The following is a 57,671-nucleotide window of genomic DNA, read 5'->3' as shown; positions in this document are numbered from 1 at the left end:
CCGCCGCGGTCTTCAGCAACGGGTCGTTCACCTGCTCCGGCAGCGTCATCTCCGCCCAGTGGGTGCTCACCGCCAGGCACTGCGTCAGCGGCACCATGTCCGTCCGGGTCGGCAGCGTCTACTACGCCTCGGGCGGCACCACCCGCACCGTGAGCGCCTCCTACACCCGCAACGACCTCGCCCTGCTGCGGCTGTCCAGCACGGTCAGCACCACCGCGGTCAGCCTGGCCAGCAGCAACCCGCCGGTCGGCTCCACCAACACCATCTACGGCTGGGGCATGACCTGCTACAGCGGCTGCGGGGCCTCCAGCCAGCTCAAGACCGCCTCGGTGCAGGTGACCAGCACCAACGCCACCGACGCGTACGGCGGCCAGGCGATCCGCAGCACCCGGATCAACGGCAACGCGTGGCGCGGCGACTCGGGCGGCCCGCAGTTCTACAACGGCCGGCAGGTCGGGGTCGCCTCCACCGCCGACGGATCGAGCATCCAGAACTACGGCAGCGTCGCGTACAACCGGGCCTGGATCACCTCGACGGCCGGTGTCTGACGGTTACCACCGCAGGCGGTGCGGATGGCCGGTCGCGTGCCGGCCGTCCGCGCCGCCTGGTTTTGCAGCATCCGACCAGGTGCCTACGGCACGCTTCGACGCCGTACCGCTACTGACAGCATCGGAACCGTGCTGGTCGTGACGACGGATCAACTGCCCGGCTACGAGATCCGCCAGATCCTCGGCGAAGTGGTGTCGTCGATGGCGCGGACCCGGAACCCGTACCGCGAGGGGGTCAAGAACCTGCGCGGCGGCGCGTACGACCCGATGGCCCCGGACAACCTCACCCGCTGGCGCACCGACTCGGTGGCCCGGCTCGGCGAGGAGGCCCTGCGCATCGGCGCGAACGCCGTGGTGGGGATGCGCTTCGACAGCCGGGACTGCGGCGAGATGTGGATGGAGATATGCGCCTACGGCACGGCGGTGATCGTGGTGCCCAAGGTCCCCGACGTCATGCCGCACGACCAGCCCCTGGTCGCCGCCGAGACCGCCCACGACCCCGGGTTCGCCGAGGCCCCCGGCGGCATCGCCGAACCGGCGAGCGCCCCCAACCTCTCCTCCGCCGCCGAAACCCCCACCCGGGACTCCTGACCCGCCCACCGGCCTTCCGCCCGCCTCCTTGGCCTCGGTGATCAAGAGGTTTGCGCCAACTCGATCTTCATTGGTGACGCAAACCTCTTGATCACGGGGGGGGGGTGTCCCTATGGGTTTCGTCAAGCGGTGGCGGGGCTGGTGGGGCGGGGTTGGTAGGGGATCTTGTCGCGGAGCATGGCGTGGAGGACGTCGCAGCGGCGTCGGGCGAGGCAGATGAGGGCGGCGTTGTGGCGTTTGCCTTCGGCTCTTTTGCGGTCGTAGTAGGCCCGGCTGACCGGGTCGGCGAGGGACGCGAAGGCGGCGAGGAAGAACGCGCGTTTGAGGTGTTTGTTGCCGCCTCGGGGTGGGTGTTCGCCGCGGATGCTGCTGCCGGAGCGTCGGGTGACGGGGGCGAGTCCGGCGTAGGCGGCGAGGTGTCCGGGGGTGGTGAAGCTGCTGCCGTCGCCGACTTCGAGCAGGATCCGGGCGGCGGTCCTGACGCCGATGCCGGGCATCGAGGTCAGGACCGGGGCAAGAGGGTGCGCATCAAGCATCCTCTCGACCTCTTTCGCGACCTGGTCACGTTGTCGCAGAACGTCGCGGAGGCTGTCGGCGAGACGGGGCAGGATCGTCTCCGCCGCCTGGGTGCCGGGGACGGTGACGGTCTGCTCGTCGAGGGCAGTCATGATCTGCTCGACCAGGCGTTCGCCCATCCGGGGGGCGTGGACGGCGGCGATCGCGGTCAGTTTGCGGCGGCCTGCTTTGCGGAGCCCGGCCGGGCCGCCGCAGCGTGACAGCAGCTCTAGCACGGCCTTGTGGTGCGCTTTCGGGCCGAGGACCCGTTCCAGGGCGGGGTGGATCTGGGTGAGCAGCCCACGGATCCGGTTAGAGATGCGGGTGGCCTCGCCGGCGAGGTCGTCGTCGAAGCCGACCAGGACTTCCAGTTCGGCTAGGGCCTCGTCGCCGACGTCGACCCGGCGCAGTGTGTGCGGCAGCGTGCGGGCGGCATCGGCGATGACGTAGGCGTCGCGGGCGTCGGTCTTCGCCGAGCCGGGATGCAGGTCAGCGATTCGGCGCATCGCCAGGCCGGGCAGGTAAGCAACCTGATGCCCGGCCGCCCGCGCGACCGCCACCGGCAGGGCGCCGATCGAGGCGGGCTGGTCGACCACCACCAGCACCCGGCCATGACGAGCCAACTTGTCGAACAGCTCCCGCAGCCGGGCCTCGGTGTTCGGCAACGCCGCGTCGTGCAGCCGCTTGCCGTCCGGGGCCAGCCCGACCGCGTGATGCTCACCTTTGCCGACGTCCAAGCCGAGGTAGACGCCGTATCCGTCGTGCACCACACCCGCCTCCACGCATCGCATCGTGGCCTCGGCCGCAGTCAGGGCGTCGGACTGCCGGCAGCCACGTTACGAAGAGACCTACCCCGAACACCGGGTGGCCGTGTCCCTATCAGCGGTCCGCCGACGCCACCCGACCCGGCGACAACACCCCCCGGATCATCCGAACGACAGGGGCAGAAAGTCATACCGGGCCGGGCGACCGAGGGTCCCCGGCTGGGGACGATCAAAAAGGTAACGGGGGGGGGGGAGAGAGCGGGCGGGGAGGGCGGGCGGGGAGAGCGGGCCGGGGAAAGGGCGGGGCCGGGGGGTCAGAGGATGGGGGGTGGGGAGTAGGTGGCGGCTTCGGGGTGGGCGGTGACGACCGCGGTGATGCGGCGGGTGATCGCCTCCACCTGGGCCTGGGCGGCGCCGGTGAAGGTGGCCGGGTCGGCGACCAGGGTGTCGATCTCGCTGCGGGTGAGGCCGAGGCGGGAGTCGGCGGCCAGCCGGTCGAACAGGTCGTTGTCGGGGGCACCCTTCTCCCGCATGGCGAGGGCCACGGCGACCGCGTGCTCCTTGATCACCTCGTGGGCGACCTCCCGGCCGACGCCCCGGCGCACCGCCGCGACCAGGATCCTGGTGGTGGCCAGGAAGGGCAGGAAGCGCTCCAACTCCCGGCTGATCACCGCCGGGTACGCCCCGAACTCGTCGAGCACGGTGAGGAAGGTCTGGAACAACCCGTCGGCGGCGAAGAAGGCGTCCGGCAGGGCCACCCGGCGGACCACCGAGCAGGAGACGTCCCCCTCGTTCCACTGGTCGCCGGCCAGCTCGCCGACCATCGACAGGTAACCCCGGATGATCACCGCGAAGCCGTTCACCCGCTCCGACGACCGGGTGTTCATCTTGTGCGGCATCGCGCTGGAGCCGACCTGACCCGGCTTGAAGCCCTCGGTCGCCAGCTCCTGACCGACCATCAGCCGGATCGTGGTGGCCAGCGACGACGGCGCGGCAGCCACCTGCGCGAGCGCGGAGAGCACGTCGAAGTCCAGCGAACGCGGGTAGACCTGCCCCACGCTGTCCAGCACCCGGGCGAACCCGAGGTGACCGGCCACCCGACGCTCCAGCTCGGCGACCTTCTCCGCGTCGCCGTCGACGAGGTCGAGCTGGTCGGCGGCGGTGCCCACCGGACCCTTGATCCCGCGCAGCGGGTAGCGGCCGATCAGGTCTTCCAGCCGCTCGTACGCGATGAGCAGTTCCTCGGCCGCCGAGGCGAAGCGCTTGCCCAGCGTGGTGGCCTGCGCGGCGACGTTGTGCGAACGGCCGGTCAGCACCAGGCCGGAGTGCTCGTGGGCGAGCCAGGCCAGCCGGGCCAGCGCGGCGACCACCCGGTCCCGGATCAGCTCCAGCGAGGCGCGCACCTGGAGCTGCTCGACGTTCTCGGTGAGGTCCCGGGAGGTCATCCCCTTGTGCACGTGCTCGTGCCCGGCGAGCGCGCTGAACTCCTCGATCCGGGCCTTCACGTCGTGCCGGGTGACCCGCTCCCGCTCGGCGATCGAGGCCAGGTCGACCTGGTCGACCACCCGCTCGTACGCCTCCACCACGCCGTCGGGCACCGCCACGCCGAGGTCCCGCTGGGCGCGGAGCACGGCGAGCCAGAGCCGCCGCTCCATCCGCACCTTCTCCTCCGGGGACCAGAGGGCGACCAGTTCGGGTGAGGCGTACCGGTGGGCGAGCACGTTCGGGATCGTCGTCACGTACCTCATTCTCGCCTACCCGACGGCCGTCGACCTGGGCGGGCCGACCAGGGGCGGCGCGGCAGAGCCTGCGGCAGCGGTCGTCGCGGGCCGGCGGGGAGCCAGCCGGCCTCGGAGTTCGGCGTCAGACCTTCGGGATGTCGTGCACCGGGGCGGTGACCACGATGGTCTTCGTCTGCTTGCCGTGTGCGTTGCGCGCCGTCAACGTGTACGTGTGCCGCTGGACGTCACCCTCGCCACCCGAGCACGGGAAGGTGAGTTCCTCACTGCCGGACGAGGGGTAGTCGTCGCGGTAGACGCCGGGGCCGTCGACCGACAGGGCCACCGAGGTCGCGTTGCCGACCTGCCACTCCATCCGCACCCCGCTGCCGGGGATCGGGTTGACGGTGGTGCCGGCCGGGCAGCTCGGCTTGCGGGTGACCCGGAAGGAGCCGATGGTGGGGCCGTTCGCCTTCGTACCGGACTTGTCCCCGCCGTCGTCCCCGCCACCGCCGGCCGTGGGGCTGCCGGTGGGTTCGGGTTCCCTGACCCCACCGGCCGAGGTCCCGCCGTCGACAGCCGTGCCGGTGTCTCCACGGCCGGTCGCCTCACCCAGCCCCACCGGGCCACCGTCCGCCCTCTTCGCCCCGGCGGTCCGGGGTCCCTCGACGCGCGGCGTGGTGGCGGCGCAACCGCTGGCCGCGAGCACGCCGGCAAGGGCAACGGCAGCGGTACGCAGCAGGGCACGACCAGGCATGACACTCCTCTACGGGGCACCGCCACCAGGACGTCCGGGCGGGCTGACACCACCGTAGGGAGCCCCGGCAACGCCGCCCTGAGCTGCGGCTCAGCGCTCCAGGATGGCGGTCACGCCCTGCCCGCCCGCCGCGCAGATCGAGATCAGCCCCCGACCGCCGCCCTTCTCGGCGAGCAGTTTCGCCAGCGTCGCCACGATCCGGCCACCGGTGGCGGCGAACGGGTGCCCGGCGGCCAGTGACGAGCCGGTGACGTTGAGCCGGTCCCGGTCGATCGCGCCCAGCGGGGCGTCCCGCCCCAACCGGTCCTTGCCGAACTCCGGCGACTCCCAGGCGGCCAGGGTGGCCAGCACCTGCGACGCGAACGCCTCGTGGATCTCGTAGAAGTCGAAGTCCTGGAGGGTCAGCCCGGCCCGGTCCAGCATCCGGGGCACCGCGTAGGCGGGGGCCATCAGCAGCCCCTCGTCGCCGTGCACGAAGTCCACCGCCGCCGTCTCCGACCAGGAGAACCAGGCCAGCACGGGAAGCTGGTGCTCGCGCGCCCACTGTTCGGAGGCGAGCAGCACGGTGGACGCGCCGTCGGTCAGCGGGGAGGAGTTACCGGCGGTCATGGTGGCCTGCCCGGCGTCCGGGCCCCGGGTGCCGAAGACCGGCCGGAGCGCGCCGAGCTTGTCCAGGCTGGTGTCGGGCCGGAGGTTCTGGTCCCGGGTCAGCCCCAGGTACGGCGTCATCAGGTCGTCGAAGAACCCCCGCTCGTACGCGGCGGCGAGGCGCTGGTGCGAGCGCAGCGCCAACTCGTCCTGGGACTGCCTGTCGATCTGCCAGCGCAGCGCCGTCCGGGCGGCGTGCTCGCCCATCGACAGCCCGGTGCGGGGCTCGGCGTTACGCGGCAACTCGGGCCGGAACGGCTGGTGCGGACGGAGCTTCGCGGCGATCTTCAGCCGCTCGCCGAGGGTCCGGGCGCTGTTGAGCTTCAGCAGGGTGCGGCGCATGTCCTCGTTGATCGCCAGCGGCGCGTCGGAGGTGGTGTCGACCCCACCGGCGATGCCCACGTCGAGCTGCCCGAGGGCGATCTTGTTGGCGACCAGGATCGCCGCCTCCAGGCCGGTGCCGCACGCCTGCTGGATGTCGTACGCGGGGGTGTGCGGGTCCAGCTTCGAGCCGAGCACCACCTCCCGGGTCAGGTTGAAGTCCTTGGAGTGCTTGAGCACCGCCCCGGCCACCACCTCACCGACCCGCTGCCCGGCCAGTCCGAACCGGGCGACCAGCCCGTCCAGCGCCGCGCCGAGCAGGTCGGCGTTGGAGGCGCTGGCGTACCGGGAGTTGGACCGGGCGAAGGGGATGCGGTTGCCGCCGATGACCGCGACCCGCCGGATGCTCTGCACGATCCCGCCTCCGTTTCAGGACTTGCCCACAACCTACTGGCCAGTAGGCTACGCCTATGACCGACAGGTACGCGAGCTTCGTCCAATCGGGGGCCGGCCGCGCGCTGGTCAAGCGCCTCGGGCTGCCCGACCCACCGCGACTGCGCCGGTACGCCGTCGGCGACCCGCTGCTGCCCGGCCCGGTCCTGCTCGGCGCAGCCACCGGCGGTCGGCTCGGTGACCAGGTCGCCGCCCTGCTCACCGCCGCCGGGGCCGACGTGCGCACCGCAACCGGCACCACCCCACCCGCCGCCGGGCACGACGACTCCGCCGCAGCCGACGGACCCGCCGATCCGGCCGGTCGGGACGAGCGGGCCGGCAACGGCGGCGCACCGGCCGGGGGCGGGACGTCCGCCCGGTTCGGTGCCCTGGTCTACGACGCCACCGGCATCACCGGCTCCACCGGCCTGCGTCAGCTCTACGACTTCTTCCACCCGCAGGCCCGCTCGGTGCTGCCCAGCGGCCGGGTGATCGTGCTGGGCACCCCGCCGGCCGAGTGCGGCCCACCCCGGGAGGCCACCGCCCAGCGGGCCCTGGAGGGGTTGACCCGCAGCATCGGCAAGGAGTTCGGTCGCGGTGTCACCGCCCAACTGGTGTACGTCACCCCGGACGGGGACGCCGGCACCACGACCAGCCTGGAGGCGACCCTGCGGTTCCTGCTCTCCGGCCGGTCGGCGTACGTCTCGGGGCAGGTGGTCCGGGTCGGCACCGGGCCGGCCGCCGTCCCGGCGGACTGGGACCGGCAGCTGGCCGGGCAGGTGGTGCTGGTCACCGGCGCGGCCCGGGGCATCGGCGCGGCGGTGGCCCGGGTGCTCGCCCGCGACGGCGCGCAGGTCGTCGCGCTGGACGTCCCGGCGGCCGGCGACGCCCTCGCGGCGGTCGCCAACGAGATCGGCGGCACCGCCGTACAGCTCGACCTGACCGGCGCGGACGCCCCCACCCGGCTCGCCGACCACCTGGCCGACCGGCACGGCCGGGTCGACGTGGTGGTGCACAACGCCGGCATCACCCGGGACAAGACGCTGGGCCGGATGGACGCCGACCGGTGGGACGCGGTGCTCGACGTCAACCTCTCCAGCCAGGAGCGGATCAACGACGTGCTGCTGGAGCGGGGCCTGATCCCCGAGGGGGGCCGGCTGGTCGCCGTCTCGTCGATCGCCGGGATCGCCGGCAACCGGGGGCAGACCAACTACGCGACCAGCAAGGCCGGGGTGATCGGCCTGGTCGACGCGCTCGCCCCGGCGCTGGCCGGGCGGGGGATCAGCGTCAACGCGGTCGCACCCGGGTTCATCGAGACCCGGCTGACCGCCCGCGTCCCGCTGGTGATCCGGGAGGCGGGTCGCCGGATGAACAGCCTGGCCCAGGGCGGCCTGCCGGTGGACGTCGCCGAGACGATCGGCTGGTTGGCGTGGCCGGCCTCGGCGGCGGTCAGCGGTAACGTGGTCCGGGTCTGCGGCCAGAGTCTGCTGGGGGCGTGATGGCACGGCGCAGGAACCGACCCGAGGAGTCGGGCGACGGCGAGCTGTCGGTCGGCGACCTGATCGAGGGGCCGACCGAGGTCATCTCACCGGCCGCGCTGGCCGCCGCCCGCGCCGCCGGCCCCGGACCGGAGCGCAGCGTCGACGAGACCCACGACCTGTCGGCGTACGCCACCCGGGACCTGACCCCCACAGCCGGCACGGACCGCACCGAGGACCTGACGGACCGGTCGGACGGCCACGACGGCGGGCCGGCGGCGCGGCCCCGGGTGGTGCTGCCGGGGCTCCCCCGACCGGGTGCGCTCCGCCGGCGGGCGCTGCGCGACGCGCTGCCCGGGATCGGCCGGTCCCGCCGGCCGGACGCCGCGCCCCCGGTCGAGCTGGCCGTCGCCGGGGTCACCGTGGACCGTGCCCACCTCAGCGGGTACGACCGGGTGTGCGGTTTCCGGTTGACCGACGCGCTGCCGGCGACCTACCCGCACGTGCTGGGGTTCCCGCTGGCGCTGCGGTTGATGACCCTGCCGGAGTTCCCGTTCCCGCTGGCCGGGGTGGTGCACGTGGGCAACCGGATCACCGTCCACCGGGCGGTTCCGGCCGACGTGCCGTGGGACTTCGTCGCGTACGCCGAGAATCTGCGGCCGCACGCCCGGGGTCGGCAGGTCGACGTCGTCCTGGTCGGCTCGGTCGACGGTGAGGAGGTGTGGCGCGGGGTGTCGACGTACCTGGGCCGGGAGCGCGCAGCCGGCGGGGGTGCCGGGCGCGACCCGGGTGAGCGGCCCGCGCCGCCGGCCGCCACCGCGCACTGGCGGGTCACCCCCCGGGTGGGTACGGACTACGCCCGGGTCTCCGGGGACCACAACCCGATCCACACCTCCCGGCTGGGGGCGCGGCTGTTCGGCTTCCCCCGGCCGATCGCGCACGGCATGTGGAGCAAGGCCCGCTGCCTGGCCGCGCTGGAGAGCCGGCTGCCGGAGGCGTACACGGTGGAGGTGGCGTTCAAGCTGCCGGTGCCGTTGCCCTCGACTGTCGCGTTCAGCGCCGTGCCGGGGTGGGACTTCGCCCTGCACGACGCCCGGACCGGCCGCCCGCACCTGGTGGGCACCGTCCGCTGAGGCCCGGCGGGCGCGGTGGGAACGCTGCCCGGACGCCGCCCGGCACGGCATCGTGCCGGGCGGCCACGTGACGGGACGCACAACGCGGTTCGGCCGCCGCGCCGGTCCCACCGGTTGCGGAGCACTTTTTCGTGAGCTAGGTTGTTCTCAGATCGAGTAATTCTCAACCCGAGAGGGACGCCGTGAACGAGCAGGACTTCCTCGCCGGGTACGACCCCAGCGCCTACCCCGCGACCGCGATCACCGTGGACGTGGTGGCGCTGACCATCCGCGAGGGCGCGCTGCACCTGCTGCTGATCCGGCGTGGCCAACCCCCGTACCAGGGGCACTGGGCACTGCCCGGCGGGTTCGTCCAGCCCGACGAGGACCTCGCCACCGGGGCCCGCCGCGAACTCGCCGAGGAGACCGGCCTCGGCGGCGACCGGCTGCGCCGCGTCCACCTGGAACAACTCGCCAGCTACGGCGCGCCGGACCGGGACCCCCGGATGCGGATCGTCTCCGTCGCCCACCTCGCCTTCGCCCCCGACCTGCCCGACCCGGTCGCCGACAGCGACGCCGACGAGGCCGGGTGGCTGCCCGTCACCGCCCTGCCCAGCCGGCAGCTCGCCTTCGACCACGCCCGGATCGTCGACGACGGGTTGGAACGGGCCCGCTCCAAGCTGGAGTACACCCCGCTGGCCACCCGCTTCCTCGGCCCCGAGTTCACCATCGCCGAGCTGCGCGGCGTCTACGAGACGGTCTGGGGGCACCCGCTGCACGCCGGCAACTTCCACCGCAAGGTGCTCTCCGTCCCCGGCTTCGTCGAGAGCACCGGCGGCAACACCGAACGCGGCGGTGCCCGGGGCGGTCCCCGGGCCCGGCTCTACCGGTCAGGCGACGCCCGACTGCTGCACCCGGCGCTGCTGCGCCCCGCCCGGGAGGAGACCGTCAGGTGAGGACCGACGAGGCGATCCGGCTGGTCGCGGCGGCCCGCACCGACGCCGACCTGTTCGGCGTCGACAGCCCGGCCCGGCGCTACCGCGAACTGGTCGCGGCCCTGCACCCCGACCGGCTGGGCGCGCTCGACGCCCGGGTACGCGCCGCGGCCACCGACGCCTTCGTCCAGGTCACCACCCGCTGGCAGGCGACCGGCACACCCGACCCGGCGACGGTCGTGCTCGGCGGGTACCGGCTCGGGGCGCTCGCCCACGCCGGTGACCTCGCCGACCTCTACGACGTCGGCGCGGACCGGCTGCTCAAGCTTCCCCGCGACCCGGCCGACAACGACCTGATGGCCCGCGAGGCGTACGCGCTGCGGCAGATCGAGGACCGGGGCGACCCGCGCCACCTGCCGTACGTGCCCCGGCTCGTGGACAGCTTCCGGCACCGCGACGCCGCCAGCGGGGCGGAACGCCGGAGCAGTGTGCTCGCCGCCGTACCCGGGCTGCACGACCTCGACGCGGTACGCCGGGCGTACCCCGACGGGTTGGACGCCCGGGACGCGGCCTGGATGTGGCGGCGGCTGCTGGTCGCCCTCGGCCTGGCCCACCGGGCCGGCGTGGTGCACGGCGCGGTGCTCCCCCGGCACGTGCTGATCGAGCCGGACGCGCACGGCGTGGTGCTCGTCGACTGGTGCTTCTCCGCCGTCGACGGCGGCACCGTCCCGGCGCTGGTCCCCGGCCACGAGGACTGGTACCCGCCGGAGGTCACCGCGCGGCGACCCGCCGGCCCCGGCACCGACGTGGCGATGGCCGCGACGTGCATGAGCTGGCTGATGGGCGACCGCGCCCCCCGTGAACTGCGCGCCTTCGCCGACGGCTGCCGCCGCCCGGCACTGGCCGCCCGACCCGACGACGCCTGGCGACTGCTCGGCGAACTCGACGAGGTGCTCGACCGGCTCTACGGGCCGCGCACCTTCCGACCGTTCACCCTCAACCCCTAGGGAGGCTGCCATGGGCAGCGGAATCTGGTCCACCGACGTGTACGACGCCGCCGACCGCTACCGGAAGAAGAAGGGCAAGAGCGCCTTCTCCTACAGCGACAGCGGAGCCCGGACCGTGCACCCGGCGCTCGACCCGCGCGGTGCGGTCCGGGAGAGCCGGGACTCGGCCGAGCACCCGCAGTCGACACCCATCGCGGTGCTGTTCGACGTGACCGGCTCGATGGGGCACGTGCCCCGCACCCTCCAGGCCAAGCTGCCGCAACTGCTCGGGCTGCTGCTGCGCCAGGGCTACGCCCGCGACCCGCAGGTGCTGTTCGGCGCGATCGGCGACGCCACCTGCGACCGGGTGCCGTTGCAGGTGGGGCAGTTCGAGTCGGACAACCGGATGGACGACGACCTCGGCCGGATCGTGCTGGAGGGGGGTGGCGGCGGTCAGATGACCGAGTCGTACGAGCTGGCGATGTACTTCATGGCCCGGCACACGGTCACCGACAGCTGGGAGAAGCGGGGCCGGCGCGGCTACCTGTTCATCATCGGCGACGAGCTGGCGTACCCCCGGGTGAACCGGCGGGAGGTGAGTCGGCTGATCGGCGACGACCTCGGCGAGGACGTGCCGCTGCGGCAGATCGTCGACGAGGTGACCCGCCGCTGGGACACCTACTACCTGCTCCCCGCCGGCAGCCACTACGCCGGCAACGCCACGGTGCTCGACTTCTGGCGGGACCTGCTCGGGCAGCGTGCCGTCGTCCTCGACGACCTGGACGCGGTCTGCGAGACCATCGCGCTCACCGTCGGCCTCGGCGAGCAGGCCATCGACCTGGACGAGGGCCTGCGCGACCTGGACCGGGCCGGCTCCACCGCCGGCCGGACCGTGTCCAAGGCGCTGGCCCCGCTGGGCGGCGGCCGGCGGGCCGAGGTCTCCACGCTGCCGGCCACGTCGCGCCGGGCCGGTGGGGTGACCCGGCTGTGACCGCCCTCCCCGACCCCGGACAGCCCGGCCGGCACGTGATCGTGGTCGACCTCGGTTACGGCGACGCCGGCAAGGGCACCGTCGTGGACTGGCTCTGCGCGACCCGCCACGTGCACACCGTGGTGCGGTTCAACGGGGGTGCGCAGGCCGCCCACAACGTGGTGCTGCCCGACGGCAGGCACCACACGTTCGCCCAGTTCGGGGCGGGGACGTTCCGCCCGGGGGTGCGTACCCACCTGGCCCGGCAGCAGGTGGTGGACCCGCTGGCGCTGGCCGCCGAGGCCGACCACCTGGCCTCGGTCGGGGTGCCCGACGCCCTCGACCGGCTCACCGTGGACGGGGAGGCGCTGCTGGCCACGCCGTACCACCGGGCCGCCAACCGGCTCCGGGAGATCGCCCGGGGGGCCGCCCGGCACGGCTCCTGCGGGTTGGGGGTGGGCGAGTCCGTCCGGTACGGGCTCGCCCACCCCGACGAGGCGCCCCGGGTGGCCGACTGCCGGGACCGGGAGCTGCTGCGTCGCCGGCTCACCGTGCTGCGGGAGCGGTTGACCGCCGAACTCGGCCCACTCGACGCCCCACCGGTGGCCGACTGCCTGCCGGCGTTCACCGCCTTCGCCGACCGGGTGGCGATCGTCGACCGGTCGTACCTGGCCGGGGTGTTGCGGGCGGGGACGGTGGTGTTCGAGGGGGCGCAGGGGGTGCTGCTGGACGAGTGGCACGGCTTCCACCCGTACACCACGTGGAGCACCACCACCTTCGCCAACGCCGAGGAGCTGCTCGCCGAGGTGGGGGCGGCCGGGTCGGCGTACCGGCTGGGGGTGGTGCGGACGGTGACCACCCGGCACGGGCCCGGCCCGCTGGTCACCGAGGACCGGACGCTGCCGTTGACCGACCCGCGCAACCCGACCAACCCGTGGCAGGGCCGGTTCCGGTTCGGTCACTTCGACGCCGTCGCCCACCGGTACGCCCTGGACGTGGCCGGCGGGGTGGACGGCCTCGCCCTCACCCACCTCGACCTGACCCGCCCCGACCCGACCCGGCCGGCGCTGAAGCTGTGCCGCCGCTACGAGAGCGTCGACCGGTTGCGTCCCGGCCCGCCCGGCGACCTGGAGCGGCAGGCGGCCCTCACCGCCCGCCTGCTGACCACCCGTCCGGTGTACGACGCCCCGCCGACCGACTGGCCGGTGGCGGTGTCCGAGGCGCTGGCCGCCCCGGTGGTGCTCACCTCGCACGGCCCCACCGCCGCCGACAAGCGGGAGCACGGCAGGTCGGCCACCGGTCCGCTGCCGGTTCCCCGGCGGGTGGCCTGATCCGGCGACTGGGCCCCCGGCCGGGGGCCCAGCGTCGAGCATGAGGGCATGCAGTCGGTGCTCGACCTGCTCCACCACACCGTCACCTCGCCCTGGGTGTACCTGGTGATCTTCGTGGTGACCGCGGTCGACGCGTTCTTCCCGGCGGTGCCCGGCGAAACCGTCCTGATCACCGCGGGGGTGTTCGCGGCCAGCGGCCACCCGAACCTGGTGGCCGTGATCGCGGTGGCGGCCCTCGGCGCGCTCGCCGGCGACCACGTGTCGTACGGCATCGGCCGGGGCGGCGGCGCGGAGCGGCTGGCCCGGCTACCCGACGGCAGCCGCCGCCGCAGCGGCTCGGACCTGGCCCGTCGGGCGGTGGACCGACGGGGCGGCTCGATCCTCACCACCTCCCGCTTCGTGCCCGGCGGCCGGACCGCCGTCACCCTGACCATGGGTGCCGTCCGGTATCCGCTCCTGCGCTTCCTGGTGTTCGACGCCGTCGCCGCCACCGTCTGGAGCCTGTACTGCGGGCTGCTCGGTTACTTCGGTGGGCTGGCATTCGAACGCGATCCGCTCCGGGGGCTGCTCGTCGGCGTCGGGCTCTCGCTGGCCGTCACCGGGGTGTTGGAGCTGGTCCGCTGGATGCGCCTGCGGGCCCGTCGTCGCGCCGCCGCCCACCGCTGACCTCTCTGCGCCGGGTCCGGTGGGCCGGGGCCGGGAGCCGGCGGGCGGGGCGGTCAGTCCGCCGGGGGTCGCCAGGTGACGCCGTCGAGGAGCTGGGCCGCGCCGAGCCAGGCGACGTTCATCATCCGGGTGGCGGTCTTCTCCGGTTCGGCCTCGGGGTGGTCGGCGAGCCAGTCGGCCAGCGACTCGCTCGCGCCGACCAGGGCGTACGCGACGACCTCCAGTTCGGTCGCGGCGACCTCCCGGCCCCGGGCGCGCAGCGCGTGGTCGAGCATCCCGGCGACCACGTCGACCAGCCGGGCGCGCATCGCGGCCAGCTCGGCGGCGAACGGTTGGGAGCCCCGGGCCTGCCGGTAGAGCACGGCCCAGCCGTCGCGGTGCGCCCCGACGAAGCCGAAGAAGGCCCGCAGGCCGCGCCAGAGCCGCTGGTCGGGCGGGAGGTCGGGGGCGGCGGCCCCGGCGATCGCCAGCATCATCCGGGCGGTCTCCCGGTGCAGGCAGGCGATGAAGAGTTCCTCCTTGGTGCCGAGGTAGGCGTAGACCATCGGCTTGGAGATGCCCGCGTCCTCGGCGATCTCGTCCATGCTGGCGGCGTGGAAGCCGCGCCGGGAGAAGACCTTGACCGCCGCGTCGAGCATCTGCTGCTCGCGGACGGCCCGGGGGAGGCGCTTGAAGCTCGGCGTGCTGGACACCCTTGCGAGCATACCTACTCGTGCGTAAGGTTACGCGAGAGTAACCAGAACCGGTCCGTCCCGAGAGGTGCACCTACCATGACTGACTTCGACCCGGCCAACTTCGCCAACTTCGGCCCGAAGGAGTTCGCCCAGTTGGTCAAGTCCACCCCGGACGACAAGATCGCCGAGGTGATGTCCGGCGACCTGCGCGGCAAGGTACTCAGCGAGGTCTTCAGCCGGATGCCGCAGATCTTCCGCGCCGACCGCGCCGGCACCACCAACGCGGTCATCCACTGGAACATCACCGGCCGCCCCGACGGTGGCGCCGACACCTACGAGATCGTCATCGAGAACGGCACCTGCACCGTCTCCGAGACCCCCACCCGCGACCCGAAGCTCAGCCTCACCATGGGCCCGGTCGAGTTCCTGAGGATCGTCTCCGGCGGGGCCAACCCGGTGATGATGTTCATGACCGGCAAGCTCAAGGCCAAGGGTGACCTGGGCCTGGCCGCCAACATCGCCAACCTGTTCGACATCCCCAAGGCCTGACGATGGCCGAGTTCTCGCTCGACCTGAACGAGGAACAGCGGGACCTGCGGGACTGGGTGCACGGCTTCGCCGCCGAGGTCGTGCGCCCGGCCGCCGCCGAGTGGGACGCCCGGGAGGAGACCCCCTGGCCGATCATCCAGGAGGCGGCGAAGATCGGCCTGTACGGCTTCGAGTTCCTCGCCACCTGCTGGGCCGACCCCACCGGGCTGTCCCTGCCGATCGCCAGCGAGGAGCTCTTCTGGGGCGACGCCGGCATCGGGCTGAGCATCTTCGGCAGCTCGCTCGCCGTCGCCGCCATCTACGGCACCGGCACCCCCGACCAGATGGTCGAATGGGTGCCGCAGTGCTTCGGCACCGTCGACGCCCCCGCCGTCGCCGCGTTCTGCACCACCGAACCGGAGGCCGGCTCCGACGTCTCGGCCATGCGTACCCGCGCCGTCTACGACGAGGCCGCCGACGAGTGGGTGCTACGCGGGCAGAAGGCGTACGCTACCAACGGCGGGATCGCCGGGGTGCACGTGGTCACCGCCTCCGTCGCGCCCGAGCTGGGTTCGCGCGGGCAGGCCGCGTTCGTCGTACCGCCGGGGACGGCCGGGCTGCACGCGACCCGGAAGCTCAAGAAACTGGGACTGCGCGCCTCGCACACCGCCGACGTCTTCCTCGACGACGTCCGGGTGCCCGGACGCTGTCTGCTCGGCGGCAAGGACGCGCTGGACGAGCGGTTGGCCCGCGCCCGGTCCGGGCAACGGGCCAGCGGCCAGGCCGCGATGCGCACCTTCGAACTGTCCCGGCCGACGGTCGGCGCGCAGGCGCTCGGCGTCGCCCGCGCCGCCTACGAGTACGCCCTCGACTACGCCAGGGACCGGGTCCAGTTCGGCCGGCCGATCATCGCCAACCAGGCCGTCGCGTTCGCCCTGGCCGACATGAAGATGGAGATCGACGCCGCCCGGCTGCTGGTCTGGCGGGCGGCCTGGATGGGCCGCAACAACCGGCCGTTCACCGCCGGCGAGGGCTCGATGTCCAAGCTCAAGGCGGGCGAGGTGGCCGTCGCGGTGACCGACCGGGCCGTGCAGCTCCTCGGCGGGGCCGGCTTCCTGCGCGACCACCCGGTCGAACGCTGGTACCGGGACTCCAAGATCTACACCATCTTCGAGGGCACCTCCGAGATCCAACGGCTGGTCATCTCCCGCGCCATCTCCGGCGTCCAGATCCGCTGACCGTCGCCACCGGTCGACCGCCCGGTCACCGCCCGTCCACCACGGGCGACGCCGACTGGGCGGTCGGCCGGCGACGACGCATGATCGGAAAGGAATCCCTGGTGGGGGCCCCGGCCGGCCCCACGTCGTACCCCGAAGGAGGTCGCCGGATGGACCTGCCGTTCATCGTGGCCACACTGACCAGGCGGGGACTGCTCACCCCCGGGCACCCCGTCCGGGTCGCCTCGCAACTCGCCGCGCTGCGCCAGTGGGGCTGGGGCATGGCCGGCGAACTGCGGCAGGCAGCCGCCCGCGACCCGGGCCGGGTCGCCGTCGTCGACGAGCACGGCCACGAACTCACCTACCGGGAACTGCTCGACCGGGCCGAACGGCTCGCCCGGTCGATGCGCAGCGTGCTCGGCGTACAGGCCGGGGACCGGGTCGGGCTGCTGTGCCGCAACCACCACGGGCTCATCGAGGGCATCGTCGCCGCCACCCTGCTCGGCGCCGACGCGGTGCTGGTCAACACCGGACTGTCCGCCGCGCAGCTCGCCACCGTCGCCGAGGAGCAACGGCTGCGGGTGCTGGTGCACGACACCGAGTTCGCCGAGCGGCTCCTCGGCGTCCCCGCCGAGGTGCACCGGGTCGACGAACCCGGCCTCGACGCCCTGATCGCCGCCGCGCTCCCCGCCGACCGGCTCTCCCCGCCCGCCCACGACGGCCGGACCATCGTGCTGACCTCCGGCACCACCGGCACCCCCAAGGGCGCCCGCCGGCCCGTCCCGAACGGCTTCGGCCCGCTGGTGTCCATCATCGACCGCATCCCGCTGCACACCCACGACACCGTGCTGATCGCCGCCCCGATCTTCCACACCTGGGGGTACGCGGCACTCCAGGTCGCCTTCGCGCTGCGCGCCACCATCGTGCTGCACCGCCGGTTCGACCCCGCCGCCACGCTGGACGCGCTCGTGGCGCACCGCTGCCAGGCGCTGTTCGCCGTACCGGTGATGGTGCAGCGTCTGCTCGACGTGCCGCCGCCGGACCCGCGACCGCCGCTGACGGTGGTCGCGGTCAGCGGCTCGGCGCTGCCCGGCGGCCTCACCACCCGGTTCATGGACACCTACGGCGACGTCCTCTACAACCTGTACGGCTCCACGGAGGTCTCCTGGGCCGCCATCGCCGGCCCCGCCGAGCTGCGCCAGGCCCCCACCACCGCCGGTCGCCCCCCGCACGGCACCCGCCTGGAGATCGTCGACGACGACGGGAAGCCGGTGCCGGCCGGGCGGGTCGGCCGGATCCTCGTCGGCAACGAGATGCTGTTCGAGGGTTACACCTCGGGGGCCCGCCGGGAGACCCACGACGGGCTGCTCGACACCGGTGACCTCGGCCGGGTCAACGCCGACGGACTGCTCTTCGTCGACGGCCGCGCCGACGACATGATCGTCTCCGGCGGGGAGAACGTGTTCCCGTCCGAGCTGGAGGACCTGCTCGCCCGGCTGCCGCAGGTCCGCGAGGCGGCCGTGCTCGGCGTGCCGGACCCGCAGTACGGGCAGCGGCTGGCCGCGTTCCTCGCCCTGCACCCCGGCGAGACCCTGGACCCGGAGGCGGTACGCGAGTACGTCAGGCGCTACCTGGCCCGGTTCTCCGTACCCCGGGACGTGGTCTTCGTGAAGTACCTGCCCCGCAACGCCACCGGCAAGGTGCTCACCCGGGAACTCCGCCGCTACTACGGCTGATCCTCCCCCCGGTGGTCCCCCGAGTCGACGATCGGGGTGCGGCGGGGGACTCTCCCCGATGTCGTCGCTCCCCGTCACCGGCAGGCTCGACGCCATGAAGATCATGAATCGACGGGCCGTGCTCGTCGCCACGACCCTCGGTGCCCTGCTCGCCGTCGCCGCCCCCGTGCCCGCTTCCGCCGCCGCTCCCGCCTCCGCCGGTGACCGGCGCGGGGCTGCCGGCTGCCGGCCCGGCACCCTCGACCCGACCCCCGTCGCGCAGGCGATAGCCGGGTTACCCGACGCCGACGCCACCAGCGCCCAGGTCCGGATCACCACGCCCGACGGCTGCTGGACCGGCGCCACCGGCGTACGGGACCTGCGCGGCCCGACCGGCGTACCGCCGCAGGCCCGGTTCCGGGTCGGCAGCGTCACCAAGGCGTTCACCGCCGCCATGGTGCTGCAACTCGTGGCCGAGGGCCGGATCGACCTCGACGCGACGGTGCAACGGCTCCTGCCCGGGCTGCTCCCCGCCGACTACCCGCCGGTCAGCGTCCGGCAACTGCTCGACCACACGAGCGGCCTGCCCAGCCCCCGCGTGCCGGACGACATCGAGTGGCAGCTCGCCCACCGGTACGACAGGTGGACCCCACGGCAACTGGTCCGGCTCGGGCTGGAGAACCCCCGCGAGTTCGACCCCGGCACGAGGCAGCACTACACCAACATGGGGTACATCGTCGCCGGGATGATCATCGAGAAGGTCACCGGCCACCCGTACGCGACGGAACTGGACAGGCGCATCGCCCGGCCGCTCGGCCTGAAGGACACGTACGCGCCGGGTGACGACCCGCGCCTCCGGGGTCCGCACGCCCACGGCTACCAGGCCGTCGTCCGCGACGGTCGGACCGAACTGGTCGACGTCACCACCTGGAGCCAGACCTTCACCCCGGCCGCCGGCAACGTCGTCTCCAGCCTGACCGACCTGGACACCTTCCTCACCGCGCTGTTCGCCGGTCGGATCGTGCCACCGGCCCAGCTCGACACGATGTTCACCCTGCCGGGCGTGCCGGACGTCGGCGGCGGGCCGGCCCGCTACAGCGCGGGGCTCACCGCGTTCCCGCTGCCCGACGGCGAAACCCTGTGGATCAAGACCGGTTCCCGGTACGGCTACCTCGCCGGGGTCGCCTCCACCAGGGACGGCCGGTTCCGGATGGAGTACTCGATCACCGGCACCGACGCCAAGGGCGAGAATCTCAGCGCCACCGCCCAACGGGTCATCGCCGCCGCCCTGTCCCTGCTCTGACCCGCCCTGCGCCAGCTCTGAGCCGCCTGTCCCTGCTCTGACCCGCCCTGTCCCCGCCCTGTCCCTGCTCTGACCGTGCGGCCCGACGGGCGGCACCCGGCCGGGCCGGCAGGGGTCAGTCGGGGACGGTGATCCGGCCGTCGATCGCGGTGGCGGCGATGTCGGTGCGGTGGTGCGAGCCGGCCAGCTCGATGCCGCGTACCAGGGCGTAGGCGGCGTCCCGGGCGGCGGTCAGGTCCGGGCCGGTGGCCGTACCGCAGAGGACCCGGCCGCCGGCGGAGAGCAACGCGCCGTCGGCGGCCCGGCGGACGGTGCCGGCGTGGATGACGCCCGGGTGGTCGGCGCCGGTGATCACGTCACCAGTACGTGGGGTCGCCGGGTAACCCTCGGCGGCCACCACCACCGTGACGGCCGCACCGTCCCGCCACCGCAGCGGCGGGTGCGCGGCCAGCGTGCCCGTCGCCGCGGCGTGCAGCAGGCCGCCGAGCGGGGTCTCCAGCAGCGCCAGCACGACCTGGGTCTCCGGGTCGCCGAAGCGGGCGTTGAACTCGATCACCCGGGGGCCGGCGGCGGTGAGCGCCAGCCCGACGTAGAGCAGCCCGGCGAACGGGGTGCCCCGGCGGCGCATCTCGGCGAGCGTCGGGTGGACCACGTCGGCCAGCACCTCGTCGACCAGGCCCGGCGGTGCCCACGGCAGTGGCGCGTAGGCCCCCATGCCGCCGGTGTTCGGGCCGGTGTCGCCGTCGCCGGCCCGCTTGAAGTCCTGCGCCGGCAGCAGCGGCAGGGCCGCCTCACCGTCGGTCACCACGAACAGGGAGACCTCGGGGCCGGAAAGATACTCCTCGATCACCACCCGACCGCACTCCTGCGCGTGCCGCAGCGCGACGTCCCGGTCGTCGGTGACCACCACGCCCTTGCCGGCGGCCAGCCCGTCGTTCTTCACCACGTACGGCGTGCCGAACTCGTCGAGCGCCCGCCCGACGCTCTCCGCGTCCGTGCAGGTGTACGCGCGGGCGGTCGGCACCCCGGCCGCCGTCATGACCTCCTTGGCGAAGGTCTTGGAGCCCTCCAGCCGGGCCGCCGCGGCCGACGGGCCGAACACGGGGACGCCCTTGGCGCGTACCGCGTCGGCGACCCCCGCGACCAGCGGGGCCTCCGGCCCGATCACCACCAGGTCGGCACCGACCTCCACCGCCAACCCGGCCACCGCGGCGGGATCGGACGGATCGACCTGCCGCAGCTCCGCCACACCCGCGATCCCCGGGTTACCGGGTGCCGCGAACAGGGCCTCGACCGCCGGGTCCTCGACCAACCCGAGCGCGAGCGCATGCTCCCGCCCGCCACCACCCAGAAGAAGTACGCGCACGGCGACGAATCCTACCCACCACCCCCACCCTCCCCTCCCCCCTGCCCCACACCCGCCTCCCCCGCCCCGCCCCCGCCTCTCCCGCCCCCGCCCCGGCTTTCCCCGGTGATCAAGAGGTTTGCGTCACGTTGAAGATCGACTTTGACGCGAACCTCTTGGTCAACTGACGCAAAGCTCTTGATCACCGAGCGAGGGGGCGAGGAGAGGGGAAGCCTGGGGCAGGCCGGGCGCGATGCTCGACGAGCTAGGGGCGGGAGCGGGTGAGGGCCATGGCCTGGCGGACGGTGTGCGGGATGTAGTCCGGGCGCAGCGCGTCGGACCAGGTGAACCGGAGCACCCGCCAACCGGCGTTGACCAGGCGGTTCTGCCGGCGACGGTCGGCGAACAGGGCCTCCGGGGTGCCGTGCGGGCCCGCCCCGTCGGCCTCGGCGATCAACCGCGCCGCCCGCCATCCGAGGTCACCGATACCGAGCAGGTGACCGTCTCCGTCCCGGACCTCCTGTTGCAGCACGTCGGGTGGGACTCCGCCGTCGACGCAGCGCAGCCGCGACCACGTTTCCAGCGGTGACTGGGCGCGACCGTCCACCTCGGCGAGGTGCCTGCGGGCCGCCGGGGCACCCCGACGGCCCCGGACGAGCGTCGGCGCGGTGGTCAGGTCCTCCGGGGTGACGAGCCCCCGGTTCAGGGCCGAGTCGAGCACGGACACCGCCGGGTACCGGTCGAGCCGGAGAATCATATCCGTCACCGTGCGCAACGGCGAGGTCGTGGGAACGCCGGCTACGTCGACGACGTCGCCCGGGGCCACGGTGAACTGGTGGACGACCAGCATGGGGTCGGTGTGCCGTTGCGGCCGGGGCCGGTCCACCGGCACCGACACGTGGACGGCGGGTCGGCGTGGCCCGGCGATGTCGTGCAGCGCGAGGGCGCTGTCGAGGACGGCGAAGGCTCCGGGGCCGAGGCTCGTCACCGCCGCCCGGATGCGGGCCCGCGGGGCGTCCGTGTCCGGTGGCGGCCCGACGGGGGCGTAGCAACCACGGGACAGCCGCCTCCACCGCCCGGAGCGGCAGAGTTGCCGGACATGGTGCCGGGTCAACCCGGCCGCGAGGGCCTGCGACATGGTGACCATGCCGTCCTGCCCGAGGGCGATCCGACGGAGAATTTCGAGCGGCATCACCCCGCCACCCTCACGCCCCGCCCACCCCCACTTCCACCCCTGTGGATAACCCTGTGGACAACCCTCGGGTTTCCACAGGTGATCAAGAGGTTTGCGTCATCGGAGGGCGAATCCGTGACGCAAACCTCTTGATCACCGGGGCACAGCGGGGGGCACAGCGGGGCCGCGCACAGCGCGGGGAGGGGAGGCGGGGGTCAGGGGAGGAGGGGGTGGCGGACGACGTTCTCCTCGCGGCCGGGGCCCACGCCCACCACGCTGACCCGGGTGCCGGTGATCTCCTCGATGCGGGCGATGTAGCGGCGGGCATTCTCCGGCAGCTCGTCCTCGGTGCGCGCCTTGCTGATGTCCTCCCACCAACCGTCGTGCTCTTCGTAGATCGGGGTGGCGTGGTGGAAGTCGGTCTGCGTCATCGGCATGTCGTCGAAGCGCTCGCCGTTGATCTCGTACCCGACGCAGAGCGGGACCTTGGGCAGGCCGGTGAGCACATCCAGCTTCGTGACGACCAGGTCGGTGACACCGTTGAGGCGGCACGCGTACCGGGCCACGACGGCGTCGAACCAGCCGCACCGACGTTCCCGGCCGGTGGTCGTGCCGTACTCGTGGCCGACCTTGCGCAGGTGCTGGCCGTTGTCGTCGAACAGCTCGGTCGGGAACGGGCCCGACCCCACCCGCGTGGTGTACGCCTTGCTCACCGCGATCACCCTGGTGATCGCCGTGGGCGGGATGCCGGCACCCACGCACGCCCCACCGGCCGTCGGGTTCGACGAGGTCACGAAGGGGTAGGTGCCGTGGTCCATGTCGAGCATCGTGGCCTGGGCACCCTCCAGCAGCACCGTCTCGCCCCGGTCCAGGGCGTCCCAGAGCATCACCCGGGTCTCGGCGATGTACGGCCGCAGCCGCTCGGCGTAGCGCAGGTACTCCTCGACGGTCTCGTCGACGTCGATCGCCTTGCGGTTGTAGACCTTGAACAGCAGCTGGTTCTTCTCGCGCAGCGCGAGTTCCAGCTTCTTGCGCAGGATGCCCGGGTCGAGCAGGTCCTGGAGCCGGATGCCCATCCGGGCGACCTTGTCGCCGTACGCCGGGCCGATGCCGCGCCCGGTGGTGCCGATCCGGGCCGAGCCGAGGTAGCGCTCCACCACCCGGTCCAGCGCGCGGTGGTGCGGCATGATCAGGTGCGCGTCGCCGGAGATCCGCAGCCGGGACACGTCCACCCCCCGCTCGGCGAGCCCGTCGATCTCGGCGAGCAGCACCTTCGGGTCGACCACCACCCCGTTGCCGATGACGATCATCGCGCTCGGGGAGAGCGCGCCTGACGGCATCAGGTGCAGCGCGTACTTCTGCCCGTCCGGCGTGATCACCGTGTGGCCGGCGTTGTTGCCGCCGGAGTAGCGCACGACGTAGTCGACCCGCTCACCCAGCAGGTCGGTAACCTTGCCCTTGCCCTCGTCGCCCCACTGAGCGCCGATGAGCACGATCGCTGGCATCTTGTCCGCCTCCAGAAGGCTCGGGTGCCAGGTGGCGACCGGTTGGCGAGCCCGGGGTGTCAGGCTAACAAGTACAAACGGCGTGGCCGGCAGGGGTTCACGTCGCGAGGCAGGAGGCCCGGAGTGTACGACGTGGTGCTGCTCACCCTCGGCTCCGAGCGGGACGCTCCCGGTGGGGGCTGCGGCAGCGGCGACGCCTGCTGCGGCGGTGCTCCCGAGGCCACCGGGAAACCGGCCGCGCCGCCGGACAGGGAGCGCTGCGAGACGCCGCGCGTACCGGTGCTGGCCTGCGCGGACGCGCTGACCGCGCGGGGTGCCCGGGTGGAGACCGTCGTCGCCCGTTCCGACGCCGAGGTCGACGAGGTGCTGGCCCGGCTGGACGCCCCGGCCCGCCCCGACGGCCTCGCCTGGCCCGACCCGGACAGCAAGACCAGGCTGGTCGTCGCCGTCGCCAGCGACGCCCAGTTGCGCGCCGTCGTGCGTCGGCTCGTCCGCCGGTACGCCCCACCGCCCAGCCGCCGTCCCGCCGAGCTGGCCGGCGACCGTACGGTGCCCGACCTGCCGCCGATCGGCGTACTCCCGCTCGATCCGGCCCGGGGTGGCCCGCACCGGGACCTGGCCGCGCAGCTCGGCCTGCCCCGGGACCCGGCGGCGGTGGCGGCGGCCGTGCTCGACGGCGGGGTACGCCGGCTCGACCTGCTGCGCAACGACGGCGGTTCGGTGACCCTGGACGGGGCGCTGCTCGGTGCCGCCGACGAGGCGGGCCGGCCGCTGCACTGGCGGGGTCGGGTGGAGGTGGACGACGCGGTGCTCTCCGACGGCGCGGACCCGATCCTGGCCTGCGCGATCGGCAACGCCGGCGGTTACGCCACCCTCGACTCGCTGCCGCTGCTCACCGCCGGCGACCCGGCCGACGGTCGGGTGGAGGTCGCGGTGGCCGTTCCCGTGCCGACCCGCCCGACGTTGGGTAGGAAGAAGAAGATCCGGTACGAGGTCCGGCGGGCCCGGGGCCGGGCGGTGGCGGTGATCCCCCGGGACGAGCGGGTGCCCTTCCTCGACGACGGGGTCGAGGGTGAGCTGAGTCGCAAGCGGTCCTGGTGGACCGAGCCCGGAGCCTGGGCGGTCTTCACCGGCTGACCGTTCCCCGCGTCCGTCACCCGGCGTAACGGGAACGGGACGGCCTATCCTCGGCGGGAGGAGTGGGGAGGATCCGTGGTGGACGACAACGCCGACCGGGCCGGACAGCCCGGCCAGCAGCCGGGGCCGGAGCGGGACATCGAACCTCTCTGGCCGCCCGACCCCCCGGTGCCGCACTGGGCCGCCGAGCCCACGCCGGTCTACCCGCCGACGGCGTACCCGTCACTGGCGGCGGAGGTCGCGCCCCTGCCGACCGACGGCGGCTGGACCCCGCCCGGGGACGGTTGGGTGCCCGACCTGCCCGAGCCGACCCCGTCGACCCAAACTCCCCCTCGGTACGACGACTCCCCGAGGTACGACGATTCCCCCGGCTACGACCCCCCTCCCGGCTACGACCCTCCCGGGTACGCCGCCCCGGCGGATCGTGGCGGTGCGGGCCGGACGACCGCACCGGCCGGTGGGACGGGTCCGGGCCGGACCGGGCGGGTGGATCTCGACCTGCCCTTCACGTTGGACCCGTCGCTCGCCGGTCCCCCGGCACCGCCGGCCCCCGCCGCTACGCCGCCCGGACCTTCCACGGCTGCTGCGCCGGCCGGGCCCGGGCCGCTGACTCCGGCCGCCCCGCCCGCCGGGCCAGGACCGTCGATGTCGGCTGCTGCGACGCCCCCGCCGAACAGTCCGTCCCGTCCCGCCCCACCAACCCCTCCGCGCAACGGGAGCGTCGTGGCCCACGGAGATGACCCGACCGAGTTGAATCCTGGAAGGTTCGGGCCCCCGGCGGGGCCGAAATCCTCCAAGATCCAGGAGGCCGACCCGGCGGTCGTGGCGGCGGTGCCGGCACAGTTCACGGGGCGGGGCGAGTCACCCTGGGCGTTGCCGCCCCAGCGGCTCTCCACCGGGACCGACGAGCCCGACCGGATCACCGGTCCGGCCACCGCACCGGTACGCGGGGCCGACCACCCAGCGGCAGCGACACCTGGATCCGGCGGGCGGGAGCAGGTGCCAGGTGGGCCGACGCACCTGCCCGGCGGGGCGACCCACGCGTCAGCCGGGCCGACGCACCTGCGCGGTGGACAGCACGAGCCCGTGGGCCGCGTCGCCGTCGGGCCGCAGCCGTCCCCGGAGGATCCGACCGCAGCCGACGGCACGCCCCACCCGGCACCCGTCGGACCACCGCCGCCCCCTCCGGCCACCGCCGGCCCCGGCGTCCCCGAACAGTTCCGAGCCGGGGACACCGGTCCGGACCGACCGGAACCGACGGCACCGGGCCGGCCGGAGCCGACCGCAGCGGGACCGGACGGCCCTGGTTTCGATCCGCCCGGAACCAGGTCGGCAGTTCCCGGCCCGCTCCGACCGGAGTCGACGGACCCTGGCGGCCCCGGGCTGCCCACCCAGCCGGCATCCGGCCTGTCCCGACCCGAGCCGCCGGCAGTCGCCCTCCCACTGCCTGAACAGTCGGTACCCGGTCTGTCCCGGCCCGAGCCGCCGGCGCCTGACCTGTCGCTGCCCGAGCCGTGGGAACCCGGCCTGGCGCTGCCCGAACAGCCGGTCCACGGGTACCCGGCACCGGGACAGCAACCCGGACCCGGCCAGCCGGTGCCCGGACCGCCGCAGGCAACGGGGCAACAGACCGCACCGCAGCAGGCAGGAGGACAGCAGACCGGACCGCAGCAGGCGACGGGTCAGCCGGTTCCGGGGCCGCAAGCGGCAGCGGTACCACCCGCGCCGGGACAGCAGGTGACCGGCGGGTGGTACCGGCCGTCCTGGCCGGAGCCGTCGGCCCCCGGCGGGACGCCTCCGACGCCGACGCCCGCGCCGGTCTATCCCGATCCGCTCGCCCCGGCCGGCTACCCCGAGATGGGATGGTCACCGGAGAGCGGGATCGCGCCGACCGCCGAGGACTTCGCCCGCCGCCGGCAGATCCGGCCGGCCGAGCCGATCGCCACGATGGGCGTCCGGGCCATGGTCAACAGGATCGGCCTGGTGAAGCTCCCTCCGGGGCAGCACGAGCAGGAGGTGAAGCGGGACATCGAGATGGTGCGCCGCAACTTCGGCGGGCTGCGCCAGGTGACCGTGGTCAATCCCAAGGGCGGGGCCGGCAAGACGGTGGCCATCCTGCTGCTCGCGATGACCTTCGGGCAGAAGCGCGGGGGTTACGTGCTGGCCTGGGACAACAACGAGACCCAGGGCACCCTGGGGATGCGGGCGCAGCAGGACTTCCACTCCCGTACGGTGCGCGACATGCTGCGGGACCTCGGGCAGTTCCAGGGGCCGCACGGCCGGATCGGCGACCTGTCGCAGTACGTCCGCTCGCAGGGCGAGGGGATGTTCGACGTGCTCGCCTCGGACGAGTCGGCCACCGGGGGCGAGATGCTGACGGCGGCGGCGTTCGCCGAGATCCGCGAGGTGGTGAGCCGGTTCTACAAGTTGATCTTCGTGGATACCGGGAACAACGTCCGGGCGCAGAACTGGCAGGCCGCGATGGACGCCACCGACCAGTTGGTGGTCACCATGTCGGCCCGTAACGACTCGGCGGAGACGGCCGCCCGGATGCTCGACCACCTGGAACAGAGCGGCCGGCACCGGCTCGTCCGGCAGGCGGTGACGGTGGTGTCGATGCCCCCGTCACGCAAGGAGATCGACCTGCCGGCCATCCAGGAGCACTTCGCCGCCCGGACGAGGGCGGTGCTGCTCGCGCCGTACGAGCGGCTGATCGACACCGGCGAGCCGATCCGGTACGGCGGGCTCTCCTCGGCCACCCGGGACGCCTGGCTGAAGATCGCGGCGGCGGTGGCCGAGGGCCTCTGACCCCGGTCGGCCGGTCCGCCCCGACGACCGTCGGGGCGGACCGGGGACGGGCCGGTCAGGCGCTGGCGAGGGCGTCCCCGGCGGCCGGGTCGCAGTCGCGGAGGAACTGGGCACACCTGGCGGCCTCGTCCGCCTCGCCGATCTCCCCGGCGGCCCGGGACAGGACGTAGAGGCAGCGCAGGAAACCCCGGTTCGGGGTGTGCGACCAGGGCACCGGGCCGTGCCCCTTCCAGCCGCTGCGCCGCAACTGGTCCAGGCCCCGGTGGTAGCCGGTGCGGGCGTACGCGTACGCCGCGACCACCTGGCCGCCGTCCAGGGCCCGGGTGGCCAGCGCCGCCCAGGCCGCGCTGTGCGTCGGGAAGCGGGCCGCGACCTCGGCGTACGCCTCGTCGGTGCCCTGCTCTGCGGCAGCGGCCAGCGCGGCGTCCGCCTCGTCGTGCGCGGGCAGGAGGGTGGCCGGAGGCTCAGGCAACAGGTTCTGCATCGCCCCATTCAACCCGCTTCGCCCTGCGCGGCGCGAGGGGGTCGGGTGGGTACGCTGGCTGAACGGTGGAGGTCTACGTCACGTCGGGGACCCCACCTGGTGAACCCTCGGCCCCGTCGGGTGAACCCTCGGCCGACCGTACCGGCCCTGCGGCCCATGCCACCCGAAGATATTTTCCACTACAACTATTGGTCCGGAGCCTCCCCAGGACCCGGTTACGCAGGAGCCCGGCGACCTCGGTCGCCGGGCTCCTGTCGTCGGTACCCCTGCCCCGGTGCGCGGTGGCGGGGTGGGGGCAGGATGGCGGGGTGCCCACCCCACCTCCGGCGGACGTCATCGCGCCGCACGACACCAGTCATGACGAGATCGAGACCCGTGCCGAGTTCGACAGGCACCTGGCCGCCGACAGCCTCGCCGGGCTGACCGTGCAGGGTCTCCGCCTCGACCTCGACCCGGTCCCCGACCTGACCGCCGCCGACGTGACCGGCACCCTCTTCGTCGGCTGCCGGTTCGCCGGCCGGGAGGTCGGCGCGGACCTGGTCCGGCGCGGCGCGAACGTGGTACCGCCCTTCTCCGGCCTGCCGTACCCGACCCAGCCGGCCCACCTCTACACCCCGACCGACCTGGCCGAGGGGTTCGCCACCGCCGGGTTCGCCGGAATGTACGACACCCGGGTCTACGACCACTTCCGCGCCCACGGTGGCGCGCTGCCGGACGTGAAGGAGGCGCTCGGCCAGCGGTTGCACGACCACGGCGTGGACAACGCCCTGGCCGACGCGACCCGGACCTGGCTCGCCACCCACGGGCCGCAGTCGGTGGTGGGGGTGATGGGCGGGCACGCGGTCCAGCGCGGCAGTGTGCCGTACCGGATGGCGGCGGTGCTGGGCTGGGAGTTGGCGCGGGCCGACCGGCTGGTGGTGACCGGCGGCGGCCCCGGGGTGATGGAGGCGGCCAACCTGGGCGCGTTCCTGTCGGCCTGGCCGGCGCAGGAGCTGAGCACGGCGATCGACCTGCTGGCGGTGGCCCCCGACTTCACCGACCACGACCGCTACACGGCCGCCGCGCTGGCCGTGCGGGACCGCTACGCGGCGACCGTGCCGCAGCAGCGCGGTCCCGGGGTGGACTGGGCCCGTTCCGGCGGGCTGGCCATCCCCACCTGGCTGTACGGGCACGAACCGGCGAACCTGTTCGCCGGGCGGATCGCCAAGTACTTCTCCAACGCCATCCGGGAGGACACCATCCTGCGGCTGGCCCGGGGCGGGATCGTCTTCGCGCCCGGCCGGGCCGGCACCGTGCAGGAGGTGTTCCAGGCGGCCACGAAGACGTACTACGGCACGGACGGGGCGAGCGGGGCGTACGTCTTCCTCGACCAGGCGTACTGGACCCGGGAGCTGCCGATCGAGTCGTTGCTGCGGCCGTTGTTCGCCGGGTCGCCCTTCGGTGACCTGTCCGGCAGCATCCACCTCACCGACGACGTACGGGAGGCCGTCCGGGTGCTCACCGCGACCGCCTGACGGCCCGGCCCGGCCGGGCGGGACGGGCGGGACCCGAGACGGCGACGGCCGGCACCCCGGGTGGGGAGCCGGCCGTCGCCGGGGTACGTCAGGGTCACTTCATCCGGGTGCCGGTGGAGCGCAGGTGCTCGCACGCCTCGACGACCCGGGCGGCGAGACCGGCCTCGGCCAGCTTGCCCCAGGTACGCGGGTCGTACTGCTTCTTGTTGCCGACCTCGCCGTCGATCTTGAGTACGCCGTCGTAGTTGCGGAACATGTGGTCCGCGACGGGCCGGGTGAAGGCGTACTGGGTGTCGGTGTCGATGTTCATCTTCACCACGCCGTAGTCGAGCGCCTCCCGGATCTCCTCCAGCAGCGAGCCGGAGCCGCCGTGGAAGACCAGGCTGAGCGGCTTGTCCTTGCCGTACTTGGCGCCGACCGCCTCCTGGATCTGGTTGAGGATCTCCGGCCGGAGCTTGACGTTGCCCGGCTTGTAGACGCCGTGCACGTTGCCGAAGGTCAGCGCCGCCATGTAGCGGCCCTTCTCGCCCAGGCCCAGCGCCTCGACCATGGCCAGGCCGTCCTCGACGGTGGTGTAGAGCTTGTCGTTGATGGCGTTCTCGACGCCGTCCTCCTCGCCACCGACGACGCCGACCTCGATCTCCAGGACGATCTTGCCCTTGGCGGCCTCGTCGAGGAGCTGGGCGGCGATCTCCAGGTTCTCCGCCACCGGCACTGCCGAGCCGTCCCACATGTGCGACTGGAACAGCGGCTCCTGGCCGCCCTTCACCCGCTCCTGGGAGATGGCCATCAGCGGCCGGACGAACCCGTCCAGCTTGTCCTTCGGGCAGTGGTCGGTGTGCAGCGCGATGTTGACCGGGTACTTCTTGGCCACCTCGTGCGCGTACGCGGCGAACGCCACCGCGCCGGTCACCATGTCCTTGACCGACGGACCGGACAGGTACTCCGCGCCACCGGTGGAGACCTGGATGATGCCGTCGCTCTCCGCGTCGGCGAAGCCCTTCAGCGCCGCGTTCAGGGTCTGCGACGAGGTCACGTTGATCGCGGGGTACGCGTACCGGCCGGCCTTGGCCCGGTCCAGCATCTCCGCGTAAGCCTCGGGGGAAGCGATGGGCATGTGAAACGCTCCTTACTTACCGCTCTCGGCCGCGCTGGCCGCTGTCTTCCATCGGTGCGCCGGACCGCGCTGTCCACCGTCGGCAGTATCCCGTAGGAGGCGTCGGCGGACACAACCGCCCCGGTGACCGTCCACCGCCCGGCCTCACCGGGCCTCCCGGCCGTCCGGCACGGCGACGCTGATCAGCCAGGTCACCACGGCCATCACGATGGCCCCCCAGAAGGCCGGCCAGAAACCGTCCACCCGGAACGACAGGTCGACCGCGCGCGCGATCCGGTCGGTCAGCAGGAACAGCAGGGCGTTCACCACCAGCGCGAACAGCCCGAGGGTGAGCAGGTAGAACACGCAACCGACCACCTTGATCACCGGTTTGAGCACCGCGTTGACCACGCCGAAGATCAGCGCCACCAGCAGCAGGGTGAGCGCGGTGTTCGCGCCGTTGCGCCCGGAGACGTCGACCCCGGGCACGATCAGCGTGGTGACCCACAGCGCGATCGCCGTGATCACCAACCGGATCAGGAAACCCACCGGTCCATCCTGACACCGCCCGGCGTCGCCGGTGGGACGTTCCCGCGTTCCCGCGCCCACCGGGCGACCTCCGCCACCAGCCCGTACGGTGGGGTGGACAGGCCGCCGCAACCAGGGAGGGACGATGGGTCAGCCCGACGAGGACTTCACCCCGAGCGACCACCTCGACCCGCAGGAACGCGACCTGGAGGCCGAGCCGGCCGACGCGGTCGAGCAGGCCGCCGTGGTCGGCCCGGACGAGACCGACGCCGAGCCGCACCGGGGCCTGGAGGTCGCCGACTGGGACGCCATGGAGCAGGCCCGGGTGGTCACCGCCGACGAGGACGACTACCGCTGACGGTGCGGGACGGCCGACGACGCCCCGGCGCGGCGGGACGACGCGGAACGCGGCCACCGTGAGAGGCTGACCACGTTCCGTCACCCGCCGGAAGGCAGCCCTCATGTTTCGGCACCACCTGCGGCGCTGGTTCGCCTCATTCGTCGTCGTCGGCGCGTTCTTCGGCACCGCCGCCGGACCCGCCGTGGCCGCTGGCGCGTTCGTCCCCACCGCCGCCGTGCCGGCCGCAGCCGGGGCGGTGAAGATCGAATCGCGGGACCTGCTGGTCGCGCCCGGGCACAGCACCTCGGGCCAGGTGCGCATCGACATCCCTCACATCGCCGAGGGCGAGCCATTCCACCTCGACATGGACCTGTCCGAGCTGGACAGGGTCGGCCGCCTCACCACCTCGGGCGACGGCTGGAGTTGCGCCCAACCCGCCAGGCACCTGAGCTGCACCGCCAGAAGAGGCAAGGCGGCCATGTCGAACGAGTTCCCCACCCTGTTCTTCCAGATCGACGCCCGGTCCGACGCGTCGTTGGACACCCGGGTCGAGCTTCGCTTCGACGTGACGTCGTCCGCGGCCAGCGGCACCCGGACCACCACGGTGACCGTCGTCGAGGGAGTCGACCTCCAGACCACGCCGAAGGCGGAGCTGAGCGTCGAGCCCGGCGACCTGCTCGACGTCACCGGCACCGTGCGCAACGCCGGCCCCGGACCCGAACGCGGTGTCGTGCTCACCATGGACCCGGACTGGCTGTTGACGTACCGCGACAACTTCCGCAACTGCCGGTGGAGGGAGGGCACCCCGCTCGTCTGCCACTTCGACACGGAACTCGAACCGGGGGTCACCTACCGCCTCTCGGATCCGCTGCCGTTGCGGGTGAACAGGATCGCCCGCAGCGGCCTGGTGCTGACCAACCGGCTCCAGTGGTGGACCACCGACGACTGGGCGCTGGTCGAGAAGGATCCGACCGCACCGAAACCGCCCGACACTCCCGGCAACGGCATCGAGCTGCGCCTGGTCGCCCAACCGTCCGCGGCGCGGACCGATCCGGCCGTCCGGAACAGCTGGACCGACGTCCGGGTGACCATCACCGGCGACCGGACGGCGGACGCCGCCGCCGTGGGTGACGAGGCCCGGGTGCGGGTCGGTGACCGGGTGAAGATGACGATCGGCTTCCGCAACCTGGGGCCGACGGCCGTGGAGACGTGGCGGGAACAACCCCTGGTGCAGGTCGACATCCCGGACGGCCTGACGGTGGTCGACATCGTCTGGAACTGCTACCCGGTCACCGATGGGAAGTGGAACGGTGGCGACATAGGCGAGCCCGGTGCCCGGTCCTACGGGTGCGGTGGTCCCGGAGACCTCGCCAGCCCCGGGGAGACCTTCTCGTACGAATTGACGCTGCGCGTCGACCGGCTGACCCGACGGACCGCCGGGGCGGTGACCACCGCCCTCGACGGTGACACCGATCACCGCAACGACCGGGCGGAGATCGTGTTCCTGCCGGCCGCCGACGGCACCGGTGGTGGGGAACCGGACGGGGACGGTTCACTGCCGATCACCGGCAGCGCCGCCGCATCTCTCGCCGCACTGGGTGGAGGGCTGCTCGTTGCCGGCCTCGGCGGCTACCTGGTGGCCCGCCGGCACAGGACCCGCTTCGTCGCCTGATCCTCCTCCACCATCCGAGTCCCGTCGGCGGCCCGGGCGGCGGGTCGCTGCAACCGTCCACGGGCTCGACCCGGCCGTTGTGCCTGTTCAGCCGGCCCGTTCGGCCCATCTCTCGACCTGCGCGGCATCACGGGCAACACAGGAAGCACGAGATCCATAGGATTCGCAGGCTTCACTGTCACCCACGGGAGGAATCCATATGCTCAAGCACTCGACCCGGCGTCTACTCGCCGGGCTGAGCGTGGCCGGAGCATTCGTCGCCGCCTCAGCCACCCCGGCGTCGGCCGAACAGGCAAAGGTCGGTCTTGGCATCTACTTCGATGACACGACCGTCGCACTCGGCTCCGAAGGCAAGACGAACTCGCCCACGCTGCACAGCTCCGAGCCGGTCGTCCTGCGTGGCCTGAGCGTGCGTTACGACTACACCGGGCTGAGCGGGAAGGTGACGGTCAAACCGGAGAGCGTGGCGAGTGGTGACTGCACCTCCCCGCAGCAGGGCGTCCTGGTCTGTACCGACCCGTTCGAGGTCGAGCTCGGCGAATGGGGCATCGGCGGCTACTTCAGCGTCGTCATCGCACCGACCGCCGACGCGCAGGACGGCGACAGCGGCGAGCTGAAGGTGACGGTCAGCGCGGACGGTGCCGAGTCGGCGAGCCACACCGCCAAGGTCCGGGTCGGAGAGGGTGTCGACCTCGCCGGCGGCACCGAGGTGACGCGGTCCACGGCCCCCGGTGGGAGTTTCACCGCCCCGCTGACGGTGCAGAACGTCGGGCAGAGCACCGTCAAGGGTGCCGTGGCGGTCTTCGACCACGACCGGGCCATCCACCCCGGCAAGAAGTACCGCAACTGCACCTACGAGGGTGACCAGCTGCGCACGTGCAGCTTCACCGACCTCGTCGCGGCTCCCGGTGAGAGCTGGACCGCCGACGTGCCGTACCTGCTCGGCAAGGACGCCTACGCCCCGGGCCGCAGCTACGGCTACCACAACTGGATGACGGTGGCGGAGTTCGAGGACTTCACGACGTACCTGGCGCATCTGGGCATCTCGATCGGCAAGCCCGGCGACGGCGGTGAACTGAGCCTGGGCAAGGGCGGCAACCGCCGGGGTCTCCAGTCCGACACCGACCCGTACAACAACTGGTCCAGCGTGGTGGTCAAGGCCACCGGTAAGAACGGGACGGACCTGGCCGCCGTCGGCGACTCGGTGAAGGGCAAGGCCGGTGCGGTGGTCAAGGCCACCGTCGGTGTCCGTAACGACGGACCGGCGTCGCTGGACTTCAGCCGTAGCGGCACCCCCGTCACGAAGGTGGACGTCGTCGTGCCGACCGGCACCACCGCCGTCGAGGTGCCCGACACCTGCATGCCCTTCGACGATGGCGACGCGGACTGGTCGGACGCCGGCACGCCTGGCGCCAAGGCGTACCGCTGCCTCCCGGACATCTACCTCGCCGTGGGCGAGAAGCAGACCTTCTCGTTCGACCTGCGGATCGACAAGGTGGTCCCGGACGCCGCAGGCACCGTGACGATCAACGCCAAGTGCGAGTGCGACGGGTTCACCGAGGACACCAACGCGGCCAACGACGTCACGAAGCTGCTCGTGAACGCGACCGGCCCCGACGGGGGCACGGACGGCCCCGGCGGGGGTGACGGGGGTGCGGGCGCCGGTGGCCCGCTCCCGATCACCGGCAGCTCGACGGCCCTGGTCGGTGGGATCGGCGCACTGCTGCTCGTCGCCGGTGCCGCCGGCTACCTGGTGGCCCGCCGCCGCCGGACCCGCTTCGTGGCCTGATCTCCACCGCACCTCCGACACCCCGCCGACCCACCCGGGTCGGCGGGGTGTCGCGTTGCACCGCCCGCGTACCCGACCGGGCCGGCCCACCGGGCGTTGCGCGTCGCCGCCCGCTCACCCGGACCGCTGAGGCCCCGAGGAGCGGCGGCCCTGGGGGAGAAATGAGGACGACGCCGGATCGGCCCCGCTGGGATCATGGGCGCGTGCTGCTCACCCTGACCACCACCCACCAGCCGGCGACGGATCTCGGTTTCCTGCTGGTCAAGCACCCCGACCGGGTGCAGGAGTTCGACCTGCCGGCGGGCACCGCGCACGTCTTCTACCCGGAGGCGACAGAGCAGCGGTGCACGGCCGCCCTGCTGGTCGAGGTCGATCCGCAGCGCCTCGGGGTGGGGCGGCGACGGGCGGCGTCCACCCCGGAGAGTTTCACCCTCGGGCAGTACGTCAACGACCGCGCCTACGCCGCGTCGAGCCTGCTCTCCTCGGCGCTGTCGACGGTGTTCCGCTCCGCGCTGCGCGGGGTGTCCCGGGACCGCCCGGAGCTGGCCGGCTCGGCGATCCCGCTGAGCATCCGGGTGCCGGTGCTGCGCTGCCGGGGCGGCGCGGAGTTGGCGGTACGGCTGTTCGCCCCGCTCGGCTGGGCGGTGACCGCAGCCCCGCTCCCGCTCGACGAGCAGCACCCCGAATGGGGTGACAGCCGGTACGTCGACCTCAACCTGACCGGCACGGTGCGGCTCGCCGACGCCCTCAACCACCTGTACGTCCTGCTGCCGGTGCTGGACGACGCCAAGCACTACTGGGTCGCCCCCGACGAGATCGACAAACTGCTGCGGGCCGGGGCGGGCTGGTTGGCCGACCACCCCGAGCGGGCGCTGATCACCCGCCGTTACCTGGCGCACCGGCGGGCGTTGGCCGGGCGGGCGATGGCCCGGCTGGCCGAGTTGCGGCTGGCCGACGTACCCGTGCCGGACGACAGTGTCGACGAGGCCACCGGCCCGGCGGTCGCCGACCCCAGGCGGGCGTCCCTGGCGGCACGGCGGCGCGAGGCGGTGCTCGCCGCGCTGGCGGCCAGCGGCGCGAGCCGGGTGCTGGACCTGGGGTGTGGCGGCGGTGCGCTGCTCACCGGGCTACTCGCCGACCGGCGTTACACCGAGGTGGTGGGGGTGGACGTCTCCGCCCAGGCGCTGACCGTGGCCGCCCGCCGGCTGCGGCTGGACCGGCTGCCCCAGCGGCAGCAGGACCGGGTCCGGCTGTGGCAGTCGGCGTTGACCTACCGGGACGACCGGTTGCGCGGCTACGACGCGGCGGTGCTGATGGAGGTCGTCGAGCACCTGGACCCGGCCCGGCTGCCCGCGCTGGAGGACGCCGTGCTGGGTCACGCCCGGCCGGGCACGCTCGTGGTGACCACCCCGAACGCGGAGTACAACGTGCGGTACGAGGGGCTGCCGGCGGGCCGGTTCCGGCACCCCGACCACCGGTTCGAGTGGACCCGTGCCGAGTTCGCGGCGTGGGTCGACCGGGTGGCCGCCGAGCACGGCTACACGGCCACGATCAGCGGGGTCGGTGACCACGACCCCGAACTGGGCCACCCCACCCAGCTCGCCGTCCTCACCGCCGTGGCCAGCCAGGAGACGACCCGATGACCATTCTCGACATTCCCGAACTCGCCCTGGTGGCGCTGGTCGGCGTCTCCGGCTCGGGCAAGTCCACCTTCGCGGCGCGGCACTTCGCGCCGAGTCAGGTGCTCGCCTCGGACGCGTTCCGGGCGATGGTCGCCGACGACGAGAACGACCAGTCCGCCTCCGCCGACGCGTTCGGGGCGCTGCACCACGTGGCGGGGGTCCGACTGCGCCGGGGCCGGCTCACCGTGGTCGACGCGACGAACCTCCAGCCGCACGCCCGCGCCGGTCTGGTCAGGGTGGCCCGGGACCACGACGTGCTTCCGGTGGCGATCATGCTGGACGTGCCGGAGGCGTTGGCCTGGGAACGGACCCAGGCCCGCGCCGACCGGACACACGGCCGGCAGGTGCTGGCCCGGATGCAGCGTGACCTGCGCCGGTCGTACGGGCAACTGGAGCGGGAGGGGTTCCGCAGGGTGCACGTGCTGCGCGGGGTCGAGGAGATCGACGCCGCGCAGGTCCGGCTGGAGAAGCTGCACAACGACCGGCGGGAGCTGACCGGGCCGTTCGACATCGTCGGTGACGTGCACGGCTGCCGGGCGGAGCTGGAGGCGCTGCTGACGCGGCTGGGCTTCGTGCTGCACCGCGACGACGCGGGTCGCCCGGTGGACGCGGTGCACCCGGCTGGTCGTACCGCCGTCTTCGTGGGTGACCTGGTGGACCGCGGCCCGGACTCGCCCGGCGTGCTGCGTCTGGTGATGGGCATGGTGGCGGCCGGGCACGCGATCTGCGTGCCGGGCAACCACGAGCACAAGCTGCTGCGCAAGTTGCGTGGCCAGGACGTCAGGCTCACCCACGGTCTGGCCGAGACGATGGCGCAGCTCGACGCCGAGGACCCGGCGTTCGTGGCCGGGGTGGCGACCTTCATCGACGGTCTGGTCAGCCACTTCGTGCTGGACGGCGGCCGGCTGGTGGTGGCGCACGCCGGCCTGAAGGAGGCCTACCACGGCCGCGCGTCGGGCCGGGTCCGTTCGTTCGCGCTCTGGGGCGAGACCACCGGCGAGACCGACGAGTACGGCCTGCCGGTGCGCTACCCGTGGGCGCGCGACTACCGGGGTGCGGCGACGGTCGTGTACGGGCACACCCCGACCCCGACCCCGGAATGGGTCAACAACACGATCTGCGTCGACACCGGTTGCGTCTTCGGCGGGAAGCTCACCGCGTTGCGCTACCCCGAGCGGGAGCTGGTCGCGGTCGACGCCCAGCGGGAGTGGTACGCCCCGGCGCGGCCGCTGTTCGCCCCGACCCGCCCGGACACGGTGCTCGACCTGGCCGACGTGACCGGGCGGCGGCACCTGGAGCACGCCTACGGCACGCTGACCGTGCCGGCGGAGAACGCCGCCGCCGCGCTGGAGGTGATGAGCCGGTTCGCGGTGGACCCGGGTCGGCTGGTCTGGTTGCCGCCGACGATGGCGCCCTGCTCGACGTCGACCGTGCCGGGGTTCCTGGAGCATCCGACGCAGGCGTTCGAGGATTACCGCTCGGCCGGCGTGCAGCGGGTGGTGTGCGAGGAGAAGCACATGGGTTCCCGGGCGGTGGTGCTGGTCGAGCGGGAACCCGACCGGTTCGGCGGTGGGGTGGTGCACACCCGTACCGGTAGGCCGTTCTTCGGCCCGCCGCTGGACGGGGAGCTGCTGGACCGGGTCCGGGCGGCGGTCGGCGCGGCCGGCCTGTGGGACGAGCTGGGCACCGACCGGCTACTGCTGGACTGTGAGCTGCTGCCCTGGTCGGCGAAGGCGGCCGGGCTGATCCGCGAGCAGTACGCCGGGGTCGGGGCGGCCGGGCGGGCGGCGCTGCCGGCGGCTCTCGCCGCGCTGGACTCGGCGGCGGCCCGGGGACTGCCGGTGGCCGCGCTGCGGGACCGGATGGCGGCCCGGCAGGCGGAGGTCGACGGCTACTCGGCGGCCTACCGCGCGTACGTGGCACCCACCGACGGGTTGCGCGGGGTGACCCTGGCGCCGTTCGCGGTGCTGGCCGGGGCGACGGTGACCTTCACCGACCGGGACCACGGGTGGCACCTGGCGTTGGCCGACCGGCTCTGCGCGGCCGACCCGGAGTTCTTCACGCCGACCCGACGGCAGGTGGTGGAGCTTGACGACGAGGCGGCGGTGGCGGCGGCCACCGGGTGGTGGTCGACGCTGACCGCGGCCGGTGGTGAGGGGATGGTGGTCAAGCCGTACGCGGGTCCGGCCGCCCGGTCGGCACGCGGTTCGCTGCTCCAGCCGGGGATCAAGTGCCGGGGCCGGGAGTACCTGCGGATCATCTACGGTCCGGGCTACACCGATCCGGCACAGCTCACCGCGCTGCGCCGCCGTTCGCTGGGGCGCAAGCGGGGCCTGGCGCTGCGCGAGCACGCGCTCGGCCTGGCCGCCCTGGACGCCTACGTCGCCGACGCCCCGCTGTGGCGTCGGCACGGGCTGGTCTTCGCGATCCTCGCCTGCGAGTCGGAGCCGGTCGACCCCCGGCTCTGACCGCCCCGCCCACGGCGGGACGGGCGGGGTGGGCCTTCGGGGTGGATCCGCCGGCCGTTCGGTCCATTCTGCCGCCACCCGTCGGCGTGGGACGCCCGGCCGGGGACGAACTCCTTAGGCTGCGGCGACCGCCGTAGCACTTCCTCAGGACAGGATCCGCTGATGCGCAAGCACGCGACGCGTCGTTGGCTGGCCGGACTTGCGGTGGTGGGCGCATGTGTCGCCGCCTCCGCCGCTCCCGCCCCGGCCGCCCCCGCGAGCCCCGGGGCCTCCCCCGACCAGGTGGCGACGGCCGGGTTCACCACGTCCGCCAACAACGTCACCCTGGCTCCGGGTGGGCCCGGTAGGACGGTGGTGCTCCGGGTGCCGGGCGAGAAACTCCAGGACAGCTACACCATCACCGTCGACTACGGCGCGGTCGACGCGTTCGCCGAGGTGAGCGGTCCCGCCGCCCCGGCCTGCACCCGTACCGGCACCGTGCTGACCTGCCTGGCCTACCAGGAGGACGCACCGGACCTGCTCTCGTTGTCGGTACGCCCGCGCGCGGGTGCCCCGGTGGGTCGACAGGGCCTGCTCCGGTTCACCGTCACCACCGGCAGGTCGGGTACGAGCAGCACCACGTCGACGGTCCTCGTCGGCGAGGCGGTCGACCTGGTGGCGGGTCCCGCGGTGACGCTGACCGGTGGCCCCGGTGCCCGGCTGCCGGTGGGGCTGTCGGTCGGCAACCAGGGGCAGGAGACCGCCCGGGGCGCGGTGCTGCTCGTGTCGGCGATGTACGGTCTCACCCCGTCGCAGCGCTACCGGAACTGCCGTTACGGCAGCAGGGGCGGCCTGACCAACTTCACGCCGAACCTGTTCGTGTGCACCTTCGACGACGAGATCGCGCCGGGCCGGGTGTTCCGGGTAGGCGGCGGTTTCGGTGTCGCCGTGCCCGGCGACGTCTCGGCACCGAACACCCAGACCGGCACCGCCACCTGGTTCACCCCGCAGGACTGGGCGGACCAGCAGCCCGGGTACACGCTCGACCAGCAGGGCACCGGTGACGTGCTGCGGCTGGAGCAGGTCGGTACCCGACTGCCCGTCGGCGCGTCCCGGGCAGCGCAGACCGACGTCGACCCGGCCGACAACGACACCGCCATCGAGTTGACCGTCACCGGCAACCAGCGGGCCGACCTGGCGGCCGACGAGGTGCGGATCACCGCCGGGGTGGGCGAGACCGTGCCGGTCACGATCGGTTACACCAACCGGGGACCGGCCTCGTCGTCCAACGGCGGCCGTGACTTCTACACGATCGTCAAGATGACCGTGCCGAAGGGCGTCACCGCCGTGAAGGCCCCCAGGAACTGCCTCGACGCCGACATCCAGGACGAGGAGGGCGGCCGGCCGGGTGCCCGCGCCTACCTCTGCTACCAGTACGACGTCATCCGCAAGGGCGGGAAGGTGGCCCTGCCGTTCTCGTTCCGGATCGACCGGGCCGGTGCCCTGACCGGCCGGACCGAGCTGCTCTACGGCCCGACGACCACGACGGACCTCGACCCGCGCAACGACACCGCGAAGATCCTGGTCAACGCCGGCTCGGGTGGGCAGGGCGGGGACGACGGCACGCTGCCGATCACCGGTTCCCCGACCGTCCTGGTCGCCGGGGTCGGCGGGTTGCTGCTGCTGGCCGGGACGGGCAGCTACCTGGCGGCGTGGCGTCGCCGGGCGCGCTTCGTGGCCTGACCGGCCCCGCCCGGCCGGGCGCTTGTCATGGCCCGGCCGGGCGGGTCCAGTGGGGTGAGTCGCCGGTCGAAGGGGCGCGTGCCGCGACCGGCGGTTCGCGGGCTCGGTATGGTGTGTGGCCGTGGACACAGGTGAGAAGACGCGGGTGGTCGCCGAGACGGTCGCGCTGAACCCGCTCGACCCCAAGGATCTGCTCCAGACCTTCGGGCTGATCGGCGTGTGGGTGATCCTCTTCGCCGAGACCGGTCTGCTGGTGGGGTTCTTCTTCCCCGGTGACTCACTGCTCTTCCTGGCCGGGGTCGCCGCCTCACCGGTGGCCGACGCGATCTTCGGCGACGGCACCCGGCTCTCGCTGGTCGGGCTGCTCATCGGCGGGCCGATCTGCGCGATCGTCGGGGCCCAGCTCGGGCACTGGCTCGGTGCCCGCTACGGCCGGCGGATGTTCGACCGCCCCAACTCCCGCCTCTTCAAGAAGGAGTACGTGGAGAAGGCGGAGTACTACTTCCAGAAGTTCGGCCCGGCCAAGGCCGTCGTGCTGGCCCGGTTCATTCCGATCGTGCGGACGTTCCTCAACCCGGTGGCCGGGGTGCTCGGCATGCCGGCGAAGCAGTTCTTCCTCTGGAACGTCGTCGGCGCGATCCTCTGGGTGGACGGCATCCTGCTGATCGGCTACCTGCTCGCCGATCAGATCTACAACGCCATCGGCGACAAGATCGACAGGTACATCCTGCCGGTCGTGGCACTGATCGTCCTGCTCTCGGTGCTGCCGATCTTCTTCGAGTTCCTCCGCGACCGCAGGGCGCGTCGACGCGGTGAGGCCGTGGCCGTGATCACCGCCGCGACGGCGGTCGGGACGATCGAGGCCGTCCGGGACGCCGTCGAGCACCACCACCACGACCAGACCCGGCAGCCGCACCCCGGGCAGCCCGCCGGCCACGCGCAGCCGTACGGCCAGCAGCCCGGCCACGACCAGCGGTTCCCGCCGCAGACGTACGGGCAGCGCCCGCCGCAGGACGGCGGGCGGTACCCGGACCACGGGCAGGGCCACTGAACGGCGGACGACGAACGGCCGGCCCTCGGGGAGAGGACCGGCCGTTGCGTACGCGTACGCCACCGCGGGCACGGTGGTGGATCAGCGAACTGACCGGTGACGGACAGCCGTCACCACCCGATGACGCCACCCCTGGTCCGCCATCGGACGTCGCCCCTGGACGGGACGAACGGGTTCAGTCAGCGGGCCTTCTTGGTGGCCCGCTTGCGCGGCGGCGTGAGGAGGTCGGCGATCGTGGCGATCGCCGACGGCACCAGCCGGTAGTAGGCCCACACACCACGCTTCTCCCGCTCCAGCAAGCCGGCCTCGGTGAGGATGCGGAGGTGGTGGCTGACCGTCGGCTGCGAGAGGCCGAGCGGCGCGGTGAGGTCACACACGCACGCTTCGCCCTCGGGCGCCGACTGGATCAGGCTGAGCAGCCGCAGCCGGGCGGGGTCGGCGAGGGCCTTGAGGACCCCCGCCAGCCGCTCGGCGTCGGCACGTTCGATCGGCTCGCCGGCAAGCGGCGAGATCTGAGGCATGGTCATTTCAGCCAACGCAGTTCCCACGTATTCCATCCTTCCACCAGCAGCATCGATCCGCCTGCATATCAGCAGATCCGAATCGGCAAATTTTTACGCCACAAGGCCGAGGTCAGCCAACGTATAGGCCGCCCGATACGGCAGTCCGGCGGCACGTACGACGTCGCTGGCGCCACGGTCGACGATCACCGCCACGCCCACGACCTCCGCCCCGGCCTCGCGTAGAGCTTCGACGGCCGTCAACACGCTGCCGCCCGTCGTCGAGGTGTCCTCCACCGCCAGTACCCGCCGGCCGGCCACCTCAGGACCCTCGATCCGCCGTTGGAGACCGTGCGCCTTGCCGGCCTTGCGGACGACGAAGGCGTCCAGGGGTCGATCGGTCTCTGCGGCGGCGTGCAACATCGAGATGCCGATCGGATCGGCACCCAGGGTCAACCCACCGACCGCGTCGTAATTCCAGTCGGCGGTCAGCTCCCGCATCACCCGACCGACCAGGGGAGCGGCCCGGTGATGGAGAGTCACGCGACGCAGATCGACGTACCACTCCGCCTCCCGCCCCGAGGAGAGCACGACCCGGCCATGGACCACAGCCAGGTCAGTGATGAATTTACGCAGGTCGTCGTGGTCCCCCATGGCGATAGAGGGTACTGCTCAAGTCTGTGGGTCGTGTGTGCGGCCCACCCGGACCGACCACGCGGGTGCTCGATGACTGGCGATGGACGGCTACGCTGCGCGACCGCACCGGCAGAGTTGCGCTGCCAGGCCGGAGGTACCGGCACGTCGACCGGCACCGCCTGCCGCTCACCGCCCGGCCGGGTCGACCTGCCCGCGCCGGTCCCGGAAGGCACCGCGCAGCAGCCGGCGCGGCACGTGCCGCAGGCTCGCCACGGCCAGCTTGTACTTCCAGTCGGGAACGCTTACGGTTTTGCCTTTCCGCAGGTCACGTAGGGCTTCGGCGACCACGTCGTCGGCCTTGAGCCAGATCCACCGCGGCATGCCGGACATGTCGATGCCGGTGCGTTCGTGGTAGCCGGTGCGGGTGTAGCCCGGGCAGAGCGCCATCACGTGCACCCCCGCCGCGCGGGCCGACTGCCCGATCGATTCGCTGAAACTGGTGACCCATGCCTTGCTGGCCGGATAGGTGGAGCCCGGCATCACCGGACCGAAGCCGGCGACCGAAGAGACATTTATCACTGTCCCATTACCGCGCCTGGTCATGGGCCCGAGCGCGGCGTGGGTCAGTCGCAATACCGCGTGCACGTTCAACCGGAGCAGCCGCGTCTCGTCGGCGACGGTGGACCGCAGAAACGGCTGGTTCAGGCTCAATCCGGCATTGTTGACCAGCAGGTCCACCGGCTCGTCGGCGGCCAGTCGCCGTTCCACCCGGGCGCATCCGTCGTCGGTGGACAGATCGGCGGAGATCACCTCCACCCGGTTGCCGTACCGGCCGGTGAGCTCGGCGGCGGTGGCGTCGAGCCGGGCGGTGTCCCGGGCCACCAGGACCAGGTCCCAGCCCTCGGCGGCGAGTTGCCCGGCGAACGCCGCGCCGATCCCTGCGGTGGCACCCGTGATCAACGCGCACCGGCCGGGCACGGTTCGGTCGACGGTCACGGCTGCTCCTCGACGGGACGGCGGACCACATCAGGCCCCGACGCGGCTGCTCCGGCACCGGGCTCGGGCCCGGACGCCACCGGCCCGGCACCGGGCTCGGTGCGGGTCGACCCGGGACCGGGTCGCGACGCGGCCGGTACCGCATCCTGGGCGGCGGCCCCGGACCCGGACCAGCTCGACACCGGCGGCAGCGCGGCCCCGGGAGACGGGTAGGGCGCGGCGGTGAACGAGGACGGCCCGTATCCGGGCCGCGCCGGCCGCCCGCCGGTGAACCAGGTGTTCGCCGGTCGCAGGGCCAGCAGCACGGCCACCACGAGGTAGCCGAGGGCCTGGGCCACCGAGACGCCCGCGTTCACCGGCACCCACCACGAGGGATAGGCGTCGTCGAGGGTGGTGAAGAGGGCGGCCACCCCCTGGTCACCGCTGCCCAGCCGCACCGGCCTGGCCCGCTGGCCGACCAGCACGGCCAGGGCGCACCCGCCGGCGAGCAGGCCCAGCCCGCAGACCACCCAGACGCCGACCCGGGCCGCCCGACGCCGGGCGAGCAGCCCACCGGCGAGGCCGACCAGCAGCAGCGCCACCAGCACCGTCAACACCGCCGCACCGACCGTGCCGAGCCGCAGCAGCCGCACCAGCCCGTCGACGTCGCCCGGGTCGGCGTCGGTACCGGCGGCGGCGCCCCGGAACCGGTCGATCGTGCCGCCCAGGGCGAGCAGGCTGGTGACGGCGTAGACCCCGGCGGCGAGCGCCATCAGCCCGAGCAGCGCCGCCGCCACGGTGACCACCGGCGGACGACGGTCCGGCACCTGATCCGGGTACGACACGACGATTCCCTCCGGTAGGCGTCGGTGTGCAACCTACTCGGAGGGAATCGTCGGTGTCGCTGTTACGCGCCCGTCAACTGCCGGCGGGGCGCTGCGGGTCGTCCGGGCCGCTGCCTCCGGTGGGCCGGTCGGGCTCCCCACCCGACGGCGGCGACCAGGACGGGCCGTCGGACGACTGCGGCTGGTCCGGTACGCCGGGGGTGGCCGACGACGGGCCGGGCTGGCCCGGGGCCGGCGACGGGCCGGGGGCACCGGGCTGGCCTGGGGCACCGGGCTGCGGGTAGTCCGGCGTAGCCGGGTAGCCGGGGGTGGGCGGGTAGCCGGGCGCGGCCGGGTAGGTGGCACCCGGGACCGGCGGCTCCCAGCCCGCCTTGGGCTTGCGGAAGAACTCGTTGGACTGCGGCAGGGCGAGCAGGATCAGCGCCGCCAGCAGGGCGAGCAGGCTGACCACCCCGAGCAGCGTGCTGACCGGGTTGTACCAGGACGGCAGCACGGCGTTCATGCTGCGTTCCAGCTCCTCGGCGCTCGGCGCGTCCCCGGAGGTGGAGCCGGTGGAACCGCTGAAACCGGCGGCACCGTTGACCAGCCCACCGCCGACGCAGCAGACCATGATGCCGCCGACCACCCAGGTGGCGATCCGGCTGCCGTTCCTGCCCCGGTTGTTGAAGATCGCCAGGACGACGAGGGCGAGCGCGATCAGCAGCAGGACGGCGGACGCGCCGACGGCGAAGACCACGACGGCGGTGCCGAGGCCCTCGACCTCGCTCGCGGTCCCCTCGAAGGCGTCCTCGAACGCCTGGCGCAGCTTCCCGCTGATCGCCAGGGTCAGGATCAGCCCGATCAGTTGGAGCGCCGCGAAGAACATCAGCAGGTAGCTGGAGAGCGTCACCAGACCCGGACGGGTCCGGGCGGGCGTGCTGTGGGAATCGACCATGATTCTCCTTCCTAGATCACCGCACCACGGTAACGTCCGCAGTCCCGTCGCACCGGGTACGACGGAGCCGTACCCGCTGGTGGAGCCGCCGAATCACGGCTGTCGGGCACGGACGGAGACCGGCCGGGGCCGTTGAGGTCACGACTGGCGGACCAGTCGGCGGTGTTCGGCGGTCACCACGGCGAGCAGGAGCAGGTCCACCGCGAGCCCGGTCACCGCGCCGAACTGGTTGACCGTGAAGTTGAAGATCTGCCCGAACAGCAGGTCGACCAGGAGGGCCAGCTTGAACAGCCGGAACGCGGCCCGCCGGTCGTTGCGGAGCAGGAACGCGGCGCGGATGCTCAGCACCCCGGCGACCACCGCCGAGGCGGACACCCCGAGCACCGCGCCCCACTCGCCGAGCTGGTCCAGCTCGCCGGTGACACCCTCGGTGGCGACCGCCACCACCGTCGCCACCGGCTCGACGACCAGGTAGGCCACCACCAGCAGGACCACCCAACGCTGGGCGGTCAGCCGGATCAGCGCGTCCCGCAGCCGGTCCACCCAGGGCTGCCAGAACCGCCGCGGCGGTGGTTCCCGGTGCGGCACCACGTCCAGCAGTGCGGACACCCCCGACTCGACCTCCGGGCCGGCACCCCGGACCAGCCGCAGGGTGGCCGTTCGCTGTCGGTCGGTGAGCCCCCGGCCGACCCCGCCGACGATCACGTCCAACGCGTTGGCCACCCGTTCGCCGGGGGTCGGGCGTAGCCGTTCGCGCAGCGCCTGGGTGATCACCACCAGCAGGGCGAAGACGGCGTAGATTATCCCGGCGGCCGGCCGGTAGAAGTAGTCGGTGCCGGCGGTGACGAACTTGCCGACCTCGTCGATGAACAGCCCGAAGCCGATCCCGGCGAGCACCGCCCCGGCCATCCGGGCGGGCCCGCCGAGGAAGACCAGCGCGACGCCCAGGCCGACGGTCATCAGCAGGCCACCCCAGAGCACGTGCGCGATGTGCAGGCCGCCGCCGCCGAGCTGCGGGTAGCCGGTCGCCCGCAGGAACGCCCGGGTGACCAGCACCGTCGCCACCCCGGACAGCACGAAAGCCTGCAGGTACGCCGCAGCGTCCACCGCACGCGGTGGCAGCCGGCGGCGCAACGACGGTGACATCGTTTCCGAGGCTAGTAGCCGCGCCACTCGCTGCGGGCGTAGTCGAGCACCCTGGGGCGCAACAGGGTGGAGGCGGGCACGTCGAGGCGGCCCCGGTCGGCGGGGAAGGCCGCCGCCGCCCGCAGCACCGCCGGGTCGAGGAAACGCAGCCGGGGCGCGTCGGCCGGCAGTTCCAGCGGCGGCGGGGTGCCGCCCGGGGCGGCGAGCACGAACCCCCAGTCACCGAACGACGGCACGTCGACGTGGTACGGCACGGTGGCGAAACCGGCCTCCCGGATCGACGCCTCGATCGACCAGTACGACCGGGGCGCGAAGTACGGCGACCCGGACTGCACCACCAGCCGGGCGCCCTCGGCGAGCACCGAACGGATCAACGCGTAGAACTCGACGGTGTAGAGCTTGGCGGTGGCCGTCTCGTCCGGGTCGGGCAGGTCGGCGACGACCACGTCGAAGCGCTCACCGGCGGTACGCAACCAGCCGAACGCGTCGGTGTTGAGCACCCGGACCCGGGGGTCGTCGAGGGAGCCGCCGTTGAGCGCGCGCAGCTGCGGCTCGGAACGGGCCAGCGCCACCACCGCCGGGTCGAGGTCGACCACGGTCACCCGGCGCACGTCCGGATAGCGCAGGATCTCGCGGACGGCGAGACCGTCGCCGGCACCGAGGACCAGCACCTCGCCGTGCGGGCCGCGCATCGCCGGGTGCACCAGCGCCTCGTGGTAGCGGTACTCGTCGATCGAGCTGAACTGGAGGTCGCCGTTGAGGAACAGCCGCAGGTCGGTGTCGGCATGGCCGATCTCGCGTACCGACCGGGTCAGCACGATCTCCTGGTAGCGGGAGCGTTCGGCGTGCACGACCGGGTCCCGGTAGAGCTGCTGGCGGCTGGTCACCTCGAAGTCGGCGGCGGTGACCCAGGCGTACCCCAGGCAGAGGGCGACCACGACGGAGCCGGCGCCCAGCACGAGCCGGGCCCGGCGGCTCAGCTCGGCGCGGAACACCGTGCAGACCAGGGCCAGGCCGGCCACCGCGTTCACCGCGCCGACCACCAACGCGCCCTTGAGCTGGCCGAAGACCGGGATCAGCAGGAACGGGAAGGCGAGCCCGCCGAGCAGCGCGCCGACGTAGTCGGCGGCGAACAGGTCGGCGACCGCACTGCCGGCGGCCTGCTCGCGGATGCGTTGCAGCATCACCATCAGCAGCGGGATCTCCGCGCCGATCAGCAGGCCCAGCACGAACGCGGTGCCGACCAGGGCCGGGCCGTACAGGTCGAGCCAGGCGAACGCGGCGTAGAGGCCGAGCACGGACAGGCCGCCGAGCAGGGCCAGGGTCAGTTCGATCACCGCGAACGCGGCGGCAGCCCTGGGCTGCAACGGCTTGGCGACCAGCGCTCCGATCCCCATCGCGAAGACCATCACGCCGAGCACGATCGACGCCTGTCCGACCGTGTCGCCGATCAGGTAGCTGCCGAGCGCGACCAGGGCCAGCTCGTACACCAGGCCGCAGGCGGCGCAGACGAAGACGGCGAGCAGCACCGACGCGCGGGCCAGCCGCCAGCGCGGCCGGACGGCCGGGGTGTCGTCGACCGTGGTCACCGCGCCCCCCGGATACGCCCGGCCGGCGTCGCCGCCCGCTGCCGGCCGCGCTGGACGAACCCGACGGTGATCAGCAGCGCGCCGACCAGCAGCAGGCCGGCGGTGGCGAGCAGCCAGCCCCAGCGGTCCCGCAGGAAGTCGTTCCCGGCGTCCGGTAGCGCGCCGGCCGGCGCGGCCGGGTCGGCGGTCGGAGTGGCGGCGGGCGGGGCGACACCGGCCTCGGCGACCAGCAGCGGCAGGGTCACCGCGGCCCGGCAGATCGCCCAGCCCGGATCGTCGATGAACGTGTCGGTGTCCAGCCCGAACCGGCTCAGCCCGTTGTCGACCGCCCACAGGTCGGCCCGGTCGAGGTCGTCGGAGCCGGAGACGGTGACGGTCGCCCAGTCGTTGCTCTCGCTGCTGGACGAGGTGTACATGATCCGGGCCCGGACCTCCACCCAACGCGGGCAGCGGGCGTCCCCGGTCACCGGCACCCCGTCGCCGAGGTTGGAGCCGACGCTGACCTCCGCGCCGGACGACCTCTCCAACCGCCATCCGTAACAGATGCCCTGGCTGTCGGCCGCCTGCACGAGCAGCGGCACGGTGTCGGCGCGCTCGTCGGCCGCCGGACCGGGCACGGTGGTGCCCCCGGAGTCCCGGTTGAGGATGCTGCTGCCCACGCAGACCACGGCCATCACGCCGATGAAGAGCCAGACGACCCAGGCGCCCGTGTTCTGTTTCGGCTTCGCCGGCTGCTTCGCCGTGGTCATCAGCTGATGGCGGCGGCGATGATCGCGCCGGTGGCGAGGTGCACCACCGCCGACACCCAGACCGCCGGGTGCGGCTGCGGGTCGACCAGCAGCGTGCCCAGCTTGCCCGGGGTCAACGCGTCGAGCAGCACGAACGCCAGGGCCATGATGACCAGCCCGACGATCCCGTACGCGGCGGAACCGACCAGGCCGAGCAGGAAGTCGTCCTCGCTGGCGGCGATCGCGGCGACCACGATGATGCCGACGCCGGCCAGGTTCGAGGTGAGCAGCAGCGCGGCGTTACGGTTGCGTTCGGTCCAGATCAGCTCGTGGAGCTTGCCCGGGGTGGCCACGTCGACCAGCACGTAGCCGACGGCCATCAGGACGACACCGACCACCCCGTAGGCGAGGGTGACCAGCAGGTCGGTGACCAGGTTCTGCACAGCGTGCTCCAGGGGTTCGTTCGGTCGGGGTCGGTACGCGTCACTTGCCGGAGCCGGGGCCGCCACCGCGTACCGTGCTGCCCCGACCCCAGCCCCAGTGGCTGCCCACCGTCGAGTGGTACCGGGGGTAGGCGGTGCGCATCCGCTCCAGCAGGATCAGCGAGCCGGCGGCGATCGGCAGGATCACCAGCGAGTCGTCGTCATAGCGCAGGTAGACGCCGCTGCCGTCGACGTACTGGTCGGCCGGCTTCCAGGCGTCGGTGACATCCTTGGCCACCTGGCTCGGGGTCCGGTTCGAGGTGTATGCGATGGCGTCCCGCCCGATGTCCCGGCTCGCCGCCCGGGTGTAGCGGTCCTCGATGTAGCCCCGGGGCGAGAAGTTGCCGTAGAAGATCGCGAAGGCGGCGACCAGCGCGCCGACGACCGCGAAGGCCACTCCCACCACGAACCAGCGTCGGTACGTCACGGTGTCTCCTTCGTTCGCGACTGCGGGGCTCGCAGAACCGGCTCACTCCTCGCGCTCACGGCGTCTCCCTCGTTCGCGACTGCGGGGCTCGCAGAACCGGCTCACTCCTCGCGCTCACGGCGTCTCCCTCGTTCGCGACTGCGGGGCTCGCCGAGCGTGCGGGAGCGTCACCGCCGTCTCGGTCAGGACCAGTTCGTTGGTCTGGGGGTACGCGTGCCAGGTGCGCCAGACCACCGTCCCGTCCGGCGCGTCGGGGCGTACGGCCAGCGCGGTCACCGCGTCCGGGTCCCCGGGAAAGACCCCGACCAGGGCGTACGGGTCGTCGGCCAGGTCGGCGCGGAGCGCGGCGATCCGGGTGTGCAGCTCCCCCTCGGCAGGGCGCAACACGGTGGCGGTGAACCGGTAACCACCCGCCTCGTCGTGCAGGTCGCCGGGCAGGTGCGGGGGCCGACCGGGCAGGCAGGCGACCGTCTCGACCAGCCCGCCGGGCCGGTCGGGGGCGATCGCGTGGGCACCTGCCGCCGGGACGGCGAGGACGACCTGGTGGGAGGCACCGAGCAGGCGCAGCCGCAGCCGGACGTCACCGGGCAGGGTCAGGTCACGGACGTGCAGGGCGGGGCGTTCCGGGCCACCGAGTGCCAGGCTCAGGTCGGCCGCGCACGTGTCGACGTACGGGGTGTCCAGGCTGACCAGCACGATCAGGACCCCACCGGGCCGGACTGCGGGTACACCATCACGTCGGCGCGGTGCAGCCGCTCACCCCGGCCCACCTCCCAGCCGGCCTCCCCGTACGCCTCGAAGGAGAGCCGCTCGCCGCCCTGGCCCCGGTAGTCCTGGTAGCGGACGGTGCCGTACGGGTCGAGACCGGTGCTGCCGGTGGCCGAGTAGCGGGCCTGGCCGGACTCCTCCCAGGAGTAGCGGCGGCCGGCGAAGTCGAGGGTCGGTGCGCCCGGGGTGATCGTCGCGGCCGGCTCGGCCGTCCAGAGCACCAGCTCCAGGTCCGGGTCCTCCTCGACGGAGAGCCAGCGCTTGTCGCCCTCGACGGTGTCCAGCAGGTGCTCGGCCCAGCTCCAGCCGCCCTCGACCAGGTGCACCGAGCCCCGGACCGCGTAGGACACGCCACGGATCTCGACGATGTCGCCGGGCTTGAGCTTGCGGGGGTCACCGCGCAGCGCGTCGGAGTCGGTGTCGCGGAACGGGTCCTTCGCCGGTGTCGGGTAGGCCGGTTTGCGGCTCCGGCTGTAAGCCACCGCTGCCACCACGATCCCGGCGACCCCGATCAGACATCCCAACGCCGCCACGACGTACGCGACTGAACCGTTCACCCCGACCACCTCCCCAAGTGCATCGGCGGAGACGGTAACAACCCCGCGCACCCCGCGCACCTGGGGAAACTCAGCGAATTCTGAGTGAGAGGTCAGCTACTCAACGTGTCTGCCGGTAGCTGGGCCGGCCAGCCGGTCGGCCGCGTACCCACGCAGGGTGGTGGTCCCCATCGTGCAGCCGGCGAACGTGGTGAACTCGGCGTCGTCGTCGCCCAGCGCCGTCCAGGCCGCCCGCGCCGCCGCCGGGTCGACCCGCTCCAGCAGCGTCGCCGCGTACGCCCGCCCGGCCGGCGAACCGTGCCGCAGCAGCCAGTCGACCTGTTCGCGGGCCTGCCGGGGACGCTGCGCGAACGCCTCCTCGACCCGCCGGTACGCCTCGGTCACCGGCAGCAGCGTGCCGGCGAATCCCACCCCGCCGAAGGCGACGGTGTCCGCCCCGGCGAGTTCCCGCACGGCGGCGTCCAGCTCCGGATCGCCACTCTTCTTCCGCATCCCGAACATGCCTCTTTCCTTTCCCCGCCCCACCCCTGACCACCCACCCCACCCCCGCCCGACCCACTGCGCCCCGCGCTCAGCCTTCCGCCCGACCGCAGTGATCAAGAGGTTGGCGTCACCGGAGAGCGCTCCCGATGACGCCGACCTCTTGATCGTCGGGACGGGGGCCGGCGCGGAGGTGATCAAGGGGTTGGCGTCAGGGGGAGGCGTTCTCGTGACGCAAATCTCTTGATCACCGGGGCGGGAGGGCCGAGGCGGGAGGGCCGAGGCGGGAGGGCCGGGGCGGGAGGGCCGGGGCGGGAGGTGGTCGGCGGGGGGACGGGGAGGGGAGGGGCAGTGGTGGACGGGGCGGCCCCGCCGGGGTGGCGGGGCCGGCCCGGTGGTGCAGGGATCAGGCGGCGGTGACGGTGAGGCCGCTCTTGTCGTCGGACAGGTCGACCCGCACCGTGTCGCCGTCCCTGACCACGCCACCCAGCAGGGCCTTGGCGAGCTGGTCGCCGATGGCCGACTGGACCAGGCGGCGCAGCGGCCGGGCACCGTAGATCGGGTCGTACCCGTGCTCGGCGAGCCAGGTCGCTGCGGCTTCGCTGACGTCCAGCGCCAACCGGCGGTCGGCGAGCCGGCGGCGCAGCCGGTCGAGCTGGATGTCGACGATCGACCGCAGGTCGTCCCCGCGCAACGCGGCGAAGACCACGATGTCGTCGAGCCGGTTGAGGAACTCCGGCTTGAAATGCGAGCGGACCACCGCCAGCACCCCCTCGCGGCGCTGCTCGTCGGCGAGCGTCAGGTCGCTGATCACCGACGACCCCAGGTTGGAGGTGAGGATCAGGATCGCGTTGCGGAAGTCGACCGTACGACCCTGACCGTCGGTGAGCCGGCCGTCGTCGAGCACCTGGAGCAGGATGTCGAAGACGTCCGGGTGGGCCTTCTCCACCTCGTCCAGCAGGATCACCGAGTACGGCCGGCGGCGCACCGCCTCGGTGAGCTGCCCGCCCTCCTCGTAGCCGACGTAGCCGGGCGGGGCACCGACCAGGCGGGCGACGGAGTGCTTCTCGCCGTACTCGCTCATGTCGATGCGGACCATGGCCCGCTCGTCGTCGAAGAGGAACTCGGCGAGCGCCTTGGCCAGTTCGGTCTTGCCGACACCGGTGGGGCCGAGGAACAGGAAGCTGCCGGTGGGGCGGTCCGGGTCCGCGACACCGGCCCGTGCCCGGCGTACCGCGTCGGAGACGGCCCCGACGGCCTCGGCCTGGCCGACGACCCGGCCGCCCAGCGACTCCTCCATCCGCAGCAGCTTGGCGGTCTCGCCCTCCAGCAGCCGACCGGCCGGGATACCCGTCCAGGAGGCGACGACGGCGGCGATGTCGTCCGCGCCGACCTCCTCCTTGAGCATCGCGCCGTCAGCCTGGAGCCGGGCCAGTTCCTCCTCGGCCGTCGCCAGGTCGGCCTTGAGCGCCGGGATCCGGCCGTAGCGCAGCTCGGCGGCGCGTTCCAGCTCGCCGTCGCGTTCGGCCCGCTCGGCCTCGCCGCCGAGGCGTTCCAGCTCCTCCTTGGCGGTGGAGAGCTTGGTGATGTGGCTCTTCTCGGTCTGCCAGCGCTCGGACAGCGCGGTGAGCTGCTCACGCTTGTCGGCCAGCTCCTTGCGCAGCCGTTCCAGCCGCTCGGCGGAGGCGGCGTCGGGCTCCTTGGCCAGCGCCATCTCCTCGATTTCCAGCCGGCGGACCGCCCGTTCGATCTCGTCCACCTCGACCGGCCGGGAGTCGATCTCCATCCGGAGCCGGGACGCGGACTCGTCGACCAGGTCGATCGCCTTGTCCGGCAGGAACCGGTCGGTGATGTACCGGTCGGAGAGCGCGGCGGCGGCGACCAGGGCGGCGTCGGTGATCCGGACGCCGTGGTGCACCTCGTAGCGCTCCTTGAGGCCACGCAGGATGCCGATGGTGTCCTCGATGGTGGGCTCGCCGACCAGCACCGGCTGGAACCGGCGCTCCAGCGCCGGGTCCTTCTCGATGTGCTCGCGGTACTCGTCGAGGGTGGTCGCGCCGACCATCCGCAGCTCACCCCGGGCCAGCATCGGCTTGAGCATGTTGCCGGCGTCCATCGAGCCCTCGCCCTTGCCCGCGCCGACCACCGTGTGCAGCTCGTCGAGGAAGGTGATGACCTGCCCGTTCGAGTTCTTGATCTCTTCCAGGACGGACTTGAGCCGCTCCTCGAACTGGCCGCGGTACTGCGCGCCGGCGACCATCGCCCCGAGGTCGAGCGAGACCAGCTTCTTGTCCCGCAGCGACTCGGGCACGTCACCGGCCACGATCCGCTGGGCCAGCCCCTCGACGATCGCCGTCTTGCCGACGCCGGGCTCGCCGATCAGCACCGGGTTGTTCTTGGTACGCCGGGACAGCACCTGGATCACCCGGCGGATCTCCGAATCCCGGCCGATCACCGGGTCGATCTTGCCGTCCCGGGCGCTGGCGGTCAGGTCGACGCCGTACTTGGCCAGCGCCTGGTAGGTCTGCTCCGGGTCGGCGGTGGTGACCCGCCGGTCCCCGCCCCGCACGGTCGGGAACGCGGCGACCAGGTTCTCCTCGGTGGCCCCGGCGGTCTTCAGCGCGTTGGACACCGCGCCACCCACCCGGGCCAGGCCGGCCAGCAGGTGCTCGGTGGAGGTGTACTCGTCGCCGAGCGGACGGGCGATCTGCTCGGCGGCGCCGATGGCGTTGACGAACTCGCGGGCCAGGGTGGGCTCGGCGATGCTGGAACCCCGGGCGGCGGGCAGCGCGTCGACCGAGCGCTGCGCGACCCGGCGCAGCTCGGCGGGGTCGGCACCCACGGCGCGTAGCAGGCCGGCGGCGGTGGAGCCGTCGGTGTCGAGCAGGGCCAGCAGCAGGTGCCAGGGTTCCACGGTGGCGTGACCACGCTGGTTGGCCAGCGCGACCGCACCGGTGATGGTTTCGCGGCTCTTGGTGGTGAGTCGTTCCGTGTTCATGGGCTCCCCCGGGATCGGCGTGTCCACTAGTAAGAGACACCATCAGAGTTGAGCCTATTCCGCTCAACTCTGCCAACGTGGCGTGGGTCACAATCTCCGGGGACGGGGGGCAACGACCGACAGGTGTACGAGGTACCGCCCGGTCATCCCCGCCGCCCCCGGCAGGCGCGGCGGGCGGCATGGACAACATCGGCCCGGTAGCGGTGTCGAACGGGGTCGGACCCCGCAGCATCGCCCCCGACGAGTGGATCTGTCATCGCGGTTCCTCCTGGGCGGTCGGTCGTTCCGGGCGGAGCGGTGCGGTGGGTGCGGGCGCGGTGACCGGGCGGGGCAGGCCGCGCGGTGAGAGGTGTGACCCGTCGGGGGGTGGGTGGACACGGGCGGTGGCGGGGGTGGCACGCTCGCGAGCAGGGCAGACATCCGTCGGGCCGAGGTGGAGGGCAGGGTATAGCCTCTCGTCCGTGCGAGTACGAGTCGAACAGACCGCCCTACCGGGAATCGGCGTCCGTCATGACCTGATGACGGAGTCCGGCCGCCGGCTCGGTGTGGTCTCCCACCGCAATGGCCGCCGCGACCTGGTCCTCTACGACCCGGACGATCCCGACTCCTGTCAGCACGACATCCCGCTGACCGACGACGAGGCCGAGGCGCTTGCCGACATCCTCGGCGCGTCGCTGATGCTGGGTCAGCTCTCCGGCCTGCGCGAGCAGGCGGCCGGGCTGCTCACCGAGCAGATCGCCATCCCGGCCGGGTCGAAGTACGTCAACAAGCGGCTCGGTGACACCAAGGCACGCACCCGCACCAGCGCCTCGATCGTGGCGGTACTCCGGCAGGGCGAGGTCAACGTCTCGCCCGATCCCACCTTCCGCTTCGCGGCCGGTGACGTGGTGGTCGTGGTCGGTACCCGGCAGGGTCTCGACGGGGTGACCGCCATCCTCGCCGACAGTGACCCGGACGGCTGAGGCGGATGCACGAAACCACAACCCTACTGGTCGAGGTCGGCGCTCTCCTCCTGCTGCTCGGGCTGCTCGGTCGGCTCAGCCGCCGGTTCGGCGTCTCCCCCATCCCGCTCTACCTGCTCGCCGGCCTCGCGTTCGGCCACGGCGGGCTGCTACCGCTGGCCGCCAGCGAGGAGTTCTTCGCCGTCGGCGCCGAGATCGGCGTCATCCTGTTGCTGGTCATGCTCGGCCTGGAATACAGCGCCAACGAACTGGTCGGCAACCTGCGCTCGGCGGCACCGGCCGGCCTGATCGACGCGGTCCTCAACGCCCTGCCCGGTTTCGGCTTCGCGCTGCTGCTCGGTTGGGGCTGGGTGGCGGCCGTGGTGCTCGGCGGCATCACCTGGATCTCGTCCTCCGGCGTGATCGCCAAGGTGCTCGGCGACCTCGGCCGGGTCGGTAACCGGGAAACCCCGGTCATCCTGTCCGTGCTGGTCATCGAGGACCTGGCGATGGCGCTCTACCTGCCGCTGGTGACCGCGCTGCTGGCCGGCGTGGGCCTGGTCAAGGGCGGCATGGCGCTGGGCATCGCGGTGCTCACCGTGGTGGTCGTGCTGGTCGTCGCCATCCGCTTCGGCCACCTGATCTCCGCCGCCCTGTCGGCGAAGGACCCGGAGGCGCTGCTGCTCGGGGTACTCGGCCTGACCCTGCTGGTCGCCGGGATCGCCGCCCGGCTCCAGGTCTCCGCCGCCGTCGGGGCGTTCCTGGTCGGCATCGCCCTGTCCGGACCGGTGGCACACCACGCCACCGAACTGCTCTCCCCGCTGCGGGACCTCTTCGCCGCCGTCTTCTTCGTCTTCTTCGGCCTGGTCACCGACCCCCGGGACATGCCGCCGGTGCTGCTGCCCGCGATCGTGCTGGCCGTGGTCACCATGGGGACGAAGCTGGCCACCGGCTACCTGGCGGCCCGGCGGGCCGGGATCGCCGAGCCCGGCCGGTGGCGGGCCGGCTTCGCCCTGATGCCCCGTGGTGAGTTCTCCATCGTCATCGCAGGTCTCGCGGTCGCCGCCGGCACCGTCGAACCCAAGCTGGCCGCGCTCGCCACGGCGTACGTGCTGATCACCGTGATCACCGGTCCGATGCTCGCCCGGCTGCCCGACATGCGCTGGTTCAAACAGCGGCTCCGTCGGCGGATCGCCGCCCAGCACCCCCGACCGGTGCCCGCCACCGATTGAGTTTCGGCTGGCCGGGCCGACCCCGCACGGGTCGGCCTGGCCAGGGCATCCGTTGCCGAATTGCTTCCCGGCAGGTCTTCCGCCGCCCGGGTGACGGCGGCTAGCGTTGCGCCCCAGCAGGCCAGGGACTCGCGGGCGGACGGAGGCATCCCGCGGGCGTGAGCGGGAAGGTTGCCGGGTGAGCGCGCACGGTCCGACGTTCCGCGGCTTCGCCAACCCCGTCGACCCGTCACCGGCGGAGTTGCGGGCCTGGGCGTACCAACCCGACTCGGTGCCGTTGACCTCGCTGCCCCGGGACTGGGACCTGCTGGTGGCGGGTGACCACCTGGTGGTCACCCTCTTCGAGTTGGCGCTGGACCCGGCCTGCCCGGCCCGCCGCTTCGCCCTGCACTGCCTCTACATCTACGCCGCCGACGGCATCCGGACGCAGTTCCGCGCCCACCCCCGGCGTCGGTTCCGCAAGCTGGTGGAGCAGGCCGAGCGCGACGGCGACGAGTTGGTACGCAACTGGGCGCACAACAGCCGGATGCTGCTGGCCCGGCAGGAACTCTTCACCTACCACGACTGGTGCGAGGGTGGCCTGGTCCGGGACAACCGCCGCCTCGGCTGACATCGGATCAGGCCGGAGCCTCCCCACCACGTCGGTCGGGCCGGACCAGCCCCACCACGCCCGGACGGCGAACGGGCCGGGACCCCCCGTGGGTCCCGGCCCGCACGTCGGCGGATCGTCAGCGTCGCGGTCCGCCCTGGTTGCCGCGTTTCGGCTCGACCTGCCCCCGGTTCGCCCTGCGGGCGTTCCGGTCGGCGAACCTGCCGTCCTTCACCGTGTCGGAGAACGTGCCCCGGGTGACCCGGTCGAACTTCTCCCG

50 protein-coding genes and 2 pseudogenes (2 of these 52 cut by a window edge) are annotated in these 57,671 nt (G+C 73.0%); 26 read left to right on the top strand and 26 right to left on the bottom strand.

The features are described 5' to 3' along the window. On the top strand, positions 1-548 hold the 3' portion of the coding sequence (locus tag ACN261_RS10120; protein WP_088641950.1) for a S1 family peptidase. Its footprint begins 136 nt before the window's first position; only the last 548 of its 684 coding nucleotides appear in the window; its start codon lies off the left edge, out of view; it ends in the stop codon at positions 546-548. Between the two features lie 24 nt (positions 549-572). Continuing rightward, a complete protein-coding gene (locus ACN261_RS10115) occupies positions 573-1,139 on the top strand; it encodes a YbjQ family protein (RefSeq protein ID WP_425849673.1) in 567 nt (188 codons plus the stop codon). A 122-nt stretch (positions 1,140-1,261) separates the two neighbouring features. On the opposite strand, the gene ACN261_RS10110 is transcribed toward ACN261_RS10115, so the two are convergent. From ACN261_RS10110 to ACN261_RS10095, 4 genes are all read right to left on the bottom strand, one after another. Further along, positions 1,262-2,485, bottom strand: coding sequence for an IS110 family transposase (locus tag ACN261_RS10110; RefSeq protein WP_425847936.1), 1,224 nt, complete (start codon positions 2,483-2,485; stop codon positions 1,262-1,264). A 287-nt stretch (positions 2,486-2,772) separates the two neighbouring features. Further along, the gene (gene purB, locus ACN261_RS10105) at positions 2,773-4,197 is read right to left on the bottom strand and encodes an adenylosuccinate lyase (protein ID WP_425849670.1); all 1,425 of its coding nucleotides are present in this window, start codon (positions 4,195-4,197) and stop codon (positions 2,773-2,775) included. A 124-nt stretch (positions 4,198-4,321) separates the two neighbouring features. After that, entirely contained in the window at positions 4,322-4,933 is a 612-nt protein-coding gene (locus ACN261_RS10100) for a hypothetical protein (protein WP_421484972.1), read from the bottom strand. A gap of 90 nt (positions 4,934-5,023) precedes the next feature. Beyond that, positions 5,024-6,316, bottom strand: a complete 1,293-nt coding sequence (locus ACN261_RS10095; protein WP_421484971.1) for an acetyl-CoA C-acetyltransferase — start codon at positions 6,314-6,316, stop codon at positions 5,024-5,026. A 56-nt stretch (positions 6,317-6,372) separates the two neighbouring features. Here ACN261_RS10095 and ACN261_RS10090 point away from each other — a divergent pair, with 56 nt between their 5' ends. The 7 genes from ACN261_RS10090 to ACN261_RS10060 all read left to right on the top strand — a co-directional run bounded on the left by ACN261_RS10090 (position 6,373) and on the right by ACN261_RS10060 (position 13,812). Continuing rightward, positions 6,373-7,833, top strand: coding sequence for a 3-oxoacyl-ACP reductase (locus ACN261_RS10090; protein ID WP_425849666.1), 1,461 nt, complete (start codon positions 6,373-6,375; stop codon positions 7,831-7,833). Next, positions 7,833-8,945 carry a MaoC/PaaZ C-terminal domain-containing protein gene (locus ACN261_RS10085; protein ID WP_421484969.1) on the top strand — a complete coding sequence of 371 codons (1,113 nt, stop codon included), beginning with the start codon at positions 7,833-7,835 and terminating at the stop codon, positions 8,943-8,945. The genes ACN261_RS10090 and ACN261_RS10085 overlap by 1 nt, the downstream gene beginning before the upstream one ends. 182 nt (positions 8,946-9,127) lie before the next feature. Next, on the top strand, positions 9,128-9,880 hold the full coding sequence (locus ACN261_RS10080; RefSeq protein WP_421484968.1) for an NUDIX hydrolase: 753 nt from the start codon (positions 9,128-9,130) through the stop codon (positions 9,878-9,880). Beyond that, entirely contained in the window at positions 9,877-10,866 is a 990-nt protein-coding gene (locus tag ACN261_RS10075) for a serine/threonine protein kinase (RefSeq protein ID WP_425849664.1), read from the top strand. The genes ACN261_RS10080 and ACN261_RS10075 overlap by 4 nt, the downstream gene beginning before the upstream one ends. A 10-nt stretch (positions 10,867-10,876) precedes the next feature. Continuing rightward, on the top strand, positions 10,877-11,836 hold the full coding sequence (locus ACN261_RS10070) for a hypothetical protein (protein WP_421484966.1): 960 nt from the start codon (positions 10,877-10,879) through the stop codon (positions 11,834-11,836). Beyond that, entirely contained in the window at positions 11,833-13,146 is a 1,314-nt protein-coding gene (locus ACN261_RS10065; protein ID WP_425849662.1) for an adenylosuccinate synthetase, read from the top strand. The genes ACN261_RS10070 and ACN261_RS10065 overlap by 4 nt, the downstream gene beginning before the upstream one ends. A gap of 48 nt (positions 13,147-13,194) precedes the next feature. After that, positions 13,195-13,812: a DedA family protein gene (locus ACN261_RS10060; RefSeq protein WP_425849660.1), complete on the top strand. Its 618-nt coding sequence runs from the start codon at positions 13,195-13,197 to the stop codon at positions 13,810-13,812. 53 nt (positions 13,813-13,865) lie between these two features. On the opposite strand, the gene ACN261_RS10055 is transcribed toward ACN261_RS10060, so the two are convergent. Beyond that, entirely contained in the window at positions 13,866-14,504 is a 639-nt protein-coding gene (locus ACN261_RS10055) for a TetR/AcrR family transcriptional regulator (RefSeq protein ID WP_421484963.1), read from the bottom strand. Between the two features lie 78 nt (positions 14,505-14,582). On the opposite strand from ACN261_RS10055, the gene ACN261_RS10050 reads away from it, so the two are divergent. The 4 genes from ACN261_RS10050 to ACN261_RS10035 all read left to right on the top strand — a co-directional run bounded on the left by ACN261_RS10050 (position 14,583) and on the right by ACN261_RS10035 (position 19,249). Continuing rightward, positions 14,583-15,035: an SCP2 sterol-binding domain-containing protein gene (locus ACN261_RS10050; protein WP_421484962.1), complete on the top strand. Its 453-nt coding sequence runs from the start codon at positions 14,583-14,585 to the stop codon at positions 15,033-15,035. 2 nt (positions 15,036-15,037) lie between these two features. After that, the gene (locus tag ACN261_RS10045; protein WP_425849657.1) at positions 15,038-16,252 is read left to right on the top strand and encodes an acyl-CoA dehydrogenase family protein; all 1,215 of its coding nucleotides are present in this window, start codon (positions 15,038-15,040) and stop codon (positions 16,250-16,252) included. Between the two features lie 149 nt (positions 16,253-16,401). Then, entirely contained in the window at positions 16,402-17,967 is a 1,566-nt protein-coding gene (locus tag ACN261_RS10040) for an AMP-binding protein (protein WP_421484960.1), read from the top strand. 58 nt (positions 17,968-18,025) lie between these two features. After that, the gene (locus ACN261_RS10035; protein ID WP_421484959.1) at positions 18,026-19,249 is read left to right on the top strand and encodes a serine hydrolase domain-containing protein; all 1,224 of its coding nucleotides are present in this window, start codon (positions 18,026-18,028) and stop codon (positions 19,247-19,249) included. 115 nt (positions 19,250-19,364) lie between these two features. On the opposite strand, the gene purD is transcribed toward ACN261_RS10035, so the two are convergent. The 3 genes from purD to ACN261_RS10020 form a co-directional block, all read right to left on the bottom strand. Next, positions 19,365-20,615, bottom strand: a complete 1,251-nt coding sequence (gene purD / locus ACN261_RS10030) for a phosphoribosylamine--glycine ligase (protein WP_421484958.1) — start codon at positions 20,613-20,615, stop codon at positions 19,365-19,367. A 244-nt stretch (positions 20,616-20,859) separates the two neighbouring features. Further along, entirely contained in the window at positions 20,860-21,786 is a 927-nt protein-coding gene (locus ACN261_RS10025; protein WP_425849653.1) for a type IV toxin-antitoxin system AbiEi family antitoxin domain-containing protein, read from the bottom strand. 197 nt (positions 21,787-21,983) lie between these two features. Further along, on the bottom strand, positions 21,984-23,273 hold the full coding sequence (locus ACN261_RS10020) for an adenylosuccinate synthase (protein WP_421484956.1): 1,290 nt from the start codon (positions 23,271-23,273) through the stop codon (positions 21,984-21,986). Positions 23,274-23,396: 123 nt separating this feature from the next. On the opposite strand from ACN261_RS10020, the gene ACN261_RS10015 reads away from it, so the two are divergent. Beyond that, on the top strand, positions 23,397-24,410 hold the full coding sequence (locus ACN261_RS10015; RefSeq protein ID WP_425849651.1) for a hypothetical protein: 1,014 nt from the start codon (positions 23,397-23,399) through the stop codon (positions 24,408-24,410). 1,425 nt (positions 24,411-25,835) lie between these two features. Beyond that, positions 25,836-27,218: pseudogene (locus ACN261_RS10010) on the top strand (MinD/ParA family ATP-binding protein); the annotation flags it as partial. Positions 27,219-27,273: 55 nt separating this feature from the next. Here the strand turns inward: ACN261_RS10010 and ACN261_RS10005 are convergent. After that, the gene (locus ACN261_RS10005; protein ID WP_421484954.1) at positions 27,274-27,702 is read right to left on the bottom strand and encodes a DUF3151 domain-containing protein; all 429 of its coding nucleotides are present in this window, start codon (positions 27,700-27,702) and stop codon (positions 27,274-27,276) included. Between the two features lie 308 nt (positions 27,703-28,010). On the opposite strand from ACN261_RS10005, the gene ACN261_RS10000 reads away from it, so the two are divergent. Then, complete coding sequence (locus ACN261_RS10000) at positions 28,011-29,216, top strand: LOG family protein (protein ID WP_425849648.1); 1,206 nt, start codon at positions 28,011-28,013, stop codon at positions 29,214-29,216. Positions 29,217-29,310: 94 nt separating this feature from the next. On the opposite strand, the gene fbaA is transcribed toward ACN261_RS10000, so the two are convergent. Continuing rightward, positions 29,311-30,333: a class II fructose-bisphosphate aldolase gene (gene fbaA, locus ACN261_RS09995; RefSeq protein ID WP_088641929.1), complete on the bottom strand. Its 1,023-nt coding sequence runs from the start codon at positions 30,331-30,333 to the stop codon at positions 29,311-29,313. 144 nt (positions 30,334-30,477) lie between these two features. Continuing rightward, entirely contained in the window at positions 30,478-30,861 is a 384-nt protein-coding gene (locus ACN261_RS09990; RefSeq protein WP_421484952.1) for a phage holin family protein, read from the bottom strand. 124 nt (positions 30,862-30,985) lie between these two features. Here ACN261_RS09990 and ACN261_RS09985 point away from each other — a divergent pair, with 124 nt between their 5' ends. From ACN261_RS09985 to ACN261_RS09955, 7 genes and pseudogenes are all read left to right on the top strand, one after another. Next, positions 30,986-31,198 (top strand): hypothetical protein, encoded by a 213-nt coding sequence (locus tag ACN261_RS09985; RefSeq protein WP_421484951.1) that lies wholly within the window; start codon positions 30,986-30,988, stop codon positions 31,196-31,198. A gap of 103 nt (positions 31,199-31,301) precedes the next feature. Next, positions 31,302-32,852, top strand: coding sequence for an LPXTG cell wall anchor domain-containing protein (locus ACN261_RS09980; protein ID WP_425849645.1), 1,551 nt, complete (start codon positions 31,302-31,304; stop codon positions 32,850-32,852). Positions 32,853-33,051: 199 nt separating this feature from the next. Continuing rightward, positions 33,052-34,641 (top strand): LPXTG cell wall anchor domain-containing protein, encoded by a 1,590-nt coding sequence (locus ACN261_RS09975; protein ID WP_425849643.1) that lies wholly within the window; start codon positions 33,052-33,054, stop codon positions 34,639-34,641. Between the two features lie 203 nt (positions 34,642-34,844). Beyond that, complete coding sequence (locus ACN261_RS09970) at positions 34,845-36,284, top strand: 3' terminal RNA ribose 2'-O-methyltransferase Hen1 (protein WP_425849640.1); 1,440 nt, start codon at positions 34,845-34,847, stop codon at positions 36,282-36,284. Further along, positions 36,281-38,791 (top strand): polynucleotide kinase-phosphatase, encoded by a 2,511-nt coding sequence (locus ACN261_RS09965; RefSeq protein ID WP_425849637.1) that lies wholly within the window; start codon positions 36,281-36,283, stop codon positions 38,789-38,791. The genes ACN261_RS09970 and ACN261_RS09965 overlap by 4 nt, the downstream gene beginning before the upstream one ends. Positions 38,792-38,953: 162 nt before the next feature. Next, complete coding sequence (locus tag ACN261_RS09960) at positions 38,954-40,513, top strand: cell wall anchor protein (RefSeq protein WP_425849636.1); 1,560 nt, start codon at positions 38,954-38,956, stop codon at positions 40,511-40,513. A gap of 115 nt (positions 40,514-40,628) precedes the next feature. Next, a pseudogene (locus ACN261_RS09955) lies at positions 40,629-41,402 on the top strand (DedA family protein); the annotation flags it as partial. A gap of 341 nt (positions 41,403-41,743) precedes the next feature. Here the strand turns inward: ACN261_RS09955 and ACN261_RS09950 are convergent. The 14 genes from ACN261_RS09950 to clpB form a co-directional block, all read right to left on the bottom strand. Further along, entirely contained in the window at positions 41,744-42,121 is a 378-nt protein-coding gene (locus tag ACN261_RS09950) for an ArsR/SmtB family transcription factor (protein ID WP_007454255.1), read from the bottom strand. 57 nt (positions 42,122-42,178) lie between these two features. After that, a complete protein-coding gene (pyrE, locus tag ACN261_RS09945) occupies positions 42,179-42,718 on the bottom strand; it encodes an orotate phosphoribosyltransferase (RefSeq protein ID WP_088641922.1) in 540 nt (179 codons plus the stop codon). A 168-nt stretch (positions 42,719-42,886) separates the two neighbouring features. Further along, positions 42,887-43,696 carry an SDR family NAD(P)-dependent oxidoreductase gene (locus ACN261_RS09940; RefSeq protein ID WP_421484945.1) on the bottom strand — a complete coding sequence of 270 codons (810 nt, stop codon included), beginning with the start codon at positions 43,694-43,696 and terminating at the stop codon, positions 42,887-42,889. After that, positions 43,693-44,520, bottom strand: coding sequence for a hypothetical protein (locus ACN261_RS09935; protein WP_425849631.1), 828 nt, complete (start codon positions 44,518-44,520; stop codon positions 43,693-43,695). The genes ACN261_RS09940 and ACN261_RS09935 overlap by 4 nt, the downstream gene beginning before the upstream one ends. Positions 44,521-44,593: 73 nt before the next feature. After that, positions 44,594-45,454, bottom strand: a complete 861-nt coding sequence (locus ACN261_RS09930) for a hypothetical protein (RefSeq protein ID WP_425849628.1) — start codon at positions 45,452-45,454, stop codon at positions 44,594-44,596. A gap of 138 nt (positions 45,455-45,592) precedes the next feature. Continuing rightward, positions 45,593-46,576 carry a hypothetical protein gene (locus tag ACN261_RS09925; protein WP_421486967.1) on the bottom strand — a complete coding sequence of 328 codons (984 nt, stop codon included), beginning with the start codon at positions 46,574-46,576 and terminating at the stop codon, positions 45,593-45,595. 35 nt (positions 46,577-46,611) lie between these two features. Further along, positions 46,612-48,189, bottom strand: a complete 1,578-nt coding sequence (locus ACN261_RS09920; RefSeq protein WP_421484942.1) for a polyamine aminopropyltransferase — start codon at positions 48,187-48,189, stop codon at positions 46,612-46,614. Further along, positions 48,186-48,938 carry a hypothetical protein gene (locus ACN261_RS09915; RefSeq protein WP_425849625.1) on the bottom strand — a complete coding sequence of 251 codons (753 nt, stop codon included), beginning with the start codon at positions 48,936-48,938 and terminating at the stop codon, positions 48,186-48,188. Before ACN261_RS09915 ends, ACN261_RS09920 begins: the two co-directional genes overlap by 4 nt. Beyond that, positions 48,938-49,360 carry a DUF350 domain-containing protein gene (locus ACN261_RS09910; RefSeq protein ID WP_088641917.1) on the bottom strand — a complete coding sequence of 141 codons (423 nt, stop codon included), beginning with the start codon at positions 49,358-49,360 and terminating at the stop codon, positions 48,938-48,940. The genes ACN261_RS09915 and ACN261_RS09910 overlap by 1 nt, the downstream gene beginning before the upstream one ends. A gap of 40 nt (positions 49,361-49,400) precedes the next feature. Beyond that, positions 49,401-49,826, bottom strand: coding sequence for a DUF4247 domain-containing protein (locus ACN261_RS09905; protein ID WP_204928478.1), 426 nt, complete (start codon positions 49,824-49,826; stop codon positions 49,401-49,403). A 114-nt stretch (positions 49,827-49,940) separates the two neighbouring features. Continuing rightward, positions 49,941-50,522, bottom strand: a complete 582-nt coding sequence (locus tag ACN261_RS09900) for a DUF2617 family protein (RefSeq protein ID WP_421484940.1) — start codon at positions 50,520-50,522, stop codon at positions 49,941-49,943. A 2-nt stretch (positions 50,523-50,524) separates the two neighbouring features. Continuing rightward, positions 50,525-51,151, bottom strand: coding sequence for a DUF4178 domain-containing protein (locus tag ACN261_RS09895; RefSeq protein WP_421484939.1), 627 nt, complete (start codon positions 51,149-51,151; stop codon positions 50,525-50,527). Positions 51,152-51,247: 96 nt separating this feature from the next. Further along, positions 51,248-51,652: a hypothetical protein gene (locus ACN261_RS09890; RefSeq protein ID WP_421484938.1), complete on the bottom strand. Its 405-nt coding sequence runs from the start codon at positions 51,650-51,652 to the stop codon at positions 51,248-51,250. 385 nt (positions 51,653-52,037) lie between these two features. Beyond that, positions 52,038-54,629 (bottom strand): ATP-dependent chaperone ClpB, encoded by a 2,592-nt coding sequence (gene clpB, locus ACN261_RS09885; RefSeq protein WP_425849622.1) that lies wholly within the window; start codon positions 54,627-54,629, stop codon positions 52,038-52,040. A gap of 461 nt (positions 54,630-55,090) precedes the next feature. On the opposite strand from clpB, the gene ACN261_RS09880 reads away from it, so the two are divergent. The 3 genes from ACN261_RS09880 to ACN261_RS09870 all read left to right on the top strand — a co-directional run bounded on the left by ACN261_RS09880 (position 55,091) and on the right by ACN261_RS09870 (position 57,412). After that, a complete protein-coding gene (locus tag ACN261_RS09880; RefSeq protein WP_088641912.1) occupies positions 55,091-55,591 on the top strand; it encodes a cation:proton antiporter regulatory subunit in 501 nt (166 codons plus the stop codon). A gap of 5 nt (positions 55,592-55,596) precedes the next feature. Next, a complete protein-coding gene (locus ACN261_RS09875) occupies positions 55,597-56,802 on the top strand; it encodes a cation:proton antiporter (RefSeq protein ID WP_421484936.1) in 1,206 nt (401 codons plus the stop codon). A 178-nt stretch (positions 56,803-56,980) separates the two neighbouring features. Continuing rightward, positions 56,981-57,412 (top strand): hypothetical protein, encoded by a 432-nt coding sequence (locus tag ACN261_RS09870; RefSeq protein WP_421484935.1) that lies wholly within the window; start codon positions 56,981-56,983, stop codon positions 57,410-57,412. Positions 57,413-57,530: 118 nt separating this feature from the next. Here ACN261_RS09870 and ACN261_RS09865 read toward each other — a convergent pair whose 3' ends face one another. Continuing rightward, positions 57,531-57,671: the 3' portion of a hypothetical protein gene (locus ACN261_RS09865; protein ID WP_421484934.1), read on the bottom strand. The gene runs 69 nt beyond the window's last position; 141 of the gene's 210 nt are visible here — the last part of the coding sequence; the start codon falls outside the window, past its right edge — the gene reads right to left on this strand; the stop codon is at positions 57,531-57,533.

Source organism: Micromonospora sp. WMMD723, from assembly GCF_049863385.1.
In the GTDB taxonomy this organism is placed as follows: domain Bacteria; phylum Actinomycetota; class Actinomycetes; order Mycobacteriales; family Micromonosporaceae; genus Micromonospora; species Micromonospora wenchangensis.
The sequence above is the reverse complement of the archived record's forward strand: the minus strand, read 5'-3'. Positions and strand labels throughout refer to the sequence as shown.

Coding starts and splice junctions, on each gene's coding strand:
- ACN261_RS10115 (WP_425849673.1), top strand. CDS start 573: ATGGCCGGTCGCGTGCCGGCCGTCCGCGCCGCCTGGTTTTGCAGCATC.
- ACN261_RS10110 (WP_425847936.1), bottom strand. CDS start 2,485: ATGCGATGCGTGGAGGCGGGTGTGGTGCACGACGGATACGGCGTCTAC.
- ACN261_RS10100 (WP_421484972.1), bottom strand. CDS start 4,933: ATGCCTGGTCGTGCCCTGCTGCGTACCGCTGCCGTTGCCCTTGCCGGC.
- ACN261_RS10090 (WP_425849666.1), top strand. CDS start 6,373: ATGACCGACAGGTACGCGAGCTTCGTCCAATCGGGGGCCGGCCGCGCG.
- ACN261_RS10085 (WP_421484969.1), top strand. CDS start 7,833: ATGGCACGGCGCAGGAACCGACCCGAGGAGTCGGGCGACGGCGAGCTG.
- ACN261_RS10070 (WP_421484966.1), top strand. CDS start 10,877: ATGGGCAGCGGAATCTGGTCCACCGACGTGTACGACGCCGCCGACCGC.
- ACN261_RS10060 (WP_425849660.1), top strand. CDS start 13,195: ATGCAGTCGGTGCTCGACCTGCTCCACCACACCGTCACCTCGCCCTGG.
- ACN261_RS10050 (WP_421484962.1), top strand. CDS start 14,583: ATGACTGACTTCGACCCGGCCAACTTCGCCAACTTCGGCCCGAAGGAG.
- ACN261_RS10045 (WP_425849657.1), top strand. CDS start 15,038: ATGGCCGAGTTCTCGCTCGACCTGAACGAGGAACAGCGGGACCTGCGG.
- ACN261_RS10040 (WP_421484960.1), top strand. CDS start 16,402: ATGGACCTGCCGTTCATCGTGGCCACACTGACCAGGCGGGGACTGCTC.
- ACN261_RS10035 (WP_421484959.1), top strand. CDS start 18,026: ATGTCGTCGCTCCCCGTCACCGGCAGGCTCGACGCCATGAAGATCATG.
- ACN261_RS10025 (WP_425849653.1), bottom strand. CDS start 21,786: ATGCCGCTCGAAATTCTCCGTCGGATCGCCCTCGGGCAGGACGGCATG.
- ACN261_RS10020 (WP_421484956.1), bottom strand. CDS start 23,273: ATGCCAGCGATCGTGCTCATCGGCGCTCAGTGGGGCGACGAGGGCAAG.
- ACN261_RS10005 (WP_421484954.1), bottom strand. CDS start 27,702: ATGCAGAACCTGTTGCCTGAGCCTCCGGCCACCCTCCTGCCCGCGCAC.
- fbaA (WP_088641929.1), bottom strand. CDS start 30,333: ATGCCCATCGCTTCCCCCGAGGCTTACGCGGAGATGCTGGACCGGGCC.
- ACN261_RS09985 (WP_421484951.1), top strand. CDS start 30,986: ATGGGTCAGCCCGACGAGGACTTCACCCCGAGCGACCACCTCGACCCG.
- ACN261_RS09980 (WP_425849645.1), top strand. CDS start 31,302: ATGTTTCGGCACCACCTGCGGCGCTGGTTCGCCTCATTCGTCGTCGTC.
- ACN261_RS09975 (WP_425849643.1), top strand. CDS start 33,052: ATGCTCAAGCACTCGACCCGGCGTCTACTCGCCGGGCTGAGCGTGGCC.
- ACN261_RS09965 (WP_425849637.1), top strand. CDS start 36,281: ATGACCATTCTCGACATTCCCGAACTCGCCCTGGTGGCGCTGGTCGGC.
- ACN261_RS09960 (WP_425849636.1), top strand. CDS start 38,954: ATGCGCAAGCACGCGACGCGTCGTTGGCTGGCCGGACTTGCGGTGGTG.
- ACN261_RS09950 (WP_007454255.1), bottom strand. CDS start 42,121: ATGGAATACGTGGGAACTGCGTTGGCTGAAATGACCATGCCTCAGATC.
- pyrE (WP_088641922.1), bottom strand. CDS start 42,718: ATGGGGGACCACGACGACCTGCGTAAATTCATCACTGACCTGGCTGTG.
- ACN261_RS09930 (WP_425849628.1), bottom strand. CDS start 45,454: ATGGTCGATTCCCACAGCACGCCCGCCCGGACCCGTCCGGGTCTGGTG.
- ACN261_RS09915 (WP_425849625.1), bottom strand. CDS start 48,938: ATGACCACGGCGAAGCAGCCGGCGAAGCCGAAACAGAACACGGGCGCC.
- ACN261_RS09890 (WP_421484938.1), bottom strand. CDS start 51,652: ATGTTCGGGATGCGGAAGAAGAGTGGCGATCCGGAGCTGGACGCCGCC.
- clpB (WP_425849622.1), bottom strand. CDS start 54,629: ATGAACACGGAACGACTCACCACCAAGAGCCGCGAAACCATCACCGGT.
- ACN261_RS09875 (WP_421484936.1), top strand. CDS start 55,597: ATGCACGAAACCACAACCCTACTGGTCGAGGTCGGCGCTCTCCTCCTG.